Raw genomic sequence first — 56,948 nt, forward strand, 5'->3', positions numbered from 1 at the left:
CTCCCTCGGTTTTATCGCCCTCTTTGTTCCGTCTTTGGTTTGCCTGCCCCCCCCCCCCCCCCCCCCCCCCCCCCCCCCCGAGCCGGGCCCTGAGGGACACGGCGTGGTTGGTGTACGGGCCACGGACCGCCGTACGCTCGACGGCATGACTCTGCGCCTGAGCACTGTGATCCTGCCGGTACGCCCGTGGCACGAGGGAGGCCGCGACCAGTGGGAGCGGGCCGAGCGCCTCGGGTTCCACACCGCCTACACCTACGACCACCTGAGCTGGCGGAGTTTCCGCGACCAGACCTGGTACGGCGCGGTGCCCACCCTGACCGCCGCGGCCGCCGTCACCGAGCGGATCCGCCTGGGCACCCTGGTCACCTCGCCGAACTTCCGGCACCCGGTGACCCTGGCCAAGGAGCTGATGTCGCTGGACGACATCTCGGGCGGCCGCATCACCCTCGGCATCGGCGCGGGCGGCAACGGCTTCGACGCGACCGCGCTGGGGCAGGAGGAGTGGAGCCCGCGCGAGCGGGCGGACCGCTTCGCGGAGTTCGTGCCGCTGCTCGACCGGCTGCTCACCGAGCCGGCGGTCACCCACCACGGCACGTTCTACTCCGCCGAGGAGGCGCGCAACATCCCCGGGTGCGTCCAGCGCCCCCGTCTGCCGTTCGCCGTCGCGGCGACCGGCCCGCGCGGTGTGAAGCTCGCGGCGAGCCACGGCCAGGCCTGGGTGACCGCGGGAGACCCGAAGCACGCCGAGGGCACGCCCGAGGAATCGCTGGCGGCCCTGCGCGTCCAGCACGGGCGTCTGGAGAAGGCCCTGGCGGAGATCGGCCGGGACTCCGGCTCCATCGAGAAGGTGCTGCTGACCGGCTTCACCCCGGAGCGCGGCGCCATCCTGGAGTCCGTGGACGCGTTCGTGGACTTCGCCGGCCGCCACCAAGAGCTGGGCTTCACCGAGCTGGTCATCCACGCGCCGATCCCGGACTCCGACTTCGCCGCCGACGAGGCGGTCTTCGAGCGGATCGCCACCGAGGCGCTCGCCCAGCTGGAGGGCTGAACCTCCCCGGTGGCCCCGGCCGGCCCGTCGCACGACGGGCCGGCCGGATCGGACGGCCGCTCAGGCCGTCAGGTTCGCGATGATCCGCCGCGCCTGGGGGACCACCCACGCCGGAGCCATGCCCTCGGGCAGTGTCTCGACCTCCTCCAGCAGCGCCGACATCCTGGCGGCGCCCGCCTCCGGCCGGCCCAGCTCGTGCTCCGTCCACGCGATGTTGTTCAGGCACTGGAAGCGGTCCTGGAGGTTCTCCAGCCCGAGCCGCGCGTACAGCTCGGCCGCCCGCTCCCACAACTCGATCTCCTCCAGCCGCAGCGCCTCGACGGCGGCCGGGCTCAGGGAGTCCCCGGCCGGGGACTCCCCTTCCCCGTCCCGGTCGGGGCCGAGGGTGCTCACCAGCCGGTCCAGCACCTGAGCCAGCTGGTGCCAGGTCTGCGCCAGTTCGGAGAGCAGGTCCGTGTCCTCGGAGTCGTCGGCCGCCAGGGCCGACTCCAGGACTCCGGCGGCCTCGTCCATCAGGACCCGGGCCGCTGCCACGGTCTCCTCGGTGACCTCCTCGCGCATTCCCAGCCAGGCCAGCGAACGCAGGATCCTGACCTCGGAGACCACGGCATCCCCGGTCAGCCGGCGCAGCTCCAGAGCGCGCCGGTACGCGGCGACGGCCTCATCGGCGAGGCCGGCGTCGGAGAGGCTGTCGGCGGCCGCCTGGGCGAAGCCCGCCTGCGGCCGGGGGTCCTCCCAGTCCTTGACCAGGTCGGCGGCGAGCAGGAACTGCTCCGCGGCGGCCCGGGACTCGCGCAGGTCCCGCAACAGGTTCCCCAGGAAGTCCCGGGCAGACACGGCCTGTTCCTCGCCGTGCTCCAGCAGGTCCGGCAGCGCCGACTGCAGCACCTCCGCCGCGTCGGCGGTCCGGCCGTCCCGGGCGTAGGCCCGGGCCAGCATCAGCCGGGCCTGGGCCCCGCCGTCGGCGGCCAGCCCCGCCTGGTCGAACCAGTGCGCCGCCGCGAGGGCGTGCTCGGCGGCCTCCGCGACCGCGCTCCGCCCGCGCAGCAGGACGTCCGCGAGGGTGAGGCGTACGAGACCCTGCTCCTCGGGGTCGGTCACCTCGGCGGAGTGCTCCAGGCCGGACCGCGCGGCCGCCTCGGCCTCCTCGGGCCGGCCCAGCGAGAGCAGCACCCCGGCCCGCAGTACGAGGGGGTCCGCCGCCTGCCACGGCCGGCCCGCTTCGACCGCCCGGTCCGCGGCGGAGGCCAGCAGCTCCAGGGCCCGTTCGGTGTCGCCCTGTGAGAGGGCCAGCCGGCCGAGCAGCTCCTCGGCCTCGGAAGCAAGGTCCGGGAGGGCCTGCCCGTAGGAGGAGACGAAGGAGGAGAGCTCGGCCACGAGCAGCCCGTGGTCGTGCTCGTGCTCGTGGCCGTGGCCGTGCGCGTGGCCGTTGTCGTGGCCGTGCTCGTTCTCGTGTCCGTGTTCCCGTGCGGCCTCCGCCGAGCGCAGGTACGGCTCCAGCCGCAGCGCGGACAGCTCCGCGACGGCGATCCGCCTGGCCCGCATCGGCTCCGCCGCGTCCAGCGCCTCGGCAGCGCGCAGGCCCGCCGCCAGCAGTGAGCGGACCTCCTCCGGCGCGGCCCCGGCCTGCGCGGCCGCGCTCGCCAGCCGCAGTTCGGCCAGGGCGGCGCGCTCGGCCTGTCCCAGCGCCCGGTAGCCGTCGCGGACGGCGGCCAGCAGCTCCGCCGCGTCCGGTGCCCCGGCCCGCGCGGCCGTCAGGGCCCGGTGGTCGGCGACCTCGGCGAGCAGCAACGGGTGCACGTCCGGCTCCGGCAGCGCGGAGACCCGTACGGCGACCTCCGCCCAGAGCCGGTCCGCCCCCGGGTGGCCCGTGTCGCGGGCGTCGCGGGCCCGCTCCACGAGCACGCTGAACTCGGCGGCGCTGACGGGCACGGGCGCGGGCGCGGGCGCGGGAGCCGCCGCCGGGGCCGTCCCGGCCGGCTGCGGAAGCGCGGCACTGCGCACGCCGAGGGGCAGCGTGTCGGCCAGCGGGGCCCGGGAGAGCCGCTCCGTGAGCCGCTCGGAGACCCGGGTGGTGCCGTTGCGCACGTCGAACCGCCGGGCGATGTCCAGGGCTTCGGCGCGCAGGATGCCGTGGAGCTCCTCGACGGTGTGCGCGGAGCCCTCGTACGCCACCGTCGGATCGCCGCCGTGGCCGAGCTCGATCAGGCGCCGGAGCAGGACCAGGACCCCGGCGTAGAAGTCCAGCTGGGTCTTGACGTCCACGAGCGGCCGCAGGTGCGTCCCGTGCTCGGCGAGGATCTCCACACCGCGCGCCTCGTTGCCCGTGAGCGCGCAGAACTCGATGTGCTGGCCGATCGCCCGCAGCAGGCTCTCCTTGCCCCGGGCCATCCGGTAGCCGCGCAGGTGGTGCGAGCGGGCCTCGTCGGTGCGGCCGAGGCGCAGCAGGGGGAGCAGCGACCGGGCGAGCACCCGGTGCGGTTCCTCCATGCAGGTCTGCTCACCGTTCAGCACGGGCTCCCAGACCTCGATGGCCTTGGCGTGCTCGCCCTTGGTCGCCCAGAAGACGCCCTGGGAGTTGGTCTCGCAGGCGTGGCAGTCGCTCATCTGGTCGCGGTCGGCCGCGCGCCACTGCGCCATGGCCCGCTCGGCGCGCTCGTCGTCGCCGGTGGCGTCGGCCAGGAAGTACTCGGACTGGCGTACCGCCCGCTCGCTGTAGCCGGCGATCCGGTAGCGCTTCTCCATGTCGTCGAGGTAGCCGGTGACGGAGGAGATCGGCACGTCGGGGGAGCTGATGATCTGGCCCGAGACCCACTTGAAGCGCCAGAAGAGGGAGTGGGCGTCGCCCGGTCCGAACGCCGACGGGTCGCGGTCGTACTCCTGGAGCAGGCGGGCGAAGGGGACCACCATGCGGCTCCGCTCGGCGCTGTACTCGTAGGAGTCGATCTGGTTGATCAGCGCCGCCCGGTACACCCCGGCGTCACCGCAGACCTCGGCGGCCGCGGTCAGCGCCTCGGCCTGGGCGTTGCGCGCGGCGCCGTGGGGCAGGTTCCGGTTCTCGTGCAGGGCGCGCCGGATCTCGTCGGCCGTCAGGGTGCTCACTTCTCGTCCTCCTCGGAGGCTGCGGTCGGGGTGGCCGGGGCGTCGACGGGGTGGGTCGCCCATTCCAGGAGGCCGAGGAAGGCCCGGTTGAGCAGGGCCGAATCGGCAGGGCGCAGCGGACGCTGGGACATCAGCAGCGCCTGGCCGTACAGCGATTCGACGGCGGTGCCGGCGAGCGTCGGGTCGGGGAGGCCCGCGATCCGCCGGATCAGCGGGTTGTTGTGGTTGAGGACGAGGCGGGCGCGCGGGCCGGAGCCGCGCAGGGAGCCGAGGATGCCGCTCCACAGGGAGTCGGCGGACTCGAGTGCGGCGGTCCGGTCGCGCTCCTGGCGGGCCTGGCGGTCGTCGAGGTACAGCGCGGGGACGGCCACGGGCTGGAAGGCCCGCAGCACCACGTCGCAGCTCTGGGGCTCCAGCCGGGTGCGGGCGGTGGAGAGGAACGCGGCGAGGGAGAGTTCGACGGTGGTGGGGACCGGGTCGAGGCGGTCGGTGACCGCTCCCGCGTCCAGCTCGGTGACCTTCAGGTCGGGGCGTACGGAGGGCAGCAGGGCCAGCAGGTCGGCGTCGTAGGTGTAGCCGGCGTTGACGACGCCCAGGCCGTGGGCCGCGGCGATCGGGGCGATCTGCCGGAACTCCTCGACGGTGCGCGTGAAGTGGATCTCGGAGTGGGCCGCCGTGAACTCCTCCAGGTTCATCGAGCCGTCGCTGGTCTCGAACGGCAGCCACGGCAGCATGAGGCCGAGCAGTTCGGCGTCGTGCCGGGCGAGGGACTTCACGCCGAGGTGGTGGACGCTCAGGAAGGCGGCCAGACGGTCCGGTTCGCTCGCGGCGAGCTCCGCCAGCCAGGACCGGATGCGGGCGCCGAGGGCTTCGCGTACGGCGGCGAGCGTCTCGTCGTCGTAGAGGTTCTCGCGGGAGGCGGTGGGCCGCAGGGTGTCGGTGTCGAGCACGGCGCGGACGAAGAAGGCCCAGTCCGGCAGCAGGTTGTCGGCCTGGTCGGTGAGCAGCATGCCCTTGAGGTGGACGCGGTGGCCGGCCCGGTGGGCGGGGCTGGTCGGTTCCGGAAGCACGTACGCGACTCCGCGCACCCCGGCCACCGGCAGGTCGAGGTCGATGCTGTCGAGCGGGGTGAAGCCGAAGAGCTGCGCGCAGTGCCCGGCGAGCGCGACGCGGCGGGCGGCCGGGGTGGGGTGGGCCCGGTCCCAGACGGCGGGCCGGTCGGTGATGGGCCGGGGAGCGCCGCCGAGGCCGTCGTCGAAGGTGATCGGGTAGGGGAGCAGGGAGCCGTAGTCGCGGGCGAGGCGCTCGACGCGGGCGGGCTCGGTCCACTCCTCGGCGCCCGGGCGGGCTTCCAGGTGGACGGTGGTGCCGGGCTCGGGACGGGCGTCGTGGGGCAGTTCGCGCACGGTGTACGAGCCGTCGTCCGTGGCCAGCCACTCGACGGGCGCGGCCTGGGGGTCGCGGGCGGACCGGGTGACGACCCGGATCTGCCGGGCGACGACGAAGCAGGCGAGCAGGCCGATGCCGAACTGGCCCAGGAACTGCCGGCGGGTGTTCTCCAGGCCCTGGAGTTCGGCGGCGGATGCGCCTTCACCGCGGCGCTTGGAGCTGCGGCCGATGGTGGCGAGGAGGGAGTGGGCCTCGGCGGCGGTCAGGCCGATGCCGGAGTCCTCGATGGTGATGCGGCCGGCGGCCGCGGACAGGCGGATGCGCACCTCCGCGCCGGGCTCGTGCGCGTGACGGGCGGTCACGGCGTCCACGGCGTTCTGGAGGAGTTCGCGCACGTAGACGCGGGGGCTGGAATAGAGGTGGTGGGAGAGCAGGTCGACCAGGCCGCGCAGGTCGACCTGGAAGTTGTTGACCGCGGCCTCGGACGGGGATTCGACGGGGAATTCGGACGGGGACGGGGACACGGATGTCATCAGGCATCAGCTCGCTTGCTCGCGTGGTCGGTCGGCGATCGCGAGGTACCCCCCTCACTGATCCCGGAACGAGGAACAGCGTAGGTGGACGATCCGACAATCACTCCGTGAATTCCGTCCCGGTCGGCGTCCTCGTTGGCGTTCCCGTCGGCGTCCCCGGCCGGGCCTTCGAGCGGGGCCGTCGGCCGGTCACTGGAAGCGGAGGAATTCCGGCGGTACGGCGTCCGCCAGCCACACCCCGTTGGCGCTGACCCGGAACACGTGCCCGGCCGCGCGCATCGCCGCGGCGTCCACGGCGAGGACCACCGGCCGGCCCCGGCGGGCGCCGACCCGGGTCGCCGTCTCACGGTCGGGCGACAGGTGCACGTGGTGGCGGGCCATGGGGCGCAGGCCCTCGGCGCGGATCGCGTCCAGGGCCGCGGCCACGGTGCCGTGGTAGAGGTACGCGGGCGGTTCGGCCTCCGGCAGGCCCAGGTCCACGGTGACGGTATGCCCCTGGCTGGCCCGGATGCGGCTGCCGTCGACGGCGAACCGCTGCTTGTCGTTGGCGGCGACCACGTGGTCGAGTTCGGCCCTGCTGAACGGGAATCCGTGGTCAGCGGCGGCCCGCAGGAGATCGTCGATCTCCACCCAGCCCTGGGGGTCGAGCACCAGTCCGATCCGTTCCGGCTGGTGTCGCAGGTGTTTCGAGACGTATTTGGACACCTTCACGGTGCGTCGGTCATCCATGTGCCCAGCTTGGCGGCTCGCAGGGCGCCGCGGCAGCGATTTTCCGCCCCTCGGGCGGGCACATCACCCCTCTATCGCTTTTCCAAGATACGGAATACATTTTCCGCATCACGACTTATCCAGAGGGAGAAACTATGACAAATAAGGCTTCACTGCTTCGGCGTGTGGCTGCCGAGCTCATCGGCACCGCAGGCCTGCTCGTGGTGGTGATCGGCTCGGGCATCCAGGCCGCGAACCTCAGCCGCGACACCGGTGTCGCCCTCGTCGCCAACTCGCTCGCCTCCGCGATCGGCCTCGGCCTGATCATCACCCTGTTCGGCCCCCTCTCCGGAGCCCACCTCAACCCGGTCGTCACCCTCACCGCCTGGTGGGCCCGGCGCACCGGCGGTGAGGGACTCGACGCGCGTGAGGCCTTCGCGTACGCCGCCGCCCAGACCACCGGCGCCATCGGCGGCGCCGTACTGGCGGAGACGATGTTCGGCCGCACCCCGGGAACCTTCTCCACCCAGGTCCGCGACGGGGGCCACCTGCTGATCGGCGAGATCATCGCCACCGCCGGACTGGTCCTGGTCATCCAGGGCCTCGGCCGCATAGGCCGGCCCAGGCTGATCCCGGCCGCGGTCGCCGCGTACATCGCCGCCGCGATCTGGTTCACCTCGTCGGGGTCCTTCGCCAACCCCGCCGGCACCATAGGGCGGGCCTTCAGCGACTCCTTCACCGGCATCGCACCGCAGTCGCTGCCCGGGTTCGTCGCGGCGCAGCTGCTCGGCGGCGTCCTCGGACTCGTCCTGGCCGTGCTCCTCTACGGCCGCGAGCACCGCGACGGCGACACCGGGGCACCCCGGCCCGGACAGCCGGAGATGGAGCCCGCCGTGGCCGATATCCCCCGCCCGGACTCCACCTTCGAGGCCATCGTCTAGGCGTTCCACCCGTGTTGCCCACAGGCGGACGGGAGTTGTCCACAGCCGTTTCGGCGGGTTTCGGCGACATCTGAGCGATTCGCCCCGGGGACCCCCTGTGGACTACCGATCGAGCATTACCGGCCGCGCCGGCTGGCCAGATCGTTCATCGTCCGGGCCTGGAGCTCCCGCTCCGTCGCGGCCCGGACGAACTCCGCCACGTGCTCCGGCCCCACCAGCTCCTGCACCGCCCGTACCGTCCCGGCGGGCAGGGCCACCGGGGCGGGGCCCGTCGGCTGCGCCGCACCGGGCGCGCCCAGATGGCGCTGGAGGTGCCGGGTCGCGAACAGCCGCATCGCCCGGGCCAGCTCGGCGTCCACCGTCTGCTGGGCCAGCGGCCGCAGCCTGCGCACCATCGTCGCCGCCTCGGCCGCGTCCGCGTCGGTCGGCGGCACCTGCCCGAGGTAGCGGGCGAAGACGTGCTCGGTGGTGAACTCCAGGAAGCGCGAGGCGATGTGCTCCACCTGCCCCCGCAGCTCGCGCAGGTGCCCCGTGATCGCCCCCAGGGGCACCCCCGCCGCGTACAGCTCGGCCGCGACGGCCAGCTCCTGCGGCGAGGGCACGAGGAACTCGTCCGGGCGGCCGGGGATCCGCTCCAGCACCCCCAGCTCACAGGCCTCGTCCACCGCGTCGTCGTCGGGCAGGCCGCCGAACCGCGCGTTGAGGTCCTCCCGGCTGATCCGGTCGGCCTCCTCGTCGGTCCAGGGCCCGTGCACCTCGGCGACCAGACCGAGTACGCCGCCCAGCCCGCGCCCCGCGTCCCAGGCCTCCAGCAGCTCCTTGATGGAGGCCAGGGTGTAGCCGCGGTCCAGCAGGTCCGCGATCTGGCGCAGGCGTGCCAGGTGCGTCTCCCGGTAGACGTTGGACCGGCCCCGCCGCTCCGGCTTCGGCAGCAGGCCGCGGTCCTGGTACGCCCGGATCGTGCGCACCGTCGCCCCGCTGTGATGGGCCAGATCCTCGATCCGGTACTCGGCTACCGCCTGATCGGACAATCCCGGCTCCCTACGACATGGCGGCTCGGCCGACCGCGCCCGCCGCGGTCCGGGCGGCAGGAGACGCCGCCAGGTACTCGACCGCCTCGAGCAGCGAGCCCTCCTGCGAGGGATGGTACGACCGCGGGCAGGAGCCGGGTATGGCCGTGCCGCGCATGCCGTCGCACGGCATCACAGCCGGGGTTCCAGCCGCGCGATCCGGCGCAGGGCGTTCGGCGCGAAGCGGGACATCCACAGGGCGGCCTTGGACTCGGGCGTCACCGGGACCACCGCCCGGTTCTTCACCACGGCCAGCAGGATCGCGTCCGCCACCTTCTCCGGGGGGAAGTTGCGCAGCCCGTACAGCCGCGAGGAGCGCTCCTGGCGGCGCTTCTCCTCGGCCGCGTCCACCCCGGCGAACCGGGAGGTGGCCGTGATGTTGGTGTTGACGATGCCCGGGCAGATCGCCGAGACCCCGATCGACTTGGACGCCAGCTCCGCGCGCAGGCACTCGCTCAGCATCAGCACCGCGGCTTTCGAGGTGCTGTACGCGGGCAGCGTCCGGGAAGGCAGGTAGGCGGCGGCGGAGGCGGTGTTGACGATGTGGCCGCCCTGCCCGCGCTCGGCCATCTGCTTCCCGAAGATCCGGCAGCCGTGGACGACCCCCCACAGGTTGACGTCCAGGACCTTCTTCCAGTCCTCGGAGCCGGTCTCCAGGAAGGACCCCGAGAGGCCGATCCCGGCGTTGTTGACCAGTACGTCGACGATCCCGTACTCGGCGGCGACCTTCGCAGCGAGCTTCTCCATCGCCTGCTCGTCACTGACGTCGACGCACTCGCCCCAGGCCTCCGGGGCGCCGACGAGCCGTGCCATCTCGGCCGTACGGGCCGCGCCCTCGGCGTCCCGGTCCACCGCGACGACCCGGGCCCCGGCCTCGGCGAACGCGAACGCGGTGGCCCGCCCGATCCCGCTGGCGGCGCCGGTGACCAGCACCAGCTGTCCCCCGAACCGGTCCGCGTACTTGCCCGGAGCGCGCTGCTCCGGCGCCCGCGCGGCAGGCTCCTCGCGGGCCGTGACGAAGTCGGCGATCCACGCCGCCACCTGGTCCGGCCGGGTCCTGGGGATCCAGTGCTTCGCGGGCAGGGTCCGCCGCACCAGTCCCGGCGCCCAGCGCTCCACGTCGTCGTAGAGCCGCTCGGACAGGAAGACGTCCCCGGTCGGGACGATCAGCTGCACCGGTACGTGCGCGTACGCGTCGGGACGCGGCCGGCTCATCCTGGCCCGCACGTTGTCCCGGTAGAGCCAGGCGCCGTGCGCCGCGTCGGAGGACAGCGAGGCCGTCGGGTACCCGCCGACCGGGATCCCCTCGCTGCGCTCCATGAGCTTGGGCCAGCGCTTGCCGAGCGGGCCGCGCCAGGCGAGCTCAGGCAGCACCGGAGTGTGCAGCATCCCCACGTACCAGGACCGGACGCCCTGGCCCAGCAGCTGGGCGGTCCGGCGCGGGGAGGGCCGCCTCACCCGCTGCTTGATCCAGTGCCCGAAGTGGTCGAGGGAAGGCCCCGACATGGAGGTGAAGGAGGCGATCCGCCCCTCGGTCCGGGCCACCGTCGCGAACTCCCAGCCCTGCACGGAGCCCCAGTCGTGACCGACCAGGTGCACCGGGCGGTCCGGACTGACCGCGTCCGCCACGGCCAGGAAGTCGTCGGTCAGCTTCTCCAGGGTGAAGCCCCCGCGCAGCGGCACCGGAGCCGAGGAGCGCCCGTGGCCGCGTACGTCGTAGAGCACCACGTGGAACCGGTCCGCGAGCCGCTCGGCGACCTCCGACCAGACCTCCTTGCTGTCCGGGTACCCGTGCACCAGCAGTACGGTCGGCCGGCCCGTCTCACCGAGCTCGACGACGCACAGCTCGATCCCGCCGGTGCTCACCCGGCGCTCGCGCGCGCCCTGCAGACCCGCCCCGCTCATCCCGCTCATGCCGCCTTCTCCTCAGCCCAGCGCCGCACGTGCGGCAGGTCGTCGTCCAGCCAGAACGCGCTCTCCTCGGGGTCCCGGGAGTCGGTGACGACCAGGATCTCCTCGAACTTCGCGCCGGTGCCCCGGAAGCCCAGGTGCGGCTCCACCGCCCACAGACCGGGCTGCGGCGGATGGTCGGAGAAGTGGTACGGACTCCACAGCGGCGACCAGCCCTCCCGGTGCCCGTGCAGGGCGTCGGAGGCCAGCCCCTTGAGGGACTGGGTGCCGAAGCCGAACGCGGTCGGGGACCAGCGGCGCTCCTTGACCCGGTCTATCTTGTGCGCGATGACGCCGAAGGGGTAGGCACGGTGCCGGTTGGCGTACCCCTGGCGGGTCATCAGCCGCTCGACGTTCTCGTAGATCTCCCGCAGCGGCCGGCGCTCGCGCACCTGCTCCAGGATCAGCTCCCGGTGCGGCCGGAGGTCCGACATCAGCCGGTCCTGCACCGGGTTGAGCCCGAGGCTGCCGGAGTAGCCGATGTCGGCCGCGTAGCCCCGGTACACCGGCGCCATGTCGAGGATGAACGGCATCCCCGGCTCCAGCCGCCGCGAGGTCGGGAAGAACTGGAGGGGGATCTTGAAGTTCGCGAAGGCGGTACGGTCCCCGAACCAGGCGAAGGGCAGGTGGAACCAGTCCCGCACCCCGCGCTCGCGCAGCCAGTCGCGCTGCATCCGCGCCGCCTCGCGCTCGGTCACTCCCGGGCGCAGCTGCGCCGCCACGGTCTCCGCGCACTCGTACGCGAGCCGCTGGACCTCCCTGAAGCCGCGCAGCCCGGCGGAAAGCTGCCCGGAGTCGTGCGCGGTGCGCTGCTTGGTGTCCCCAGTCATGCCGGCCGTCCGTCCCTGTCGCCCAACGCTCCCGAAACCTGCCACTGATGAATGTGACAATGGGCGGAGATCACGTCAAGGCCCCTGCACGGACCTGTGGACAAACTTCGGCGGCATCAGCCTTCCGTCAGGGTCCGTAGTCCTCAAGGCGGATACACGGTCCCGCTCCAGGTCTGACGATCCGCGGCCCCCTCGGCACTAACGTCGAAGCCGTGACTGTCATCGCGACCGAAAGCCTGAGCAAGCGGTACCCCCGAGTGACCGCCCTCGACCGGCTCTCCCTGGACATCGGGCCCGGCGTGACCGGCCTCGTTGGCGCCAACGGAGCCGGCAAGTCCACGCTGATCAAGATCCTGCTCGGACTGTCCCCCGCCACCGAGGGCCGCGCCGCCGTGCTCGGACTGGACGTCGCCACGCATGGCAGCGCCATCCGCGAACGGGTCGGCTACATGCCCGAACACGACGCCCTGCCGCCCGACGTCTCGGCCACCGAGTTCGTCGTCCACATGGCGCGCATGTCCGGCCTCCCGCCGACCGCCGCCCGCGAGCGCACCGCCGACACCCTGCGCCACGTCGGCCTGTACGAGGAGCGCTACCGCCCCATCGGCGGCTACTCCACCGGCATGAAGCAGCGGGTCAAGCTCGCCCAGGCGCTGGTCCACGACCCGCAGCTGGTCCTCCTCGACGAGCCCACCAACGGCCTCGACCCGGTCGGCCGCGACGAGATGCTCGGCCTGATCCGCCGCGTCTACACCGACTTCGGCATCTCGGTCCTGGTCACCTCCCACCTCCTCGGAGAGCTGGAGCGGACCTGCGACCACGTGGTCGTCGTCGACGGCGGCAAGCTGCTGCGCTCCAGCTCCACCAGCGACTTCACCCAGACCACGACCACCCTCGCGGTAGAGGTCACCGACTCCGACGCGCACCCGGACGGCACCGCCGCCCTGCGCAAGGCGCTCACCGCGGCGGGCATCACCCTGCACGAGGGTGAGGAGCAGGGCCTGCCCGGCGCCGGCCACATCCTCCTCGTCGAGGCCATCGGCGAGGAGACGTACGACACCGTCCGCGACACCGTCGCCGACCTCGGCCTCGGCCTGGTCCGCATGGAGCAGCGCCGCCACCACATCGCCGAGGTCTTCCGCGACAGCGACCGGTCCTCGTCGCCCGCCCACCCGAAGGGAGCCGGCCCCGATGGCGCCTGAGACCTCGACCCAGATCCACAACATCGGCTACCGGTCCTACGACGGCCCCCGGCTCGGCCGCGGCTACGCCCGCGCCTCGCTGTTCTCGCAGTCCCTGCGGGGCGCGTACGGGCTCGGCCGCTCCGCCAAGTCCAAGGTGCTGCCGATGATCCTCTTCGCGGTGATGTGCATCCCCGCGCTGATCATCGTCGCGGTGGCCATCGCCGTCCCCGGCTCCAGCGACCTGCCGATCAAGTACACGACGTACGCCCTGACCACACAGGTGGTCATCGGCCTCTACCTCGCTTCGCAGGCGCCCCAGTCGGTCTCGCGAGACCTGCGGTTCAAGACGGTGCCGCTCTACTTCTCGCGGCCCATCGAGCGGGTCGACTACGTGCTGGCCAAGTACGCCGCCATGGCCTCGGCCCTCTTCATCCTCACCGCCACCCCGCTGCTGATCATGTGGATCGGCTCGCTGCTGGCGAAGTTCGACTTCGGTCACCAGACCAAGGGATTCGGGCAGGGGCTCGTGTCGGTACTGCTGCTGTCGCTCCTCTTCGCCGGCCTCGGCCTCGTCATGGCCGCACTCACCCCGCGCCGCGGCTTCGGCGTGGCCGCCGTCATCGCACTGCTGCTCATCCCCTACGGAGCCGTCTCCACCATCCAGGCCGTCGCCTACTCCACCGGGAACACCGGGGCCATCGAGTGGATGGGCCTCTTCTCCCCGATCTCGCTGATCGACGGGGTGCAGACCGCCTTCCTCGGCGCCACCTCCGCCTTCCCGGGCGGCGAGGGCCCCTCCGCCGCCACCGGAGTGGTGTACCTGCTCGTCGTACTCGGCCTCATCGCCGGCTCCTACGCCGCCCTGATGGCCCGCTACCGGAAGGCCGGGCTGTGACCATCATCGACATCGACCACACCTCCCGCTGGTTCGGGAACGTCGTCGCCGTCAACGACGTGACCATGCGCATCGGTCCCGGCGTCACCGGACTCCTCGGCCCCAACGGCGCCGGCAAGTCCACCCTCATCAACATGATGGGCGGCTTCCTCGCCCCTTCCACGGGCACCGTCACCCTCGACGGCGCGCCGATCTGGCGGAACGAGCAGGTCTACAAGCAGATCGGCGTCGTGCCCGAGCGCGAGGCCATGTACGACTTCCTCACCGGCCGGGAGTTCGTCGTCGCCAACGCCGAGCTCCACGGGCTCGACGACGCGGCGGCCCAGCGGGCCCTCGCCACGGTCGAGATGGAGTACGCCCAGGACCGCAAGATCGCCACGTACTCCAAGGGCATGCGCCAGCGCGTGAAGATGGCCTCCGCCCTGGTCCACGAGCCGTCCGTGCTCCTCCTCGACGAGCCGTTCAACGGCATGGACCCGCGCCAGCGCATGCAGCTCATGGACCTGCTGCGGCGTATGGGCGACGAGGGCCGCACCGTTCTGTTCTCCTCCCACATCCTGGAGGAGGTCGAACAGCTCGCCTCCCACATCGAGGTGGTCGTCGCCGGCCGGCACGCCGCATCCGGCGACTTCCGCAAGATCCGCCGCCTGATGACGGACCGCCCGCACCGCTACCTGGTCCGCTCCTCCGACGACCGGGCCCTCGCCGCGGCCCTGATCGCCGACCCTTCCACGGCAGGCATCGAGGTCGACCTCCAGGAAGGCGCGCTGCGCATCCAGGCCGTCGACTTCGGACGCTTCACCGAGCTGCTGCCGCGCGTCGCCCGCGACCACGGCATCCGGCTGCTGACGGTCTCCCCCTCCGACGAGTCCCTCGAGTCGGTCTTCTCCTACCTCGTCGCGGCCTGAAGGAGCTGGCACCCATGTACAACCCCACCGTCGCCCGGCTCACCTACCGGGCCCTGCTCGGCAGGCGCCGCGCGCTGATCCTCTTCGCGCTCCCCGCGCTGCTGATCGTCATCGCCCTCGCCGTCCGCTTCTTCACCGGCGTGGACGACAAGGTGGCGGCCGACCTCCTCGGCGGCTTCGCCCTCGCGACGATGGTCCCGCTGATCGGCGTCATCGCCGGCACCGGAGCCATCGGCCCCGAGATCGACGACGGCTCGATCGTCTACCTGCTCTCCAAGCCGGTGAAGCGGCCGACGATCATCATGACCAAGCTGATCGTCGCGATCGCGGTCACGATGGCCTTCTCCGCGATTCCCACCCTGATCGCGGGCTTCATCCTCAACGGCAACGGCCAGCAGATCGCCATCGCCTACACCGTGGCCGCCCTCGTCGCCTCGATCGCCTACAGCGCCCTGTTCCTGCTGCTGGGCACCGTCAGCCGGCACGCGGTCGTCTTCGGCCTGGTCTACGCCCTCATCTGGGAGTCCCTCTTCGGCAGCCTGGTCTCCGGAGCCAAGACGCTCAGCGTCCAGCAGTGGGCCCTGGCCCTGGCCGAGAAGGTCGCCGGACAGGGGTACGTCGACGCCAGTGTCGGCCTGCCCACCGCGGTGGTCCTGCTCCTCGCGGTCACCGTCGGAGCCACCGTGTACGCGGGCCAGAAGCTCCGCCGCCTCACCCTCGCCGGCGAGGAGTAGGACTCCGGCGGCAGCGTCCACGACCGTGCCCCGCCCGGCCCACCGGCCAGGCGGGGCACAGCTTTGCGGGGCATCATCGGTGCATGATCCAGCATCCCGAGCCTGAGCCGTCCAGGCCCTTGCGGTCCTGGATACGCTCCTCGCCCGGCACTCACATATGGCTGCTGATCGTCGCCGTCACCAGCCTCGTCGTCGCGATCGCCCCGGACCGGCTCGACCACGTGCTGCTCCACCGCAACAGCAGCAACATCCACCAGCTGGTCAAATACCCCGTCCGGGCACTGCTCAGCAGCGCCTTCTGGATCGAGAACCCTGCCTCGCTCGCCCTGTACGCCGTGCTCTTCGAGTTCTTCCACGCCCCCGTGGAGCGCTGGCTCGGTACCCTGCGCTGGCTCCTGATCGTCACGACCGCGCATGTCGTCGCCACCCTCCTGAGCCAGAAGGTGCTCCTGATGGCCATCCAGGACCACCGTGCGCCGCACAGCATGACCCACGTCGTCGACATCGGCGTCAGCTACGGGCTGGCGGCCTCCATCGGAGTGCTGGCCTATCGGCTCCCACACCCCTGGAGATGGTTCTACCTCCTCGGCGTGGTCGCCTTCTTCGGACTGCCGCTGCTCACCGGGGGCACCTTCACCGACCTCGGCCACGCCACCTCGCTCGCCGTGGGCCTCCTCGCCTGGCCGCTCACCGTGCACCGCGATCCGCACGGGCACGGGCCGGCGGCTGATGTTTCACGTGAAACACGCGTCTGACCCCGTGTTTCACGTGAAACACGAACCAGGCCCCGGCCGGTCTACTCGGGGCCGACCACTCCGTGCTCCCAGGCCCACGCGGCGATTCCCACCCGGTTCCGGGCCCCCAGCTTGGCCTGCACGTTCGCGATGTGCGTCTTCGCGGTACCGGCGCTGATGAACAGCTCCGCCCCGATCTCGGCGTTCGTACGCCCCCGCGCCACCAGCCGTACGATCTCCAGCTCGCGCCCCGTCAGCACCTGCCCGGGCTGCACGGGCGCCGCCGCGGTACCGGGCTCCGACAGCCGGCTCAGCAGCCGTACGGTGATCTGAGGGCTGATCAGGGTGTCCCCGGCCATTGCCGCCCGCACCCCTTCGATCAGCAGTGTCGGGCCCGACCGCTTCAGCAGGAACCCGCAGGCCCCGTTGCGCAGCGCGGTGTGGACGTAGTCGTCCTGGTCGAACGTGGTCACCACCACGACCCGGGTCTGCGGGGACAGCAGCCGGGTCACCTCCAGGCCGTCCAGGCGTGGCATGCGGATGTCGGCGAGCACCACGTCGGGGCGCAGCCGCCGGGCCAGCTCCACGGCGCTCTCCCCGTCGGCGGCCTCCCCCACCACGGTCATGTCCGGCTGGGAGTCGAGGATCAGCCGGAACCCGCTGCGGATGTCCTCTTGGTCGTCGGCTATCAGGATGCTGGTGGTCACGCTGCCATGATCACCCCACAGGGGGGCCTGCCGGAGGGAAGACCGCCGAAACCCGCCATCCCCCGGCCTCGTCGGGCCCCGCCGCGAAGGTGCCGTCCGCTGCCTCCACCCGCTCCCGCAGGCCCGCGAGCCCCGTCCCGCCGCCGCGCCGACGGCCGAGGAGACCCCGGGGTCCGCGCGGCGGCGCGGCGTTCGCCACGCTCAGCTCGATCCCCGCCGGGGCCCGGCGGACGCTCACCCGTACCGAGCTCGCTCCGGGCGCGTGGCGCCGTACGTTCGTCAGCGCCTCCACCGCGACGCGGTACGCCGTCGTGTCCGCCTCGCGGGACAGGGCGGCCAGGGCCTGCTCCTCGTCCTCCAGTACCCCGCCCTCGAAACGGGCCACCAGCCCCGGCAGTTCGGCGAGCCCCGGGGCCGGCGCGGCGGGGCCGCCGCCCGCCGCGCGCAGTGCGTGGACCGTCCGGTCCATCGAGGCCAGCGCGCTCAGGCCGGCCGCCTCGATGCGCTCCAGGGCGAGGACCGCCTGGCGGGGGTCGCTCCCGGCGACGAACCGGGCCGCCTGGGCCTGCACCACGATGGCGCTCACGTCATGCGCGACGAAGTCGTGCAGATCGCGGGCCAGTTCGAGCTGCTGGCCGCGCCGTGCATCCCGTACCGCCCGCCGAGTCCTGCCCTCCTGCCGGCGCAGATGGCCGCCGAGGGCCAGTGCGGCGAGAGCCGGCGCCGACCAGAACGCCGCCGCCCCGCTGCACTCCAGCCACGACGCCCCGTCCGTCCACAGCAGCGGTACCGGCCAGAGCGAGACCGCCGCGGCGCCCAGTGCGCCGGCCACCGCCCCGGGCCGCACCGGTGACCACCGGGCCACGAGCGCCAGCAGGGGCAGCAGCAGTGCCACCCCTACCAGGGTCCACGCCCCGGGCACCCGGGCGAGGCTCCCGCCCAGGGACAGCACGGAGGCACAGGCCAGGGCCGGGGCGTAGAGGGCACGCGGATTCCAGGTCATGCCGCCGACCCTACGAGCGGGGGCGGCCCCGTTCCATCTGCCGTTCGGCAGAGGCGGATCAGGCTCCCGGCCGCCCCGAACCTGCTGATCGGCCGATGGCCGCGCGGAGTGGTCCGGACGAGGCTTGGAGCACCACCAGCCGCCTCCTGAAACGGACTTGAGCCATGGCCCTCACCGCCCCCGCCCCCGCCCCGGTGGCCGCCTCCGCCGTCGTCCCCGGTGTCTCCCGCCCGGTCCGCTGGGCCGCGAAGGCCGCGGCCCTGACCCTGCTCCCGAGCGGGCTGTGGCGCGTACTGATCGCGGTCGGGATCCCCGTCGGCTGGAAGGCGGGCGACGCGCTGCACGCCGACAACTTCCCGGGCGTCGGATCGCTCTACCTCATCGCGCTCAGCACCCTCGCCGAATGCCTGGGCCTGCTCACGCTGGGCCTCGTGCAGCGGTGGGGCGAGGAGGTGCCGCGCTGGATCCCCCGGCTGGGCGGCCGCCGCATTCCGCCGCTCGTCGCGGTGGTTCCAGCGGCCCTCGGCGCCTGTGCCGTCACCGCGATCACGGTGCTCTCCGCCTTCGGGTGGAACGCCAACTTCACCGCGAGCCCCACCGCGCCCAGCGGGGCCGCGTACTGGTTCATGACCTTCTGCTACGCCCCCCTGCTGCTGTGGGGGCCGCTCCTGGCCTTCGTGACGGCGGCCTACTGGCGGCGCCGCGGGTTCCGTGGCTGACCGGCGGAAATTCGCTGGTACCGCCCGTGTGGCCGGGGCACAGTGAGTGGTGCGGGGAGCAACAAAAGGTCCGGGACGGCCACTTCGAGCGCGCCTCACGGCGCGGGCCGTCCCGGACCTCTCGTACGTCCGGTCCCGGGTACGCTGCTGCGTCCCGATGCGCTACATGGCGCCGAGCAGGCGCTCCAGGACCACCGCGATGCCGTCCTCCTGGTTGGAGGTCGTCACCTCGTCGGCCACCGCCTTCAGCTCCGCGTGAGCGTTGGCCATGGCGACGCCGTGCGCGGCCCAGCCGAACATGGGGATGTCGTTGGGCATGTCGCCGAAGGCGATCGTCTCCGCGGCCTTGACCTTCAGCCGGCGCGCGGCGAGTGACAGACCGGTGGCCTTGCTCAGGCCCAGCGGGAGGATCTCCACTATGCCCGGGCCCGCCATGACGATGTCGACCAGATTGCCGACGAGCGCCCGGGCGACCTTGACGAGCTCGTCCTCGCCCATCCCCGGGTGCTGGATGTAGAGCTTGTTCAGCGGGGCGGTCCAGACCTGGGCGGTGTCCTCCAGGTAGAGCGCCGGCAGGCCCTCCTGCACCTGGTAGCCGGGGCCGAAGAGGACCTCGCCGTCCACCCCGTCACGGCTGGCGGCGAGCGCCAGCGGACCCACCTCGGCCTCGATCTTCGACAGGGCCAGGCCGGCGAGCTGCCGGTCCAGCGTCACCGAGGTCAGCAGCCGGTGCGCTCCCGCGTCGTAGACCTGGGCGCCCTGCCCGCACACCGCGATCCCCCGGTAGCCGAGGTCGTCCAGCACGTGCCGGGTCCAGGGCACGGCACGGCCGGTGACGACGATGTGCGCCGCGCCCGCCGCGGTGGCCGCGGCGAGCGCTTCACGGGTGCGCTCCGAGACGGTGTCGTCGTCACGCAGCAGCGTGCCGTCGAGGTCCGTCGCGACGAGCTTGTACGGGAACGGAGCGGGGCTCACTTGGCGATCGGCTCCAGGACCTCGCGGCCGCCCAGGTAGGGGCGGAGCACCGGGGGGACCCGCACGGAGCCGTCGGCCTGCTGGTGGTTCTCCAGGATCGCGACGATGGTGCGCGGGACGGCGCACAGGGTGCCGTTCAGCGTCGAGAGCGGAGCGGTCTTCTTGCCGTCGCGGTAGCGGATCGCCAGGCGGCGGGCCTGGAAGCCGTCACAGTTCGAGGCGGAGGTCAGCTCGCGGTACTTGCCCTGGGTCGGGATCCAGGCCTCGCAGTCGAACTTGCGGGAGGCGGAGGCGCCCAGGTCGCCGGTCGCGACGTCGATGACCTGGAACGGCAGCTCCAGGCTGGTCAGCCACTGCTTCTCCCACTCCAGGAGCCGCTTGTGCTCGGCCTCGGCGTCCTCCGGAGCGACGTACGAGAACATCTCGACCTTGTCGAACTGGTGGACGCGGAAGATGCCGCGGGTGTCCTTGCCGTACGTACCGGCCTCGCGACGGAAGCAAGGGGAGAAGCCGGCGTACCGCAGGGGCAGCTTCTCGGCGTCGATGATCTCGTCCATGTGGTACGCGGCGAGCGGGACCTCGGAGGTGCCGACCAGGTAGTAGTCGTCCTTCTCCAGGTGGTAGACGTTCTCCGCGGCCTGGCCGAGGAAGCCGGTGCCCTCCATGGCGCGCGGACGGACCAGCGCGGGGGTCAGCATCGGGATGAAGCCGGCCTCGGTGGCCTGCGCGATCGCCGCGTTCACCAGGGCGAGCTCCAGCAGGGCGCCGACACCGGTGAGGTAGTAGAACCGCGAGCCGGACACCTTCGCGCCGCGCTCCACGTCGATGGCGCCCAGCGACTCGCCGAGCTCCAGGTGGTCCTTGGGCGCGAAGCCCTCGGCACCGAAGTCGCGGATCGTGCCGTGCGTCTCCAGGACGGTGAAGTCCTCCTCGCCGCCGACGGGCACGTCCTCGTGGACGATGTTGCCGAGCTTGAGCAGGAGCTGCTTGGCAGCCTCGTCCGCCTCGTTCTGCTCGGCCTCGGCGGCCTTGACGTCCTGCTTGAGCTGCTCGGCCTTGGTCAGCAGCTCGGCCCGCTCCTCCGGGGAGGCCTTGGGGATGAGCTTGCCGAGCGACTTCTGCTCGTTGCGCAGTTCGTCGAAGCGCATGCCGGAAGACCTGCGGCGCTCGTCGGCGGAGAGCAGCGCGTCGACGAGCTCGACGTCCTCTCCACGGGCGCGCTGCGAGGCGCGGACACGGTCGGGGTCTTCACGGAGCAGCCGGAGGTCAATCACCCCTCCAGGCTACCGGGCTGGGCTTCCCGGGCTCACACCGATATCACGCTGCGTGTCGCTATGTCCCAATTCGGGCGAATGGAATTGGCTGGGTCCGGGCTTGTCCCGCGGCCGCCGGACAGCTGGATCCAGCCACTGGGGACCAGGTCGATAAAATCGCCCCCTTTCTCCGAAAAGGGGCACAACGGCGACCGGTGCGCGGGGTCTGAGCAGGCCCGGAGGGCGGGAGGGGGGCGGCCCTTGTCCACAGGAATTCCCCCCTGGCCACTCTTATCCACAGGCTGTGCGCCGGATCTGTGGACATCGAATTAGATCAATAGGCGTCCGCGACCGGTCCGGGCCGATCAGGGTTCAAACCGCCCCCACACACTCATTCGGGTGGGAATGGCTCGCTCCAAAGAGTTGATCGGCGATACGGGGGTGACGCCGTTCACCTACCGCTCCCCAGCGCGAAACCTGGGCCACCCGACCGATATGTCGACGCTGCCGTGCCGCTCTGTCGACTTGTCCCCAGGTCGCCATCCCAGCCTGTGGATAACTCTGTGGACAGTGGACGGAGGACTACGCCCGGCCGTCGAGGCAGCGCGCCAGCCAGTCGGAGGCCTCGGTGAAGTCGCCGTCGGAGGTTCCCGGCCGCGCGGCCCGCACCTCACTCAGCGCGACACCGGCACGCGGATAGGAGCCGAGGAAGCGCACCTGGGGACAGGTCCGCTTCAGACCCATCAGCGCCTCGCTGACCCGGCGGTCGGAGATGTGCCCCTCCGCGTCGACGGCGAAGCAGTAGTTGCCGATGCCCTCGCCGGTCGGACGGGACTGGATCAGCATCAGGTTCACCCCGCGGACGGCGAACTCCTGCAGCAGTTCCAGCAGCGCACCGGGGTGGTCGTCGCCGAGCCACAGCACGACGGAGGTCTTGTCGGCGCCGGTGGGCGCGGCCGGCCGGGCGGGCCGTCCGACGAGCACGAAACGGGTCTCTGCGTTCTGGGCGTCGTGGATCTCGGTGACCAGCGCCTCCAGCCCGTACGTGGCGGCGGCGAACTCGCCCGCGAAGGCCGCGTCGAAGCGGCCCTCCTGCACCAGCCGGGCACCGTCGGCGTTGGAGGCCGCCGACTCCCACACCGCGTCGGGCAGGTGCGTCCGCAGCCAGTTGCGCACCTGCGGCTGGGCGACGGGATGACCGGTGACCGTCTTGATGTCCGACAGCTTGGTACCGGGCCGCACCAGCAGCGCGAACGCGATGGGCAGCAGCACCTCGCGGTAGATCATCAGCGGCTCGCCGGAGGCCAGCTCGTCGAGCGTGGCGGTGACCCCGCCCTCCACCGAGTTCTCGATCGGCACCAGCGCCGCCGCGGCCTCGCCGTTGCGCACGGCGTCCAGGGCGGCCGGGACCGACACCATCGGGACGAGCTCCCTGGTGGCTGCTTCCGGCAGAGTGCGCAGGGCGGCTTCGGTGAAAGTGCCCTCGGGACCGAGATACGTGAAGCGGGTGGCCGACATGCGGTCAGCCTAATGCCGGGCCACCCGCCGGGGCGGTGCTGTTCACCCTTCGAGCAGGCGCTGCCCGACGTACTCCCCGTCGCCCGGACCGGGCGGGACGGCGTACAGCCCGCTGGACTCGTGGCGGATGAACTCCGACAGGGCGTCGCCGCGGTCGAGCTTGCGCTGGACCGGGACGAACCCGCGCAGCGGGTCTGCCTGCCAGCAGATGAACAGCAGACCGGCGTCGGGGGTGCCGTCGGGGCCGATGCCGTCGTGGTACGAGAAGGGCCGGCGGAGCATGGCGGCGCCGCCGTTCTGCGCCGGCGCGGAGATGCGCGCGTGGGCGTTGGACGGGATGACCGGCTTGCCGTCGGGGCCGAGCTTGTCCAGGGCCATCGCGGTCTTCTCGTCGCCACCGGTCAGCGGCGCGCCCGTGGCCTTGGTCCGGCCGATGACCTGCTCCTGCTGGGCGAGCGACTGCTTGTCCCAGTCGTCGAGCAGCATCCGGATCCGGCGGACGACGGCGTACGAGCCCCCGGCCATCCAGGAGTGCTCGGCGGGCCCGGGGCCGGTGCCCGGCACGAAGATCCGCTTGTCGAAGTCGGGGTCCTTGGGCCGGGGGTTCGCGGTGCCGTCCACCTGGCCCATCAGGTTCCGGGCCGTCATGGGCGAGGCCGTCGCCCCGGGGGAGCGGTTGAAGCCGTTCATCTGCCAGCGCACCCGGGCGGCCTCTCCGGCGTCCTTCTGCACGGCGCGCAGTGCGTGGAAGGCGACGAGCGCGTCGTCGGCACCGATCTGGACCCACAGGTCGCCGTTGCTGCGCTGGGGGTCGAGCCGGTCCGAGGAGAAGTCGGGCAGCGGGTCGAGGGCCACCGGGCGCCGGGCAGTGAGGCCGGTGCGGTCGAAGAAGGAGTGGCCGAAGCCGAAGGTGAGGGTGAGGGAGGAGGGGCCCGCGTCCAGGGCGATCCCGCTGTCCGCGGTCGGCGCGGTCTCGCCCGCCATGAGCCGCCTGGCGGTGTCGGACCAGCGGCGCAGCAGCGCGGCGGCCTCCTTGCGCCCCGCGCCCGGCGCCAGGTCGAAGGCGAGGACGTGCCCCTTGGCCTGGAGCGGGTCGGTGATCCCGGCCTGGTGCTCGCCCTGGAAGGCGACCCGGGTGGCGCCGAGGGAGGCGAGGGACCCGGCGGCTCCGGGGGAGCCGGCCGGGGAGTCCGAGAGCGCTGACTGCACGAGCGCGCCGCCCGTGGCGCCGAGCGCGAGCCCCGTGGCGCCCGCGGCGCCGACGGTGCCCAGCAGTCGGCGCCGGGAGATCTCGATGTCGGGGGTGCTACCGGTGCTGTCGGTCACGCTGTTCAGCCGATCTTCACGTTCTTCTGGACGGTCGTCTGGTCGATGTCGGAGGTGCGTACGGTCACGTCGATGCGCCATTCGCCCGCGAGCGGCAGCTGGACCCCGGACGCGGTCCAGTGTCCGGCCGAGGCCCGGTCGGGGGCGAGCGGCAGCGGGCCGATCTCCTTGGCGGGCAGGGTGAAGGAGATCTTGACCTCGGGGAGGTCGAGGGGCTTGCCGTCGGGGCCGTCCGCCCACAGGTGGAGGGTGTTGGCGCCGACCCGGCCGGGGTCGAGCTCCAGCCGCACGTTGCCCTTGCCGTTCTGGCCGCCGGTGTCGAAGGGCAGGGTGATCTTGACCGGGCGGTTGGGCACGGCGGGGGCGGACGCGCCACCGCGGCCGGCCTCCTTCTCCACCGCGCGCCCGGGCTCGGTGCTGGTCAGGACGGTGGTGACGGCCAGGAGCACGACGGCAACGCCGGCCTCGGCGAGCACCGAGCGGCGCAGGCCCGCACGGCCCGGATCGGCATCGCGGACGCGGGTCTCGCGTGCCTTCTCACGGGCCGCGCGCTGCCGGGCGAGCTGGGCGGCCCGCTTCGGGTCGGCGCCGGCGGCCTCGGCCTCGGCCTCGGCTTCGGCCTCGGCTTCGGCCTTGGCCTCGGCTGCGGCTTCGGCGTCGGTGCCAGCGTCGGCTTCGGTGTTCGTATCGGCCCCGGCGGAACCACCCGAGGCGCTCCCGGCCGATGTTTCACGTGAAACATCGGCCCCCGCGAGCACCTTCTCCGGCTCTTCGGCCTGGACCTCCCCGAGCCGGGCAGTCCACTTGCGGGAGAGGTAGGCGATGCCGACGAGGACGGCGACGAGCGCGATCTTGATGAGCAGCAGCCGGCCGTAGCTGGTGCCGGTGAGGGCGGACCAGCTGCCGACCTGGCGCCAGGACTGGTAGACGCCGGTGACGGCGAGGACCAGGACGCTGATGAAGGCGACCCGGGAGAAGCGCCGGACGGCTTCCCGCTCGGTGTCCGGCACCTTGCGCAGGGCGACCAGCAGCGCGGTGAGCCCGCCGAGCCAGGCGGCCACGGCCAGCAGGTGCAGGATGTCGGCCGGCATCGCGATCGCGGGCTGGATACCGGTGGAGGCGTGCTCGGCAAGGGCCCAGGTGGCGGCGATGCCGCCGGCCACGACCGTGCCGCCGACACCGAGCCCGAAGGCGAGGTCGCTCGTCTCCTTCTTCTCCTCGGCGCGGTCCTCGCCGTCCTCGGCCCCCGTCGCGTCGGCGGCGGCGGCCTTCTGGCGGCGGGCGTAAGCACCGAAGAGCACGGCGATGAACAGCGCGGCCGCGCCGAGCAGCAGCAGCCTGGAGAGGAAGGCGGCACCGGTCTTGGTGTCCAGGACGGCCTTGAGGCCGTCGAGGTCGAAGGCGTCGGCGAACTTCCCCGAGCCGGTGTACGGGGTGCGCAGCACCAGCATCGCCAGGGTGGCGGCGGTGAGGGTGACCCAGCCGCGCACCACCAGCTTCTGCAGCGGGCGCTCAGCGGCGCCACGGCGCCAGCACAGCAGGATGAAGGCGGCACCGCCGACGAGGACGGTGAACCCGGCGTAGGCGGCGTAGCGGGCGATGCCGTACGCGATGCCGACGGGGCCGCCGCCCACCTTCTGGTCGGGCAGGGTGACGCTGGTCGCCGAGGGGGCGCCGACGGAGAAGGTGAAGGCGCCGGAGATCGGGTGGCTGTCGGCGGAGACCGCCTGCCAGGCGACGGTGTACGTGCCGTTGGGCAGGCCCGGGTGCAGGGCGGTGCCGTAGCGGATGGTCGATCCGCTGCACATGTCCCTGAGCTCGCCGGTGTCGACGCGCTTGCCCTGCGGGTCCATGACGCGGATGGAGTCGTCACCCATGGCGACCTGCTCCGAGAAGGAGAGGGTGACCTGGGCGGGCGCCGTGGCGACCACCGCCCCGTCCTGGGGGTCGCTCGCCGTGAGTGCCGCGTGTGCCGTGGCCGGGGCGGCCGCGGTGAACAGGGTGGCCAGCAGGGCTGCGATAACCAGCGCGAGGCGCGGCAGGAGTGCCGTGGCGCGGACGCGGGCCGAAGGAGGAGCGGGGGCGATGGCCGTCATGGCGTGTCAGTTCCTCGGTCCGTCAGTGGGCGGTGGAGTTCTGCGCGTTGTACGTCCGTTCCTTGACGTCCAGCTCGACCTTGACCGGGTCGGCCTTCTCGAAGCGCAGCTCGATGGTGATCTTGTCACCGACCTTGGGCGTGCTCTTGAGCCCCATGAACATGATGTGGTTGCCACCGCGCTCGAGCTTGAGCTCACCGTTGGCGGGCACGTCCATCGACTGGACCTGCTGCATCTTCTGGTCCTTGGTCTCGTGGATCTGCAGATCGTCCGAGAGCGGGCTGGTGGCGGAGAGCAGCTTGTCGGCGCTCTTCGAGTCGTTCTTGATGACCATGAAAGCGCCGGCCATCTTGTCGTTGACCGGCTGGGGCATGAAGGCCCCGCTGACCGTCATCTTCGGCTTGGCCGCTTCGTCGGAGGAGCAGCCGGATATGGCGAGCGCTGCCGTCAGGGAGAGGGCGGCGGCGATGGTGCGGGTGGTGCGGGCGTTCACGGGTTTTCTCCCTTGATGATCTTCGGCAGGTCCTTGGTGTAGTCGTCGACGGTCGTGCCCTCGCCGTAGAGGACGTAGCCCTCGTCGGTCTTGGGCGAGAACGCGATGACCTGGGCCCCGTGCATGGAGACGACGGTGCCGTCGGCCTCCTTCTTGGGGGCCTCGATACCGATGCCGAGAGATCGGGCTGCGGCCTGGATGGTGGCGAAGTCCCCGGTCAGTCCGGTGAAGGACGGGTCCTGGGCCCTGAGCCACGCGCCGAGGGAGTCGGGAGTGTCCCGCTCCGGGTCAGTGGTGACGAAGACGACCTGGAGCTTGTCCTGGTCGGCCTTGGGGAGTGCCTTCTTGGCGACGGCGATGTTGCTCATCGTCAGGGGGCACACGTCGGGGCAGTTGGTGTAGCCGAAGTAGATGAGCGTCGGCCGCCCCTTGGTCTGCTCGCGCAGGTTCCACGGCTTGCCGGTGGTGTCCGTGAGGACGAGCTCCGGCTTGTCGAAGGGGCGGTCGAGTACGGTCGCGGATCCGGCCTTCTTCTGACCGGTGATCTGCGTGACCGAACCGGTGTTCTTGGCCGTCTCACTGCCACAGGCAGTGAGGGCGAGCGCGGTCGCCACCGCGAGGGCGGCGACCGTCACACGTGTGGTGCGCATGAGGAAATGTCCCTGGGAATCGGGGATGGTGCGGATGTCGTGCGTACGACGGTGGAGCGGGGGGGCCGGGGGGCCCCCCCCCCCGCTGGGGGGGGTGAGGGGGGAGGGGGTGCCGAAAGGGAAACCGAGGAGACCAACAACAACGCCCCCGGCGCCAAGGGTGCGGGCGGTCGTGTCGGAGGCGCTCTTGGCGGCCGCCTCGTCGTGCCCGCCCTTCTCCTCGCCCTTGTCGTTCTTGTCGCCGTTCTTGGCCCCGTCGGCGGCCGGCTTGGCGGCGGCGCCGTGGTCGTCGGCGCCCTTGGCGGCGGCCAGCTTCAGCACGGGCGCCGGGGTCTGCGGCTCCGGGGCGCCTTCCTTGGGCTCCTCGATCCAGCGGACGACCTCGTTGTTGTCGTACGTCTGGATCGCCTTGAAGACCATCTTGTCGGCGTTCTCGGGGAGCTTGCCGACGGAGACCGGGAACTGCTGGAACTTGCCCGGCTCGATCTTGCCGCCGGTCCAGGTCACCTTGGTGACGACCTCGTTGATCTGCTTGCCGTGCACGGTCAGCGGCTTGTCGAGCTTGGTCTTCTCGACGGTGGACGTCCAGCCGGGGAGTTCCTGCGGCATGACGGACGTGAGCGGCTGGTCGGCCGGGAAGTTGACCTCGATCTGGGTGGTCGAGGCGTTGTCCCGCTCGTTGGGGACCTTGAAGTTGATCGTCGCGTAGCCGCCCTTGGCGGCCTCACCGGCCGGCTGCACGCTGACGTGCGCGAAGGCGGTACCGGACAGGGCGAGGACGGTGCCGGCGGCGAGGGCGGCGGCGAAGGAGACGCGAGAGGTCTTCACGGCAGGAACGCTCCATGGAAGCAGTGGTGACGTCGGCTCCGCACGCGGGCGCGCGCGGAGGTCGCGGCACCGGTGCTCCCGCCGGGTGTTCCGGGGAGTGGGGTGCCGCGTCAGGCTGCGAGGACGAGCGGTGCCGTCGGCGGCCCGCGCCGGACAACGGTGTGCTGCAGGGCGTCCCGGCCCGTCGAGACGGCGGGCGCGGCGGCGCTCCGGCGGGCCCGGGGGCCGCGCGCGGGGGCGCCGGGGAGCCCGGCCGCAAGGGCGCGTACGAAGGCCAGCGCGGCGCGCAGCGGACGTACGGGGTCGGCTTCGCCGGAGAGCCGGGACAGTTCGACGAGCCGGAACAGCGCGGCGTCGCCCCGGGCCAGCAGCCAGCCGGCCGCGAGCGCGGCCAGCAGGTGGCCGATCAGCATGGCCGGGCTGAACAGCCCGGTCGCAGGTGCCGCGGCGCCCCCCGCCAGGTGGGCGTGGGCCATGTGGCCCTGAGCGGCGGCCTGGGCGGCCACGGCGGCCGGGTCCAGTCCGGCGGCCTCCAGGATCTGCCGGGCGTCGGCCGCACTCAGCGGCACGGAGTTGCCCCCGCAGACCAGCTGGGCGGCGAGCGCCGCCAGCGAGGTGTCGGTGTCGCCGGCCGGTGCCTGGGCGGCCGCGGCGCCGTGCTGGCCGAGGCCGAACAGCGTGTGCAGCCCGAGCTGGCCGACGGCCAGTCCGGCGGCGATGCCCGGCAGCGGGCGCCGGCGTCCCGCCAGGGGTGCGGCGACCGCGAAGACGGCGATGAAGGCCAGGGCCAGGGCCCACCACGGCACGGTCGCGCAGGAGGCCACCGCGTGGCCGGCCGCGGACAGCACGACGCAGACCGCGGTGAACACCGCGGCCCGGGTCATCCGGAGGCCTGCTCCGGCGCGTGTCGTGTGGGATCCAGTCATGGCCGGGCAATCATCGCACTGGGCCCGGGCCCTGCCTACGGCAGGTGCTGGAGGGACCCTTGGGTTCCGGTCGCCGGTCGGCGTCCCGTCCGTACCGGGTCAGCCCGCCGTCAGCTCCGCACCCGGTGCCGACAGCCCCCTGACGGCGGCCCGACGGGGCCGTGCGCGGGCCCCGGTCAGGGGTGCAGCGCCGGGTGCGTCCCGGGTGCGGCCGCGGTCCCGTCCCCCCGCATACACCGCAGCCCGGGAAATGCACATCGGCCGAATGAGGGCTGTGCCGGCCGCCGGGGGCTTACGGCCCGGTGCGGGCGGCAATAGGTACCCGTATGAGCATCTGGTGGTCTCTCCACTTGAGGCGCGAAGCCGCGAGCGTGCCGCTCGCCCGGCGGCTGCTGCTGGGGACGATGGAGACCGCGGGGGTGGACCCGGAGATCTGCCACGACCTGTCGGTCGCGCTGAGCGAGGCCTGCGCGAACGCGGTCGAGCACGGCGGCCGCGTCGGCCGTCCCGGCGAAGGCCCCGGCGAAGGTCCCGGCGAAGGTCCCGGCGGGAGCCCCGCCGGCGGCGCCGCGGACGGGACCGAGGCGTACCGCGTCACGGCCTATCTGGACGGGGACCGCTGCCGCATCGAGGTGGCCGACTCGGGTCCGGGATTCCCGCCCTCGACGGTTGCCCGGCCCAGACCCGCCGGCTCCTGCCTCGCCGAGAACGGCCGGGGGCTGCACCTGATCGAGCAGCTCTCCGACCACGTCCGCTTCCGCAACCGGCCGGGCCGCGGCGCCGTGGTGAGCTTCGACAAGATGCTGAAGTGGCGCGACGGCGCGCTGCTGAAGGCCTCGTAGTACGGCGGTGGGCGGGAACCGCATCCGGTTCCCGCCCACCCGTACGTCCGTGCGCCGGCGTCAGCCCTTCAGCTGCGCCATCCACGCCTCGACCTCGACCGAGGTGCGGGGCAGCCCGGTCGACAGGTTTCGGTTGCCGTCCTCGGTGACGAGGATGTCGTCCTCGATCCGGACGCCGATGCCGCGGTACTCCTCCGGCACGGTCAGGTCGTCGGCCTGGAAGTACAGACCGGGCTCGACGGTCAGGCACATGCCCGGCTCCAGCGTGCCGTCGACGTACGCCTCCGTGCGGGCGGCGGCGCAGTCGTGGACGTCCATGCCGAGCATGTGGCCGGTGCCGTGCAGGGTCCAGCGGCGCTGCAGCCCGAGCTCCAGGACGCGCTCGACCGGGCCCTCCAGCAGGCCCCACTCGACGAGCTTCTCCGCCAGGACGTGCTGGGCGGCGTCGTGGAAGTCGCGGAACTTGGCGCCCGGCTTGACGGCGTCGATGCCGGCTTCCTGGGCCTCGTACACGGCGTCGTAGACCTTGCGCTGGACGTCGGTGTACGTGCCGTTGATCGGCAGCGTGCGCGTGACGTCCGCGGTGTAGAGGGAGTGGGTCTCCACGCCGGCGTCGAGCAGCAGCAGGTCGCCGGAGCGGACCGCACCGTCGTTGCGGACCCAGTGCAGGGTGCAGGCGTGGGCACCGGCGGCGGCGATGGTGCCGTAGCCGACGTCGTTGCCCTCGACGCGGGCGCGCAGGAAGAAGGTGCCCTCGATGTAGCGCTCGGAGGTGGCCTCGGCCTTGTCGAGGACCTTCACGACGTCCTCGAAGCCGCGGACGGTGGAGTCGACGGCCTTCTGCAGCTCGCCGATCTCGAAGGCGTCCTTCACGGCGCGGGCCTCGGAGAGGTAGACCCGCAGCTCCTCGTCGCGCTCCTTGGTCACCTTGTCGGTGAGGGCGGACTCGATGACGGAGTCGTGGGCGCGGACGACGCGCACCGGGCCGGTGGCCTCGGCGAGGGCCTCGGGGAGCTCGCGCACGTCCTTGGCCGGGATGCCCAGGAGCTGCTCGGCCTCGGAGAGGGAGTGCCGGCGGCCGACCCAGAGCTCGCCCTGGCCGGACAGCCAGAACTCGCCGTTCTCGCGGTCGGAACGGGGCAGCAGGTAGACGGTGGCCTGGTGGCCGGCCTCGCCGGTGGGCTCCAGGACCAGGACGCCGTTCTCGGTCTGGTCGCCGGTGAGGTACGCGTACTCGGTGGAGGCGCGGAACGGGTACTCGGTGTCGTTCGAGCGGGTCTTCAGCCGGCCCGCCGGGACGACCAGGCGCTCGCCGGGGAAGCGCGCGGACAGCGCGGCGCGGCGGTCGGCGGTGTGGCCGGCCTGGGCGATGGGCTCCAGGCCGTGCAGCTCGGTGTCGGCCCAGCCGCTGCGCATGTTCTCCGCGAGTTCGTCGCTGACGCCCGGGTACAGCCCGTTCTTGCGCTGCTTGTGCTTCTTCTTGGGCTGCTCTTCTTCCGGGGTCTCCGGGGTGAGCTCGTCAGCCACGTCTTCTCCTCAGCTGCTACGACATGCAAGGACCGGGTGCGGACCCCGTCCATCGTATGTGCGAGGGGAAGGCCCCCGGCTCGACTTGTGACATATCAGTCAAACCGGGCGCGCATCTCGGGCGGCGGACCCGTGCCTCAGTCGAACCGGGCCGCGAGCAGTACGACGTCCTCGGGCTCCTCGGCCACGCCGGGCCCCTCCTCCGGGAGCACCGTCTTCAGGATGTGCTCGCAGATGGCCGCCGGGTCCTCCCGCGCGCTCCGCGGAACCCCCGCGGCGGCCGCGTGCAGCCGCGCGTAGGCCCGGTCCATGGCGTCGCCGGTACGGCGCAGCAGCCCGTCGGTGTAGAGAAGCACCGTTTCTCCGCGCGCGGGCTCGATCTCCACGCTCGGAGCCTCCCAGCACGCCAGCATCCCGAGCGGAGCGGAGAGGGAGGTCTCCACGTACTCGGTCCGGCGCTCACCGATGAGCAGCGGCGGGGTGTGCCCCGCACCGGCCAGGATGATCTTGCGGGCGGCGGGCTCGCAGTACGCGAACAGCGCGGTCGCCGAGCGCGCGGGCTCGGTCAGGCGCAGCAGCAGCTCCAGGTCGGACAGGACCGCGACGGGGTCCTCCCCCTCCATCACGGCGTACGCGCGCAGCGAGGCCCGCAGCCGCCCCATCGCGGCGACGGCGCTCGGGCCGGAGCCGGTGACCGACCCGACGGCCAGTCCCAGGGCGCCCTCGGGCAGCGGCAGCGCGTCGTACCAGTCGCCGCCGCCGCGCGGCCCCGTGCGGTGCCGGGCGGCGAGCTGGACCCCGGAGATCCGGGGCAGCCGGCTGGGCAGCAGCTCCTCGGAGATGGTGGCCAGCCGGTCGCGCGAGCGCGTGACCTCCACCATCCGGGCCAGGTGCTCGGCGGCGTGCCGGACGTACAGCCCGACCAGGTCGCGCTGGCGGTCGCTCGGCTCGGCCTGCTCGTCGTACAGCCACACCGCGGCGCCGAGTCGGCCCGTGGCATCGGCGGCCACCGGGAGCGCGTAGCTCGCGGCGTAACCGAGCCGGGCCGCGACCTCGCGGTGCCGGGGGTCCACGGGGGGCTCGTGGCCGCCCGCTGCGGCCTGGCCCGGCTCGGGCAGCACCTCGGAGCCGCCGTGGGCGTCCGGGAGTCCGTCGAGGATGCGGCCGTACGAGGTGGCGCTGCGCGGCACCGTCTCGATGTGCCCGAGGTCGGCGCGGCCGAGGCCCAGGCCGATGGTGGTGGCGGGGCCGAGGCCGTCGGAGGGCTCCAGGACCACCAGTCCGCGGCGGGCGCCGACGAGGGCGGCTCCGGCGCGCAGGAACTCCCGCAGGGAGGAGTCGAGGTCAGCGGCCCGCGCGAGGCGCTCGGTGAGTTCGTGGAGGGTGGTGAGGTCGGAGACCATGCCCGCGAGCCGGTCCTGGATGACGCTGCTCGCCGCGGGCGGGGCGCCCTGGGCGGGGGCGGTCCGGGCGGAGCCGGCGGAGGATCCCGGCGCGGTCGTGGACGTGGACGCCGTGGAGGTGGAGCCGGGCGTGGGCCCCGCAGTGTGCGCTGACGCTGTAACCGCTGGATCGATTCCAGCCACTTTCGGCAGATGCGGGGCGCTCATGGCGTCCGCCTTTCCACCTGGTGCGATTCGCCATATAGCATCGCAAACCCCCAGATCGTGCTGCGCCGCCATCAATGGATCCACATCTACACGCACACGAGGATCGATGTCCAGCATTGCCCAGGCGGGAATACTGGTGTCCGTGAGACGGCAACTCACTGTCCAGCCGGGGCTAAAACTTGGCCGGAAAAAGCGCCATGCAGACGGTTTTTGCGATCGACTGGACGAGCGCTCCAGGGGCTCCGGGTACGTACTCGATGGTGCCCGGGGTCAGTTGACGCCCTCCCGCGCACCGCCGGGGAACCACCCGGCGCGGGGAGCCGTCCTTAGCGGCGGCAGCCGGTTTCGAGACCGGCGCGGGTCGCCCGGACCGCTCGCTCCGGGTCCCCGCCGGACGTTTGACGGACCCGTAAGAAAACTGCACGAACCGTGTGAACCTGCTTCTGGCGGACAGTGACGCGAAACGTGTACGTGTGGTGAAACACCGGTTACATGGTGTGATGTGGCCCTTCGGCGTTCAACGGAAAGGAACGAGCGCTCATGCGCGAGATCCTCGGAAGGCGTCTCCAGCGGCTCCGCGATCGCTTGAAATTCCCGCGGGCCGCCTCCCGCCCGGCCCCGGCAGGTGTGGACGGCGCGGCGGCCTCCCTCCTCGACGGGGCGCTGACCTGCGTCGGCGTCTGGAACTGGCCCGTACTCCCGGGTGTCGGCCGGGCCGGCACCGACAGCGCGCGGTGCGCCTGCCCCGACCCCGACTGCGTGGTGCCCGGCGCGCATCCCTTCGACCCCGGGCTGCTCGCCGCCACGACCGACGCCCGGATGGTGGCCTGGTGGTGGACCCGGCGGCCCGCCGCCCCGGTGCTGCTGGCCACCGGCGGGAAGGCGCCGTGCGCGGTGAGCCTGCCGGCCGGTGCCGCCGCGCGGGCCGTCGGGCGCCTGGAGGCGCAGGGCATGCGGCTCGGCCCGGTCGTCGCCACCCCCACCCGCTGGTCCCTGCTGGTGGCTCCGTACTCGCTGGAGCGGCTCGGCGAACTCCTCTACGCGAAGGACCACGTGCCCTCCTCGCTGCGCTTCCACGGCGAGGGCGGCTACCTGCTGCTGCCGCCGTCCACGGCCAGCGGCGGCGGGCAGGTCCGCTGGGAGCGGGAGCCCGCCGCGGTACCCGGCCCCGACGGGCTGTGGCTGCCCGAGGTCGAGACGGTGGTGGACGCGCTCGTCGAGGCGAGCAGTGACGCCCCGGGCGGCGGCAGCCGGCTCGCGTACTGAACGTCGGGCGCCGCCGTCGGGCCACCGCATCACTCGTACGGGTGCCAGCGCGACGGGTTTCCAAGGGAATTGGGCGCGGGGATCTCCGCGCCCCTTTCCCGCGTCGCTATCTTCGGCGAATGAATCTCCGCCTGATCGGTATCGGCGCCGGTGTGCTGATCATCTTGTCGCTTCCCCTGGCCGGAGCGATCGCCGGGCCGGATTTCGCCGGTCAGGGTGACGGAAAAGGCGGGGGGTTGCTCTCCTCGCTGGGCCTTTCCCACGCTTCCGGCGCGCCCGAGGGGGCGCGGCCCGCCGCGCAGCCGGCGCGGCCGGGACCTGCCGAACAGCCGCGCACCGACTCGCGGTGCGGACCTGAACTCTCCGCTCCGCAGGGGCTGGAGGCGCAGACCTGCGTCCTGGAGAGCGCGGGGCAGACCTGGGGCCGCAGCTACTACCGCAACACCAGCGGGCGCGCGCTGGACGCCGTACTGACCGTGATGGGTCCGGCCGGACGGACCGTGCAGATCCGCTGCGCGGTGGGCGCGGGGGACGAGCCGGGGCTCTGCGAGACCCCGCGGGGCGACTCGTCGGGGGCGCCGGGGGACTACTCGGCCGTAGCGGAGTTTGCAGTTCCGGATGAGGAAGGGCGACTGCTGCTGCGGTCCGGGAGCAACTCACCGGGCCCGGGCGAAGGTTGAGCGCCACCGGAAAGACAAGGGCCCGGTCGCTGGCGACGGGGGATGCACCAGCGACCGGGCTACAAGAACGGTAACAAGAGATCGCCTGTTCGCAAATTCGATCTCTGATATTCAGACATCGATTTGCAGGCGATTAGCGGGAGTTGTGACCCCAGTCACCGGACCCGTGCGTGTCCGTCCGTCAGCTGAGCGTGATCTGGCGGTTGGTGAGCCCGCCGCGCGCCCGGCGCTCCTCGGCGGTCAGCGGGGCGTCGGCGGACAGGGCCGCGGCCAGCCGCTCCGCGAACTCGGCGGCGGGCTTCTCCACGTCCTCCGCGGACACTCCGGTCGGCAGGTCCCAGACCGGGACCACGAGGCCGTGGGCGCGGAAGGAGCCGACGAGCTTGGTGCCTTCGCCGAGGGAGGAGGTGCCCGCCGCGTGCAGCCGCGCCAGGGCGTCGAGCAGCTTCTCCTCGGGGTGCGGCATGACCCAGCGCAGGTGGTTCTTGTCCGGGGTCTCGCACCAGTAGGCCGCGTCCACGCCCGTCAGCTTGACGGTCGGGATGGCGGCGGCATTGGCGCGTTCCAGCGAGGCGGCGATCTCCGGGGAGGCGTTCTGGGCGTTCTCCGCCTCCGGAATCCAGAATTCGAAGCCCGTGTGGACAACCGGCTCGAAAACGCCGTCCAGGTCGAGGAGATCCTGAAGTCGGGGACCCTCGGCAGGCACCCGGCGGGCCGGGACCGGGGTGCCGGGCTCGGCGACGAGCGCGCGCTCCAGGGTGTCGGCCATGTCGCGGGCCAGGTCGCCGGTGGTCGAGTCGTTCTGGAGGCCGAGCAGGACCGAGCCGTCCTCGCGCCGCAGGGCCGGCCAGGCCATGGGCAGTACGGTCACCAGCGTGACGGACGGGACGCCCTCGGGCAGGCCGCCCTTGAGCGTGAGCGGGATGGTGGCCGCGGGGACGAGCTCGCGCAGCGCCACCCAGTCGCACTCACCCGGCAGTCCCTCGAACGGACGCTGCACGTGCTCGGTCGCGGCCTGCGAGGCGGCCGCGCCGTGGCAGGCCTTGTACCGGCGCCCGGAACCGCAGGGACAGGGCTCGCGCGCGCCGACGACCGGGATCTCCCCGTTCTCGAGCTGGGGCTTCGCGGTCTTCGCGGCGGGGCGCTTCTTGGCCATCGTGGGTGTCTCCCGGTTGCGGCGGTACGGCGGTGTCTCTGGGCGCGAGCCTAGCCGTTCGTACCGCCGGAACCGGTGGGGTGCGGCCGGGAGCACGGTCGGCGTGCGCTCCCGGACGGCCGCCTGTGCGGATGGCCGGTGCTACTGGTCGTGCGGGCGGGCCCGCTTCAGCAATCCAGGTCGTCGAAGGCCGATGCGAAGTCCATCGCCGGGGCGGTGACGCGCGTAGCGAAATCCTCGTGCCGGGGCCCCCGGGCGACGATCACCCAGACGGTGACCTCACCCGCCGCTCCGTCCCGGACACCCCAGTCCTGGGCCAGGGCGCTGATGATGTTCAGCCCCCGGCCGCCGTGCGCGGTGACCGAAGGCGTGGCCGGGATCGGGCGGGTGGGGCCGCCGCCGTCCGTGACCTCGACCGTCAGCCGCCCCGCGGCGTCGACGCGCCACGCGGCGCGTATCTCCCCGTCTCCGATCTCGTGCCGGCCCAGCGGCCGGCCGTGCCGGCAGGCGTTGCTGAGCAGTTCGGAAAGGATCAGTACGGCGTCGTCCACGACCGATTCGGACAGGCCGCTCATGCGCAGCTGCTCGCGCATCCGGCGCCTTGCCTCGCCCACGCCCGCAGGACCATGGCGTATGTCCATGCACGACGACGTGGGCACTTCCTGTGCCATCACCAACGCCACCCCCGGAACCTCCTTAGCCCCACGCCATGGTCTGGATGCCCCACTGGCCTGGACCGGAAACCGCCCTGACGAGGCCCTCTGGCACTGTTCTGACGCATTCATGACCGTCGGATGCGGAGCGGATGCGCCGGTGCACTCCCTGTCACGCACGGGACGGGCGTTACGGGTGGGCAAATGGGGACGTCAGCGTCCGAGTTGTGACAGAACCTGGCGTGGCCTGTTCGTGATGATCGCTTCTACACCCAGATCAGCGCATAGCTGAACATCTTCGGGAGCGTTCACCGTCCACACGTGCACGGAGTGGCCGGCGGCCTGGAGCTTGCGGATGAAGCCGGGGTGGTTGCGCACGATCCGCATCGCCGGGCCGGCGATGCGGACCCCCGCGGGCAGCCGCCCGTCGCGCATCCGGGGAGAGATGAACTGCATCAGGTACACGGTCGGGACCGTCGGCGCGGCCGCCCGGACCCGGTGCAGGGAGCGGGCGGAGAAGCTCATGACCCGGACCGGGTGCGGCCCCCCGGCGGGCGGGGCGTCCAGCCCGAAGCGCTTGAGGAGGAAGAGGAGGCGCTCCTCCACCTGTCCGGCCCAGCGGGTGGGGTGCTTCGTCTCGATCGCCAGCTGGACGGGCCGGCCGGCGTCGGACACCAGCTCCAGCAGCCGTTCCAGGGTGAGGACGGAGGTGCGCTCGGGGTCCGCGTCCCAGTCGGGGGACTCCTCGCGGTCCTTCCAGGAGCCGAAGTCGAGGGCGGCGAGGTCGGCGAGCTCCAGGGCGGAGACCGCGCCGCGGCCGTTCGAGGTGCGGTTCACGCGGCGGTCGTGGACCAGGACCAGGTGTCCGTCGGCGGTCAGCCGGATGTCGCATTCGAGGGCGTCGGCGCCGTCCTCGATGGCCTTCCGGTACGCGGCCAGGGTGTGCTCGGGGGCGTCCTCCGAGGCGCCGCGGTGGGCGACGACCTGGATGGGGCTCGGCGATGCGTGGGTCACCCGGTCATGGTGCCATCGAGGAGGCCTCGCGCGTCGGGGTGAGTCCTGTGGATGCGTCTGATATGTCGGACATAAAGGATGGGGGGAGATGCACAGGTCCGGCTTACAGTGCCCTGACGGGCCATGGGAAAGGCTTCGTCCTGGAACTTGTACGGCACCTCGAACGTTCAGTCGGACCGATGCCAGGTGGGTGTCGGGCCGGTTTCGCCTGATATGCCCAGTGGCTGAGACGCCCAGAGCCTGCGCAGCCGTGTAAGCCTGTAAGCCGTGTGTGACGAGGAGAGAGCGCTGTGAGCACCGAGAACGAGGGCACCGCGGCCCCGACGCCCCCCGCGGCCCCGTCCGTACCCCCCGCGCCGGCCGCCTCCACCCCCGACCTGACGAAGGCCCCGGCCGAGCCCGCCGCGGCGCCGGCGGAGCAGGCGTACGCGACCGGCGGGCACGAGACCCCGGCCGCGCCGGCCCAGGCCCCCGCGCAGGGTGCCGAGCAGACCCAGCAGCTGCCCCCCGCCCCGGCGGCGCCGCCTGCCGCGCCCCCGGCCTACGGCTACGACCAGACGCAGGCCCACGCCCAGCACCCGGGCCAGAACCCGGCCCAGCCCCCGGCCCCCGCCGCGCACACGGCGTACGGCGCCGAGGCATGGCCCCCGCCGCCGCCCGCGGTCCCCGCGTACGGCGGCCAGGGCGGCCACGGCGGCGGCGCCTGGGGTGCCCCCCTCACCACCGACGGCACCCCGCAGCCCAAGCCGAAGGGCAAGGGCGGCATGATCGCGGCCGTCCTGGTGGCGGCCCTGCTCGCGGGCGGCGTCGGCGGCGGCGTCGGCTACTGGGCGGCCGAGCGCAACAACGGCGGCGGCTTCGGCTCCACCACCATCACCGCGGGCAACACCCCCAAGGACCTCAAGCGCGACGCCGGCTCCGTCGCGGGCCTCGCCGCGACCGCCCTGCCCAGCGTCGTCACGATCGAGGCCTCGGCCGGTGACGGCGAGGGCGGCACCGGCACCGGCTTCGTCTACGACCAAGAGGGCCACATCCTCACCAACAACCACGTGGTGGCCTCCGCCGCGAACGGCGGAAAGCTCTCCGCGACCTTCTCCAACGGCAAGAAGTACGAGGCCGAGGTGATGGGCCGGGCCCAGGGCTACGACGTCGCGGTGATCAAGCTGAAGAACCCGCCCGCGGGCCTCAAGCCGCTGCCGCTGGGCGACTCCGACAAGGTCGCGGTCGGCGACCCGACCATCGCGATCGGCGCCCCCTTCGGCCTGTCCAACACGGTCACCACCGGCATCGTCAGCGCCAAGAACCGTCCGGTGGCCTCCGGCGACGGCTCCGGCGGCAAGAACTCGTACATGAGCGCCCTGCAGACGGACGCCTCCATCAACCCCGGCAACTCCGGCGGTCCGCTGATCGACGGCCGCGGCGCGGTCATCGGCATCAACTCCGCCATCCAGTCCGCGGGCGGGGGAGGCGGCTTCGGCGGCGGCGGCCAGGCCGGCTCCATCGGCCTCGGCTTCGCCATCCCGATCAACCAGGCCAAGAACGTCGCGGAGTCCCTGATCAAGACGGGCAAGCCGGTCTACCCGGTGATCTCGGTCTCCGTGGACCTCCAGGCCAAGGCGGACGGCGCCAAGATCTCCGAGCAGGGAGCCCCGGCCAACGAGCTGGTCGACCCCAACGGCCCGGCCGGCAAGGCGGGCCTCAAGCCCGGGGACATCATCACCGAGTTCGGCGGCAGGCAGGTCGACAGCGGCCCGACCCTGATCAGCCTGATCTGGACGTACAGGCCGGGCGACACGGTGAAGCTGACCTACCTGCGCGGGGGCAAGCCGACCACCGTCGACATCACGCTCGGCTCGCGCGTCGGCGACAAGTAGCCGCGGGCGGGACACGGGCGGGCTGCGGGCGCCGGGGCGAACGGGCGCTCGACAGTGGCTTGATGGGAGGGGCCGGGGGCGGGATTCCGCCTACGGCCCCTCCCAATATCTGCTTATGCTTCGCTCGTGTTCGATTCACGGCACATACGGACATTCCATGAAGTGGTCGCGGCGGGCTCGTACTCGGCGGCCGCCCGCGTCCTGGGCTACACCCAGCCGGCGATCACCCAGCAGATGAAGGCGCTCGAACGCGCAGTCGGCACACCGCTGTTCACCCGGGTCGGCCGCCGCATGAAGCTCACCGAGGCCGGTGAGTCCCTGGCCCGGCACGCCGAGTCCATCCTCGGGAGCCTCTCCGCGGCCGAGGCCCAGCTGAAGGCGTACACGCGGCTGCGCACCGGGCGCGTACGGGTCTGCGGATTCCCCAGCGCCAATGTCACGCTCGTCCCGGAAGCCCTCAGCGGCCTGGCCAAGGAGCATCCCGGAGTCCAGGTCGAGCTGCTGGAGGGCGAGCCGCCGGAGTCCCTGCGCAGGCTCCAGCGCGGCGAGTGCGACATCACCCTCGCCTTCACCTACCCGGGGCTGCACGAGGAGGTCCCGGAGGAGGTCGCCGAGGTCAGGCTGCTGGAGGACCAGCTCACGGTGCTGCTGCCGACGGGCCACCCGCTGGCCCGGCGCCGGGCCGTGCACCTCGCCGACCTCGCCGAGGAGCGGTGGATCGCGGGCTGTCCGCGCTGCCGGGCGAACCTGCTGCACGAGTGCGCCGAACTGGGCTTCGTGCCCGACATCCGCTTCGCGACCGACGACAACCTGGTGGTGCAGAGCCTGGTCGCGCAGGGTCTGGGCGTGGCGATGATGCCCGCTCTGGTGCTGCCCTCGCTCTCGCTCAGCCGGGTCTGCGGGCGGGTGCTGGAGCCCGCCGCCCGCCGCCACATCGCCGCGTACGTCTACCGGGACCACCTGCGGGTCCCGGCGACCGCGGTGGTGCTCGACGAGCTGAAGCGGGCCGCGTCGAACCGCGTCGGCTGCTGAGCGGACAACTCCAGCACTCCTCAATCCATAAGCGCAGCTTGGGATTTCAGGTCATAACTGTCGTTGGACGTGATGGATGCGCCCACCGACGCTGCTTGTATGACCACCACCACGCCGGCCCGTACGACCACGAGGATGGCCGCCCTCGTCACCGAGATCCGCAGCGTCGTGGACCGGGGTCTCGCCCCCGACCTGACCTCCTACCTGGTCGGCGAACGGCTCGCCCCGCACCTGGGCGCGGCCGACCTGCTGACCGCGGAGCAGCAGGAGGGCGACCCGGAGCACTACCGGCAGCACATCCTGCACGCGGAGCCCGACGGCAGCTTCTCGGTCGTGGCCCTGGTCTGGTTGCCCGGCCAGGAGACCTGCATCCACGACCACGTCTCGTGGTGCGTGGCGGGAGTCCACCAGGGCGAGGAGAGCGAGCGCCGCTACCGGCTCGCCCCGGGCCCTGACGCCGCCCGCCTGGTGGCCACCGAGGACGTGGTCAACGCCCAGGGCGAGGTCTGCGGCTTCGCGCCCCCCGGGGACATCCACAAGGTGCGCAACTCCTGTACCGGCACCGCGATATCGATCCACGTCTACGGGGCCGACGTCTCCCGTCTGGGCACCAGCATCCGCCGCGTCTACACGCTCCCCGTCGACTGATGGCCCTCCTCCACCGCCCCCAGAGCGAGGCGGTCCGCCATGTTTCACGTGAAACACCCTCTCCCTGGCCCGGGTTGGGGATGGCCGCCGCCGGCGCGCTGGTGGCATGGGGCGTGCACCGGCTGGTGCCGGGCGTGCCGATGCTGACCGCATCGGTGGTGCTCGGGATCGCCGTGGCCCACCTTCCCGGCGTACGGACCGTCGTACGCGGACCGGCCCGCCCGGGTCTGTCGCTGGCCGGGCGGCGGCTGATGCGCATCGGCATCGTGCTGCTGGGTCTCGGCCTCGGGCTGGACCAGGTGCTCCGCCTCGGCTGGGCGACGGTGGCGATGGTGTGCGCCGTGGTCGCCGCCACCTTCTTCGGTACGGTCTGGCTGGGCCGCCGCCTCGGCCTGCCGGGGGACCAGCCTCTGCTGATCGCGACCGGCTACTCGATCTGCGGCGCCTCGGCCATCGGTGCGGTGAGCGAGGTCTCCGGGAGCGACGAGGAGGACGTGGCCGCCTCGGTGGCCCTGGTCACCCTGTGCGGGACGCTGGCCATCGCGGTACTCCCGCTCCTCCAGGACCCGTTGGGGCTCTCGGACCCGGCCTTCGGGCGGTGGGTGGGGGCGAGCGTCCACGACGTGGGTCAGGTGGTGGCGACGGCCCAGACCGCGGGTCCCGGGGCGCTCGGCGAGGCGGTGCTGGTCAAGCTGATGCGGGTGGCCCTGCTGGCCCCCCTGGTGGCGGCGGTGGCCTTCTCGATGCGGGCCCGGCGGCGCGGCGTACGCACCGCCTCGGGGCGGCGTCCGGCTCCGGTGCCGCTGTTCGTCGCCGGGTTCCTGGCGGCGGCCGCGCTGCGCGCCACCGGGCTGCTGCCCGGGGTGGCGCTGGACTGGGCGCACACGGCGCAGGAGGCCCTGCTGGCGGCGGCCTTGTTCGGGCTGGGCAGCGCGGTCCACCTGCCGACCCTGGCCCGCACCGGAGGGCGTGCGGCACTGCTCGGGCTCGGAGCCTGGGTGGTGGTGGCGGGGGTCTCGTACGCGGGCGTCCTCGTGACCACGTGACGGTTGGACCAAGCGAGGGTTGGACCACACGGCGGTTGGACCACACGACGGTGGGACCACACGACGGTTGGACCACATGACGGTTAGACACAAGGCGAGTTGGCCATTTCCTGGCCGGAACCGACCGAACGTCCGGACTGCCCCCTGACATCTCCGGGCCCCCGTGCGACTCTGCCCCCGCAAGCCGAACAGCCGATCCGCACCGACAGCTCTTCACCCCCACCCTGCCCGGGTCACTCCGGCACGGGCACGGCAGAAGGAGTCCTGCGTGAATCGTCATCGCACGGCGGCATCCGTCCTCCTGGCGGCGGGCGCCCTGCTCGCGGGGGCCCTGACGGCGGCCTCCCCTTCGGCGGCTGCCGAGCCGCCCTCCTCGTTCCGGCCGGGGCAGACCCCCGGCTTCTGGACCGCCGAGCGGATGCGCCAGGCCACCCCGCTCGACCTGGAGGCGGCCCCCGGCGGCGCACGTACGGCGCCCGCCGAGGCGGCCCTCCCCACCCGGGTGCCCCCGACCTCCCCCACGTCCGTCATGGCGTTCCCGCAGGCGGGCGGTGCCTGGACGGGCGGCGGGGCGGTGGTGAAGACCTCGGGCCGGGTGTTCTTCACCTTCCAGGGCCGTACCGCCTCCTGCTCGGGCGACTCGGTCACCAGCCAGAACGGCAGCACCGTCATCACGGCCGGCCACTGCGTGAAGTACCAGGGCGCCTGGCACACCAACTGGATCTTCGTGCCGGCGTACGACAACGGCAACGCCCCGTACGGCCAGTGGTCGGCGGTCAAGACCTTCGCCACCGACCAGTGGGCGGCGAGCGAGGACATGAACACGGACGTGGGGCTTGCCGTCGTCGCCCCGCTGAACGGCCAGAAGCTCAGCCAGGTCGTCGGCGCGCAGGGGATCCTGTTCAACGGCGGCTACAACAAGCGGATGTACTCCTTCGGTTTCCCCGCGGCGGCCCCGTACGACGGCACCAAGCTCGTCTACTGCAGCGCCAACACGGGCAAGGACTTCCTGCTGACCAAGGACCACAGCATGGCCTGCAACATGACGGGCGGCTCCAGCGGCGGCCCCTGGTTCCAGGACTTCAACGAGTCCACGGGCCTCGGCACCCAGGTCTCGGTGAACAGCTTCGGCTACAACTTCCTGCCCAACACGATGTTCGGCCCGTACTTCGGCAACGAGGCCAAGGCGGCCTACGACAAGGCCCAGACCTCCTGACCCGGCCGACAGCAACTCCCACCCCACCCACCCCGACATCCCGGTACTCTGTACCGGCCAGGTGGGTTGCCCGAGCGGCCTAAGGGAACGGTCTTGAAAACCGTCGTGGCGCGAGTCACCGTGGGTTCAAATCCCACACCCACCGCCACACCTCAGCGCACGCGCTGACCGGAAGGGGCGCCCCGATCGCGGGGCCCCCCTTCGCCGTGTGTACGGGGTGCCGGTCCGGTGTCCGCGGGGCCGGCGGCAGGGGGTCTGGGCCTTCCGGGTGGTGTTTGTCAGAAGATCGGCGCGCGTGGCGGGGGCCGTGCGGTTGCGGCCACATCATGACGAATGTATGCAGATCCGCCCGTCGGAACATCGCGAAATGAGGGGCTCGTCATGACCCACCGCAGCACCGTCTCGATCTGGACCGCCGTCCTCGCCGCGCTCGTGGCGCTCCTGGCCGCCCTCGGCCTCGGCGGGAAGGCGGCCCCGGCGGCCGCGGGTGAGGCGGTGGCCGCTCCGGTGGCGCCGGCGGTACGCCGTCGGCCGGCCGTGGTGGCGCGGCGGACCTGGCGGGCGGTGATGCGGGGCGGTTCGCTCCCGCCGACGATCAAGCAGCGGATCCGGGCCGAGTCCCACGGCAAGGCCCCGTCCGTCCGGCGCTCGACCACCGCCGCGGCCCTCGCCCCCGATGCGCTCCTCGCCCCCGCCGCGGCTCTCGGGACCGACACCGCCCTCGCCTCCGGTGCGGATCGGGACCGGCTCGACCTCGCCGCATAGCGGGAGCGCGGCCGGCAGCAGGAACGGCAGGATGCGGCGCAGGCGCGCCGCGCAGTGTCCCCGGGGATGGGGCACAGGGGGTCGCACCGGCGTTCGTCCGGGGCGTGCGGGGGGCGTGAAGCTTGGTACGGCAGGGCCGCAGGGCCGGGAGACGGTGGGGTTCCCGGACGGTGCGGCCCTTTTCGGCATGCCCGGGGCGAGCCGGTTTGGCGAAACGGTTCGCCTCTTGCGTGCGTAAGGTTCCGCGCGATGCGGGTGCGCCGCGTGGGGCAGCAGGGGCGCGAACGGGGTTTATCCGTAGTTGGTCATGCTTGCGGGGGAATAGCAGGCTGCGGGGTGGTTCGCCGGGGATTCGGTGGGCAACTCTGGTCTCGCGACGTCGTCAGCAGCACGAACGACCGAGGCGGTCGGCCAACTGCCTTGGAGTACACCCGACTTCGGTTTCCTGGAGGAAAATCAGACATGGCAAGCATCCGTACCGCCCGCGTCATCGCCGCCGTCGCCTCGCTCCCCCTCGCCGTCGCCGTCTTCGGAGGGGTGGCCGCGGCCGACAACGGCTCCTTCGCGAACGACGGATCGAATGCGAGCGTCGCGAGCATCGTCGGCAGCGGTGTGGGCGGCAGCAACAGCGGCAACTCCTCCACCTCGCAGCAGGTGGCCACCGGCTCCGGAGCGTCGAACCAGAACAACACCGCGCAGGTCAACGGCTCCGCGTACACGGCGATCCACCAGGCCAACTCCAATGTCGCGGTGAACTTCTTCCCCTGGTGGTAGGCGGCTCCCCTGGAGCCGCTTGACCACTGAGGGCGCCCGTGCGACCGGACCGGCTGGGGTCCGGTAGCGCGGGCGCCCTGCCGCGTGTCCGGCCTTCCTCCCTCCCGACCTTGACATCCGCAGCGAATCTGACGGACAGTCAGTTTCACTCGTCCGATGCGATGCCGGGAGGCCAGCGCCGTGCACCTCGCCCCGTCCGAAGGCCAGGCGCGACTGCGCGCCGAACTGCGCGCGTACTTCAGCGACCTGCTCCCCGACGGGGTCCCCGAGGACCCGGACGCCCAGCGCGCACTGCTGCGCCGGATCGGCGCCGACGGCCTGCTCGGCCTCGGCTGGCCCACCGAGTACGGCGGCCAGGGCCGCGGCCCCGACGAACAGTTCGTCTTCTTCGACGAGGCCTACCGGGCCGGCGCCCCCGTCTCCATGGTCACCCTCAACACGGTCGGCCCCACCCTCATGAAGTACGGCACCCAACGCCAGAAGGACTGGTTCCTCCCCCGGATCCTGCGCGGCGAGATCGTCTTCGCCATCGGCTACTCGGAGCCCGAAGCCGGAACCGACCTGGCCTCGCTGCGCACCAAGGCCGTCCGCGACGGCGGGGACTGGGTGATCGACGGACAGAAGATCTTCACCTCGAACGCCCAGAACGCCGACTGGATCTGGCTGGCCTGCCGCACCGACCCGGGGGCACCCAAACACAAGGGCATCTCGATCATCCTGGTGCCCACCGACAGCCCCGGCTTCGCCTGGACCCCGATCGAGACCGTCGGCGGCCTCACCACCACCGCGACGTACTACGACGCCATCAGGGTCCCCGAGGGCAACCTCGTCGGCCCCGAACACGGCGGCTGGGGCCTGATCACCAACCAGCTCAACCACGAACGCGTCGCCCTCGCCGCCATCGGCATGCAGGCCGAGGACTTCTACGAGCGCGCCCTGCGCCACGCCCGCACCCCCGACCCCGCCACCGGCGAGCGCCCCGCCGACCGCCCCTGGGTGCGCTCCCGGCTCGCCGAGGCCCACGCCCGCCTGGCCGCCGTACGCCTCCTCAACTGGCGCCTCGTCCAGGACGTCGGAGCGGGCACCCTGGCCCCCGGCGACGCCAGCGGAGTGAAGTTCCTCGGCACCGAGTCCACCGTCGAGGTCTACCGGATCTGCCAGGAGGCGGTGGGAGAAGAGGCCCTCGTACGCGGTCCCGACGCATTCGCCGGCGGCGAGCTGGAACGGATGAACCGGGCCGCCCAGATCAACACCTTCGGCGGCGGGGTCAGCGAGGTCCAACGGGAGATCGTCGCCATGATGCGGCTCGGAATGAAGGGGAGGAAGCGATGACCGCCGGGGAGAGCGACCCGTTCCACGAGAGGCTCAAGGCCTTCGAGGGGCGGCCCGCCGCCACCGCGGGCCGGGCCAAGGACGCGGTCAACGAGCCGATGATCCGCCACTGGTGCGAGGCGATGGGCGACACCAACCCCGCCTACACCGGACCCGACGCCATCGCCCCGCCCACCATGCTCCAGGCCTGGACGATGGGCGGCCTCTCCGGCCACACCGACCGCTCCTCCGCCTACGACGAGCTGCTTGAGCTCCTCGACGGCGCCGGCTGCACCTCCGTGGTCGCCACCGACTGCGAACAGGAGTACCTGCGCCCGCTGCGCCCGGGCGACCGGGTGAGCTTCGACGCCGTGATCGAGTCGGTCTCGCCGCGCAAGACGACCAAGCTGGGCACCGGCCACTTCGTCACCACCCGCACGGACGTCCGGGCGAACGGCGAACTCGCCGGAACCCACCGCTTCCGCATCCTGAAGTACGCCCCCGCCGCCCGGCCCGAGAGCCGCCCGGCGGCGCCGCCCCGGCCGCGCCCGGTGATCAACCGCGACAACCAGGGCTTCTGGGACGGGGTCCGCGAGCACAGGCTGCTGATCCAGCGCTGCACCGCCTGCGCGACCCTGCGCTTCCCCTGGCTGCCCGGATGCAACGCCTGTTCCTCCCCCGACTGGGACACCGTCGAGGCGAGCGGCGCCGGCACGGTCTTCTCGTACGTCGTCATGCACCACCCGCAGTTCCCCGCCTTCACCGCGCACGAACACCCCGCTGCCGCCGGGGGGCCGTACGCGGTGGCCCTGGTCGAGCTGGCCGAGGGCGTCCGGATCATCAGCAACATCACCGGGGTCCCCTACGACAAGGTCCGCATCGGCATGCCCGTCCAACTGGAGTTCCTGCGCGTCGACGACACCCTCGAACTCCCCGTCTTCCGAGGGGAGGCGGGCTGACGTGGACTTCCACCCCACCGAGGAACAGGCCGCCGCGGCCGGCCTCGCCGCACGGATCTTCCGCGACCTCGCCACCCACGAACGGCTCGCCGCCGCCGGCACCGGAAGCGACGCCGAACTCTGGAAGGCCCTGACCTCCGCCGGACTGACCTCCGCCGTCGAGGACGTCGGCCTGCTCGGCCTGGTCCTGCTGCTGGAGGAGCAGGGCCGCACCACCGCGCAGGTCCCGTACGCCGCCACCTGCGCGTACGGCGTCCTGCCGGTGGCCGCGCACGGCAGCCCCGAGCAGCGGGCCCGACTGCTGCCCGCCCTGGGCTCCGGCGAGGCCGTTGCCACCGGCGCCTTTCCCGAGCGCGGCCGGTTCACCGCCACCCCCGACGGCCTCCTCACCGGCACCGCCCCCGCCGTGCCCTGGCTGCGCGACGCCACGCACGTCCTGGTCCCCGACACGGGCCGGACCCTGTGGCTCGTACGGACCGACGCGCCCGGAGCCGCCGTCCGGCCGGTGGAGACCACGGCACCCTGGGCGTCGGGGAGCCTCACCCTGGACGGGGCGCGGGCGGAGCGGCTGGGCGGCCCGGGCGCCTACGACCAGGTGCTCGGCGCCGCCCGCACCGCCTTCGCCGGACTCCAGGCGGGGGTCTGCGCGGGATCGCTGGCCCGGGCCGTGGAGTACACCTCCACCCGCGAGCAGTTCGGCCGGCCGCTGTCCACGAACCAGGCCGTCATGCTCCGCGCGGCCGACGCGTACATGGACACGGAGGCGATCCGGGTCACCGCGTACGAGGCGGCCTGGCGCGTCGACGAAGGGCTCCCGGCCCGCGACCACGCGCTCACGGCGGCCTGGTGGGCCTCCGAGGCGGGCAAGCGGGTCGTCCACGCGGGCCAGCACCTGCACGGCGGGATGGGCGCCGACCTGGACCACCCCGTCCACCGGCACTTCCTGTGGGGCCGCCAGCTGGACGCCTACCTGGGCTGCGGCAGCGAGCTGCTGGCCGAACTGGGCGCCCTCATATCCGAGGGGGAACACGCATGAACGTCGGCGACATGCTGCCGCTGCTGGAGATCCCGGTCACCCGCACCCTGATCGTGGCAGGGGCGATCGCCTCCCGCGACTACCAGGACGTGCACCACGACGCGGAACTGGCCCGCGCGAAGGGCTCCCCGGACGTCTTCATGAACATCCTGACCACCAACGGCCTGGTCGGCCGCTACATCACCGACCACCTTGGCCCGCGCGCGGTCCTGCGCAAGGTCGCCATCCGCCTCGGCGCCCCGAACTACCCGGGCGACACGATGACCCTCACGGGCACGGTCACCGCCGTCGACGGGGACACCGCCGAGATCAGGGTCGTCGGAGCCAACCGCATCGGCCACCACGTCACGGGCACCGTGACCGTCACCCTGGGGGCCGCCGCATGAGCGTCCGCACCCGCGACGCCCTCGGCGGCCGGGCCGCCATCGCCGGCATCGGCGCGACCGAGTTCTCCAAGGACTCCGGCCGCAGCGAGCTGAAGCTCGCCGTCGAGGCCGTGCACGCAGCCATCGACGACGCCGGACTCACCCCCGCCGACGTCGACGGCATGGTCACCTTCACCATGGACACCAGCCCCGAGATCACCGTGGCCCAGGCGGCCGGCATCGGGGAGCTGTCCTTCTTCTCCCGCATCCACTACGGCGGCGGCGCGGCCTGCGCCACCGTCCAGCAGGCAGCTCTCGCCGTCGCCACCGGGGTGGCCGAGGTCGTGGTCTGCTACCGCGCCTTCAACGAACGCTCCGGCCGCCGTTTCGGCTCCGGCGTCCAGCAGCGCGAACCCTCCGCGGAGGGCGCCGCCCTGGGCTGGTCCCTGCCCTGGGGCCTGCTCACCCCCGCGTCCTGGGTGGCCATGGCCGCCCAGCGCTACCTGCACACCTACAACCTGACCCCCGAGGCCTTCGGCCACGTCGCCGTCACCGGCCGCAGGTACGCCGCGAACAACCCCGCCGCGTACTTCCACGGCAAGCCGATCACCCTCGCCGACCACGCCGCCTCGCGCTGGATCGTCGAGCCGCTGCGCCTGCTGGACTGCTGCCAGGAGACCGACGGCGGCCAGGCCCTCGTCGTCACCACGGCCGAACGGGCCCGGGACCTGCGGCAGAAGCCCGCCGTGATCACCGCTGCCGCGCAGGGCGCCGGCCGCCGCCAGGAGGGGATGACCTCCTTCTACCGGGACGGCCTCACCGGCCTCCCGGAGATGGACGTGGTCGCCCGCCAGCTGTGGCGCACCAGCGGACTGCGGCCCGCGGACATCGACGTGGGCATCCTCTACGACCACTTCACCCCGTTCGTCCTCATGCAGCTGGAGGCGTTCGGCTTCTGCGGCCCGGGGGAGGCGGCGGACTTCACGGCGGCCGGGGCGCTCCCCCTCAACACCCACGGGGGCCAGCTCGGGGAGGCGTACCTGCACGGCATGAACGGCATCGCCGAAGCCGTCCGCCAGGTGCGCGGCACCTCCGTCAACCAGCTCCCGGGGGCAGAAAACGTCCTGGTCACGGCCGGTACGGGGGTGCCGACCTCCGGCCTGATCCTGGGGGCCGGGCCCTGACTCCGGTCCCAGCGGCCGGCCGCGTCCTCCACCTTCAGGAGGTGGGGCGCGGTCCGGCCGTACAACCTGAGAGGGACCCGGCTCCGGCACCTGGGGCCGATCCCAGGAAGGCGTCCCGCTTCTAGCGTGGAGCCATGACCACGCCTGTGTGCACGCTCGCCGCGAACCCGACGCAGTACCCGTCGTTCTCGGCGTACGTCCGGACCCGTGGCACCGTCCTCCTGCGTACCGCGCGCTCCCTGACCGCCAACCCCTGTGACGCCGAGGACCTGCTCCAGACGGCCCTGGCGAAGACCTACGTCGCCTGGGACCGGATCGAGGACCACCGGGCCCTCGACGGCTACGTCCGGCGGGCCCTGGTCAACACCCGTACCTCCCAGTGGCGCAAGCGGAAGGTCGACGAGTTCGTCTGCGACGAGATCCCGGAGAGCGAGAGCCCGGCGGGAACGGACCCCGCGGAGGCGCAGGCGCTGCGCGACGCGATGTGGCGTGCGGTCACCCGGCTGCCCGCCCGGCAGCGGGCCATGGTCGTCCTGCGCTACTACGAGGACATGAGCGAGGCGCAGACCGCCGAGCTGCTCGGAGTCTCGATCGGCACGGTCAAGAGCGCCGTCTCCCGGGCGCTGGTCAAGCTGCGCGAGGACCCCGAACTCAACCCGGTGCGCTGAGCCGCGACGGGTGCCGCACCGGCCCCGGCCCACGTGTTTCACGTGAAACATCGGCCACGGAACGGCTCCGGACAGTGATTGGCCAGCCTGTTTGTACTCCCGGGTAGTGACATGCCGACCGGTACGTGCGCAGAATCGGCAGCATCCGACAGACGCCGCAGCGCCGCAGCGCTCACCGGGAGGACGCTTTGCTGAGCACCATGCAGGATGTACCGCTGCTGATCTCGCGGATCCTGGCCCACGGGTCGACGATCCACGGGAAGTCCCAGGTCACGACCTGGACCGGCGAGGCCGAGCCGCATCGGCGCAGTTTCGCCGAGATCGGCGTCCGCAGCGCACAGCTCGCGCACGCGCTGCGCGACGAGCTCGGAGTCCAGCAGGACGAACGTGTCGCGACCCTCATGTGGAACAACTCCGAGCACGTCGAGGCGTACTTCGCGATCCCGTCCATGGGCGCGGTCCTGCACACGCTCAACCTGCGGCTGCCCCCCGAGCAGCTGGTCTTCATCGTCAACCACGCCGCGGACCGGGTCGTGCTGGTGAACGGCACCCTGCTGCCGCTGCTGGCGCCGCTGCTGCCGCACCTGCCGACGGTCGAGCACGTCGTGGTCGTGGGCATCGGCGACCGCTCCGCCCTCGACGGCCTGGCCGTCCGGGTCCACGAGTACGAGGAGCTCCTCGCGGGCCGCCCGGAGCGCTACGACTGGCCCGAGCTGGACGAGCGCCAGGCCGCGGCCATGTGCTACACCTCCGGCACGACCGGGGAACCCAAGGGCGTCGTCTACTCCCACCGCTCGGTCTACCTGCACTCCATGCAGGTCAACATGACCGAGTCGATGGGCCTCACCGACCACGACACCAGCCTGATCGTGGTGCCCCAGTTCCACGTGAACGCCTGGGGCCTGCCGCACGCCACCTTCATGACCGGCATCAACATGCTGATGCCGGACCGGTTCCTCCAGCCGGCCCCGCTCGCCGAGATGATCGAGCAGGAGAAGCCCACGCACGCCGCGGCCGTCCCCACCATCTGGCAGGGGCTGCTCGCCGAGGTCACCGCGAAGCCGCGCGACCTCACCTCGATGAAGCAGGTCACCATCGGCGGCGCCGCCTGTCCGCCCTCCCTGATGGAGGCCTACGACAAGCTCGGCGTCCGCCTCTGCCACGCCTGGGGCATGACCGAGACCTCCCCGCTGGGCACCATGGCCCACCCGCCGGCCGGGCTGACCGCCCAGGAGGAATGGCCGTACCGGGTCACCCAGGGCCGCTTCCCCGCAGGCGTCGAGGCCCGCCTCATCGGCCCCGCCGGCGACGTCCTGCCGTGGGACGGGGAGTCGGCGGGCGAGCTGGAGGTCCGCGGCAACTGGATCGCCGCCTCCTACTACAACGGCGCGTCCGGCGAACCCCTGCGTCCCGAGGACAAGTTCAGCGCGGACGGCTGGCTCAAGACCGGGGACGTCGGCGTGATCAGCGCGGACGGCTTCCTCACCCTCACCGACCGGGCCAAGGACGTCATCAAGTCCGGCGGCGAGTGGATCTCCAGCGTCGAGCTGGAGAACGCCCTGATGGCCCACCCCGAAGTGGCCGAAGCGGCGGTCGTCGCCGTCCCCGACGAGAAGTGGGGCGAACGCCCCCTGGCCACCGTCGTCCTCACGGAGGGCGCCACGGTGGACTACGACGGCCTGCGCACCTTCCTCGGCCGGTCCATCGCCAAGTGGCAGCTTCCCGAGCGCTGGACGGTCGTCGAGGCCGTGCCGAAGACCAGCGTCGGCAAGTTCGACAAGAAGGTGATCCGCAAGCAGTACGCGGACGGCGACCTCGACGTCACCACCCTCGCGTAGGCCCCGCGGACGTCAGCCGCGCGTGAGCCATGGCCGCAGCAGCCTGCTGACGGCGGGCATGGCCACGTAGGTCATCAGGGTGCTGAAGACGACCGCGAATGCGGCCGTCCGCACCACGAAGTGCAGGTCCACCAGGTACGGCCCGAGCAGCGCGTTGCCCGCGAGCGAGATCGGGAAGATGGCCAGCCCCGAGCTGATCGCCATCTTCCAGCGCGGCGGCGCGGGCCGGGTCGTACCCGGCTTGGCGAACCAGGTCTCCATCCCGTGCAGTTCACGCCGGGCTATCTCGGTGTGGTGGTGGCCCAGGCAGTTCGAGAACCACTGGGCCCGCTCGGGGGAGTCCTGCCAGCGCTGGAAGGCCGCCTGGTCGCGGAAGCGGTGCACCAGGAACCACGGGCCGCCCTCGGTGGCGGGCCGGAACAGCCCGTACCCGAGGTGCCCGGGGAAGGCGGCGGCCGTCTCCAGGATCCCGTGGGCCCAGGCCTCGAAGGTCTCCTCGTGGCCGGGCTCCACCTGCCGGGCGATGAGGAGGTTGACCTCCCCGTTGTCGGCGGGAACGGTGTGCTCGGACGTGTCGGTGATGGCCATGGGCCCCAGGATCGCTAGTTGGTCCCGATCTTGGCCAGCAAGTCCACGATGCGGCCCTGCACATCGGCCGTGGTGGCCCGCTCGGCGAGGAACAGCACGCTCTCGCCCGAGGCCAGCCGCGGCAGGTCGGCGGGAGCGATCCCGGCGGTCGTGTAGACGACCAGCGGAGTGCGGTTCAGCAGCCCGTTGGCACGCAGCCAGTCCACGATCCCGGCCCGCCGGCGGCGGACCTGCATCAGGTCCATGACCACCAGGTTGGGCCGCATCCGGCTCGCCAGCTCCACGGCGTCGGTGTCCGCGCCCGCCCGGCCGACCTGGAGGCCGCGCCGTTCCAGCGCGGCGGTCAGCGCGGTGGCGATCTCGTCGTGCTCCTCGATCAGCAGGACCCGGGACGGGTGCTGCTCGCTGTCGCGCGCGGCGAGCGCCTTGAGCAGGACGGCCGGATCGGCGCCGTACGCAGCCTCGCGCGTGGCCTGTCCCAGCCCGGCCGTCACCAGTACGGGCACCTCGGCGGCCACCGCGGCCTGGCGCAGGGACTGCAGGGCGGTCCGGGTGATCGGCCCGGTCAGCGGGTCGACGAACAGCGCGGCGGGGAACGCGGCGATCTGCGCGTCCACCTCCTCGCGCGAGTGCACGACCACCGGGCGGTAGCCGCGGTCGCTCAGCGCCTGCTGCGTCTGCGCGTCGGGCGCCGGCCACACCAGGAGTCGGCGCGGGTTGTCCAGCGGCTCCGGCGGCAGCTCGTCGTCCACGGGCTGCGGTACGGGCCGGTTGACCACCTCGACCGCTCCCCCGGGGCCGTCCAGCGGTTCCGGGCCCTCGGCGGCACCCGCTTCGGGGGCCCCTATGGCGAAGGCCCTCCCCTGGGGCGCGGGTTCGGCGAGCCGGCGGCGCCGGCCGGAACCGGAACCCTCCGCGCCCGCGGCGCCCGGGTCCACGGCGATGCCCTGGCCCAGGGTGCCCAGAGCACGCACGCTGATCGGCTGCCCCGCACCCACGGCGGCCTCACCGGGCCGGCGGGCACCGGGGACGGAGGGCTGCCCGGGGGTCTCGCCGTCCTCGGGGGCGGTGCGCGCGGCGGGCACCGGCCACGCGGGGGTCGCGGGCAGCGCACGCCGCCGCCCGGTCGGGAGCGCGGGCTCGGGACCGTCCGCCGGCTGCTGCGGCTCGGGCTCCGCGGGAGCGCCGAGCACCCGCCGGCCACGGCGTCCGCCCGGGCCGTCGGCGTCGGACTCGGCGGAACCGGAACCCGCGGCGGGCCCGGCCGGCAGGGCGAAGCCGCCCTCGGGGGCGACGGGCCGCGGCGCGGCGGGCGCCGGGAGCCCGGCCGCCGGCACCGGGCCGGCGGGCTGCGCGGCCGCCCCGGCCGGCCCCAGCGCCCTGCGGCGGCCCGCCGGGTGCTCGGTCACCGGAACCGGGGGCACCGACGGCACGGGCGGCAGCGCGGGCATGGCGGTGCCCTGAGGCGGCACGGGCCGGTCGTGCGGGGCGTCGTCACCGTCGCGGCCCCGTCGGCGCCCGGTTCCGAGCCCCGCCGGGTTCACCGGGGACTGCGCCAGCTCCGCCGGACCGGCCACGACACCCTGCGCGGGGGCTTCGCCCTCCGCCCGGCGCCGCCCGGACGGCAGCGCCAGCGCGCCCCCGCCCTCGCGTGCCTCGGGGCCCCTGGGCCCGGCGGTCTCGTCCTCCAGGAAGGCGTCCACCCCGCGCCGGCCCCGTCGGCCGCCGGAGACCGTCGCGGGGGCGGCCTCGGGCTCCGGCGCGGGCTGCTCCTCGGGCTCCGGCAGGGTCACCGTCCCGGCGCCCGAACCCAGCGGCAGCTCCAGCACGTACGCCCCGCCGGGCGCACCGGGTACCTCCACCGTCTGCAGGACCCCGCCGTGGGCGGTGACGATGCCCCGCACGATCGGCTCGTGCACCGGGTCGCCGCCCTCGTAGGGGCCGCGCACCTCGATCCGTACGACATCGCCCCGCTGGGCCGCGGCCACCACGATGGTGGAGTCGCCGTAACCGCTGCCCTGGGCGGTCTTGCCGGTGGCGTCCACTCCGGCGACGTCCGCGATCAGGTGCGCGAGGGCGGCCGCGATCCGCCCCTCGTCCACCTCGGCCTCGATCGTCGGGGCGTGGACGGCGAACTGCACCCGGCCGGGACCGATCAGATCGACCGCGCCGTCGACACCCGCCGCGACGACGGTGTTGATCAGGGCGTTCTTCTTCTTGAGCTTGTCGCTGCCCGCGTCCAGGCGCTGGTACTCCAGCACGTTGTCCACGAGGGTGGTCATCCGCGAGTAGCCGGCGGCGAGATGGTGGAGCAGCTGGTTGGCCTCGGGCCACAGCTGGCCCCCGTCGTCGGCGGCCAGCGTGGCCAGCTCCCCGCGCAGTTCCTCCAGCGGGCCGCGCAGGGAGTCCCCGAGGACGGCCAGCAGCTGGGCGTGGCGCGCGGCGAGGGCGTCGTACTGGCGCCGGTCGGTGAAGGTCATCACCGCGCCGACGAGCAGTTCCCCGTCCCGTACGGGGGAGGTGGTCAGGTCGACGGCGACGGCCTGCCCGGCCTTGTTCCACAGCACCTGGCCGCGGACCCGGTGCTTGCGCCCGCTGCGGAGGGTGTCGGCGAGCGGGGACTCGTCGAAGGGGAAGGGCGAGCCGTCGGCGCGCGAGTGCTGGATCAGGCCGTGCAGCTCGCGGTTGCCGAGGTCGGTGGCGCGGTATCCGAGGATCTGCGCGGCGGCCGGGTTGACGAGGACGACGCGGCCTTCGGTGTCGGTGCCGACGACGCCCTCGGCGGCGGCGCGCAGGATCATCTCGGTCTGCCGCTGGGAGCGGGCCAGCTCGGCCTCGGTGTCCACGGTCTCGGAGAGGTCCCGCACGACGAGCATCAGCAGTTCGTCGCCGGTGTACGGCTGGGGCTCGCGGTAGGCGTCGCGGCCGTCGAGGTGGGCGCTGGTGACCTCGACGGGGAACTCGCTGCCGTCGGTGCGGCGCGCGGTCATCCGCTTCGGCTTGGAGCGGCCCTCCTCGCGGTCGCCGGGACGGCGCATGGAGCCGGGGATCTGCTTGGAGTCGAACTCCGGCAGGAGGTCGAGCACCCCGCGGCCGACGAGCCCGGTACCGGGGCTCTCCATGACTTCGAGGGCGATCGAATTGGCGTTGACGACCGTGCCGTTGGCGTTGACGAGCAACAGCGCGTCCGGGAGCGCGTCGAGTATTGCTGCGAGGCGAGCAGCGCCTCGGGATGGCCTGCTGCTCACGACGAGCTTCCTCCCTGACCACGACTACCGGCATGTCACGGGAGGAGTCTAAGGGCACCGTCCTGCCGTGAGGTGGCGGATGCACGGGGGAAAACGTGCATCCGCCGCATCGTCCCAGGTCAGGAATGCTCCCCCGGAAGCACAGGTTCCAGGTTCTTCCACCGGGCGATGTCGCAGCCGTTCCTGCGCTGGAACGTGGTGTCCACCTTCTGGCCGCGCCACGTTCCCGTCACGCGGGCGACGGCCGACCCGCCGTACTGGAACGAGCAGTTCTTGGAGTCCGGCTCGGCGAAGGGGTCCTTGCCCTGTCTGGCCAGCGTGTCGAGGCGGGCGCAGGCCTCCTCGGCGAGGGGGTGGTCTCCGCCGGCGGGGTGGCACTCCAGCCGGTGCGTGCCGTCGACGAGGCGGTTGCCGCTCTTGGAGATCTCGATGGTGAGCCGGTCGGGTGAGGACAGCAGGCGCCCGAGGGGCAGGGGAGGCAGGGGGCCGGCGGCCGCGGCGGCGAGGGCGGAGGTGACGGCGAAGGCGGCGAGACGCAGCATGGGGCACTCCAGGTCGTCCGTACGTCGTACGCCTCACCAACGACCTTCCCGCCCGGACGTTGCGTGCTTAAGCCTTTGCCCTGCGGCCCCGGCTCCTTGTACCGTTGGGAGCGGATTGGTGACCGGCCCCGAGGCTGTGTCATCATCTGCACGCACCTTCGTACGCGGGGGTGTGCTGGAGGCGTCGCCTAGTCCGGTCTATGGCGCCGCACTGCTAATGCGGTTTGGGGCTTACACCCCATCGAGGGTTCAAATCCCTCCGCCTCCGCACCTCACCGAAGCCCCGGTCCTGATGGACCGGGGCTTCGGTGCGTTCTGGCGCTGGACGCGTTCGGGCACAGAGTGGGTTCTGGCGCTGGATGCGTTCAGGCTCGCCGGGCGGGTGCGTGGACCGGGTGGAGGCGTGGGCCGGCGCGTTCAGGGCTTGGAGGGGTTTCGGATGGGCCCCTGTGGGTAGCCCGCCGGGCCCGGCGCTCGGGCGCGGACCCGACCGGACGATCTTCTTCCAGGGCGTTTCCGCAGGTCAGAGGCCTTGGGGCTAATGGATTTCGCGTCCCGGCGAGGTCCATGTATTGTTGTTCTCGCA

49 protein-coding genes, 2 tRNA genes and 1 pseudogene are annotated in these 56,948 nt (G+C 72.6%); 27 read left to right on the top strand and 25 right to left on the bottom strand.

All coding sequences use genetic code 11. The features are described 5' to 3' along the window. Positions 1-145: 145 nt before the first annotated feature. A complete protein-coding gene (locus tag AC07A6_RS06550; protein WP_362456591.1) occupies positions 146-1,048 on the top strand; it encodes an LLM class flavin-dependent oxidoreductase in 903 nt (300 codons plus the stop codon). A 60-nt stretch (positions 1,049-1,108) separates the two neighbouring features. Here AC07A6_RS06550 and AC07A6_RS06555 read toward each other — a convergent pair whose 3' ends face one another. From AC07A6_RS06555 to AC07A6_RS06565, 3 genes are all read right to left on the bottom strand, one after another. Beyond that, positions 1,109-4,150 carry a tetratricopeptide repeat protein gene (locus tag AC07A6_RS06555; RefSeq protein WP_478776310.1) on the bottom strand — a complete coding sequence of 1,014 codons (3,042 nt, stop codon included), beginning with the start codon at positions 4,148-4,150 and terminating at the stop codon, positions 1,109-1,111. Further along, on the bottom strand, positions 4,147-6,072 hold the full coding sequence (locus AC07A6_RS06560) for an HSP90 family protein (protein WP_478776311.1): 1,926 nt from the start codon (positions 6,070-6,072) through the stop codon (positions 4,147-4,149). The genes AC07A6_RS06555 and AC07A6_RS06560 overlap by 4 nt, the downstream gene beginning before the upstream one ends. Positions 6,073-6,261: 189 nt before the next feature. After that, positions 6,262-6,801: an RNA 2'-phosphotransferase gene (locus AC07A6_RS06565; protein ID WP_362456582.1), complete on the bottom strand. Its 540-nt coding sequence runs from the start codon at positions 6,799-6,801 to the stop codon at positions 6,262-6,264. A 134-nt stretch (positions 6,802-6,935) separates the two neighbouring features. Here AC07A6_RS06565 and AC07A6_RS06570 point away from each other — a divergent pair, with 134 nt between their 5' ends. Further along, a complete protein-coding gene (locus AC07A6_RS06570; protein ID WP_478776312.1) occupies positions 6,936-7,721 on the top strand; it encodes an aquaporin in 786 nt (261 codons plus the stop codon). 116 nt (positions 7,722-7,837) lie between these two features. On the opposite strand, the gene AC07A6_RS06575 is transcribed toward AC07A6_RS06570, so the two are convergent. From AC07A6_RS06575 to AC07A6_RS06585, 3 genes are all read right to left on the bottom strand, one after another. After that, positions 7,838-8,752, bottom strand: coding sequence for a MerR family transcriptional regulator (locus tag AC07A6_RS06575; protein ID WP_125813411.1), 915 nt, complete (start codon positions 8,750-8,752; stop codon positions 7,838-7,840). Between the two features lie 171 nt (positions 8,753-8,923). Continuing rightward, entirely contained in the window at positions 8,924-10,696 is a 1,773-nt protein-coding gene (locus AC07A6_RS06580; protein WP_478776386.1) for an SDR family oxidoreductase, read from the bottom strand. Positions 10,697-10,701: 5 nt separating this feature from the next. After that, the gene (locus AC07A6_RS06585) at positions 10,702-11,571 is read right to left on the bottom strand and encodes a M24 family metallopeptidase (RefSeq protein WP_125821761.1); all 870 of its coding nucleotides are present in this window, start codon (positions 11,569-11,571) and stop codon (positions 10,702-10,704) included. A 212-nt stretch (positions 11,572-11,783) separates the two neighbouring features. Here AC07A6_RS06585 and AC07A6_RS06590 point away from each other — a divergent pair, with 212 nt between their 5' ends. The 5 genes from AC07A6_RS06590 (at position 11,784) to AC07A6_RS06610 (ending at position 16,047) form a co-directional block, all read left to right on the top strand. Beyond that, positions 11,784-12,773: an ABC transporter ATP-binding protein gene (locus AC07A6_RS06590; protein WP_478776313.1), complete on the top strand. Its 990-nt coding sequence runs from the start codon at positions 11,784-11,786 to the stop codon at positions 12,771-12,773. Further along, entirely contained in the window at positions 12,763-13,650 is an 888-nt protein-coding gene (locus AC07A6_RS06595; protein WP_478776314.1) for an ABC transporter permease subunit, read from the top strand. Before AC07A6_RS06590 ends, AC07A6_RS06595 begins: the two co-directional genes overlap by 11 nt. Beyond that, the gene (locus AC07A6_RS06600) at positions 13,647-14,558 is read left to right on the top strand and encodes an ABC transporter ATP-binding protein (protein ID WP_386271475.1); all 912 of its coding nucleotides are present in this window, start codon (positions 13,647-13,649) and stop codon (positions 14,556-14,558) included. Before AC07A6_RS06595 ends, AC07A6_RS06600 begins: the two co-directional genes overlap by 4 nt. A gap of 14 nt (positions 14,559-14,572) precedes the next feature. Then, on the top strand, positions 14,573-15,292 hold the full coding sequence (locus tag AC07A6_RS06605) for an ABC transporter permease (protein ID WP_362456567.1): 720 nt from the start codon (positions 14,573-14,575) through the stop codon (positions 15,290-15,292). Positions 15,293-15,375: 83 nt separating this feature from the next. After that, positions 15,376-16,047 (top strand): rhomboid-like protein, encoded by a 672-nt coding sequence (locus AC07A6_RS06610; RefSeq protein WP_478776315.1) that lies wholly within the window; start codon positions 15,376-15,378, stop codon positions 16,045-16,047. Positions 16,048-16,088: 41 nt separating this feature from the next. On the opposite strand, the gene AC07A6_RS06615 is transcribed toward AC07A6_RS06610, so the two are convergent. Together AC07A6_RS06615 and AC07A6_RS06620 are read right to left on the bottom strand one after the other, a co-directional pair. Beyond that, entirely contained in the window at positions 16,089-16,733 is a 645-nt protein-coding gene (locus AC07A6_RS06615) for a response regulator transcription factor (protein ID WP_362456561.1), read from the bottom strand. A 10-nt stretch (positions 16,734-16,743) separates the two neighbouring features. Then, positions 16,744-17,736, bottom strand: coding sequence for a sensor histidine kinase (locus AC07A6_RS06620; protein ID WP_478776316.1), 993 nt, complete (start codon positions 17,734-17,736; stop codon positions 16,744-16,746). A gap of 164 nt (positions 17,737-17,900) precedes the next feature. On the opposite strand from AC07A6_RS06620, the gene AC07A6_RS06625 reads away from it, so the two are divergent. After that, a complete protein-coding gene (locus AC07A6_RS06625) occupies positions 17,901-18,455 on the top strand; it encodes a hypothetical protein (RefSeq protein WP_478776317.1) in 555 nt (184 codons plus the stop codon). 162 nt (positions 18,456-18,617) lie between these two features. On the opposite strand, the gene AC07A6_RS06630 is transcribed toward AC07A6_RS06625, so the two are convergent. The 9 genes and pseudogenes from AC07A6_RS06630 to AC07A6_RS06670 form a co-directional block, all read right to left on the bottom strand. Further along, the gene (locus AC07A6_RS06630) at positions 18,618-19,430 is read right to left on the bottom strand and encodes an HAD family hydrolase (protein ID WP_362456551.1); all 813 of its coding nucleotides are present in this window, start codon (positions 19,428-19,430) and stop codon (positions 18,618-18,620) included. Further along, positions 19,427-20,704: a serine--tRNA ligase gene (gene serS, locus AC07A6_RS06635; protein ID WP_125821763.1), complete on the bottom strand. Its 1,278-nt coding sequence runs from the start codon at positions 20,702-20,704 to the stop codon at positions 19,427-19,429. The genes AC07A6_RS06630 and serS overlap by 4 nt, the downstream gene beginning before the upstream one ends. 561 nt (positions 20,705-21,265) lie before the next feature. Continuing rightward, positions 21,266-22,201 (bottom strand): prephenate dehydratase, encoded by a 936-nt coding sequence (pheA, locus tag AC07A6_RS06640; protein ID WP_125594069.1) that lies wholly within the window; start codon positions 22,199-22,201, stop codon positions 21,266-21,268. Positions 22,202-22,243: 42 nt separating this feature from the next. Then, positions 22,244-23,527, bottom strand: a complete 1,284-nt coding sequence (gene efeB, locus AC07A6_RS06645) for an iron uptake transporter deferrochelatase/peroxidase subunit (protein WP_362456546.1) — start codon at positions 23,525-23,527, stop codon at positions 22,244-22,246. A 5-nt stretch (positions 23,528-23,532) separates the two neighbouring features. After that, entirely contained in the window at positions 23,533-25,623 is a 2,091-nt protein-coding gene (locus tag AC07A6_RS06650; RefSeq protein WP_478776318.1) for a copper resistance CopC/CopD family protein, read from the bottom strand. 22 nt (positions 25,624-25,645) lie between these two features. Beyond that, entirely contained in the window at positions 25,646-26,116 is a 471-nt protein-coding gene (locus AC07A6_RS06655; protein ID WP_362456541.1) for a copper chaperone PCu(A)C, read from the bottom strand. Continuing rightward, on the bottom strand, positions 26,113-26,766 hold the full coding sequence (locus AC07A6_RS06660; RefSeq protein ID WP_007265305.1) for an SCO family protein: 654 nt from the start codon (positions 26,764-26,766) through the stop codon (positions 26,113-26,115). The genes AC07A6_RS06655 and AC07A6_RS06660 overlap by 4 nt, the downstream gene beginning before the upstream one ends. Before the next feature lie 111 nt (positions 26,767-26,877). Beyond that, positions 26,878-27,594, bottom strand: a pseudogene (locus AC07A6_RS06665) (YcnI family copper-binding membrane protein); the annotation flags it as partial. Positions 27,595-27,704: 110 nt separating this feature from the next. After that, positions 27,705-28,520, bottom strand: a complete 816-nt coding sequence (locus tag AC07A6_RS06670; RefSeq protein ID WP_478776319.1) for a hypothetical protein — start codon at positions 28,518-28,520, stop codon at positions 27,705-27,707. A gap of 326 nt (positions 28,521-28,846) precedes the next feature. Here AC07A6_RS06670 and AC07A6_RS06675 point away from each other — a divergent pair, with 326 nt between their 5' ends. After that, complete coding sequence (locus AC07A6_RS06675; RefSeq protein ID WP_478776320.1) at positions 28,847-29,362, top strand: ATP-binding protein; 516 nt, start codon at positions 28,847-28,849, stop codon at positions 29,360-29,362. 60 nt (positions 29,363-29,422) lie between these two features. Here AC07A6_RS06675 and AC07A6_RS06680 read toward each other — a convergent pair whose 3' ends face one another. Together AC07A6_RS06680 and AC07A6_RS06685 are read right to left on the bottom strand one after the other, a co-directional pair. Further along, a complete protein-coding gene (locus AC07A6_RS06680; RefSeq protein ID WP_478776321.1) occupies positions 29,423-30,889 on the bottom strand; it encodes an aminopeptidase P family protein in 1,467 nt (488 codons plus the stop codon). Positions 30,890-31,026: 137 nt separating this feature from the next. Next, the gene (locus AC07A6_RS06685; protein ID WP_478776322.1) at positions 31,027-32,616 is read right to left on the bottom strand and encodes a PP2C family protein-serine/threonine phosphatase; all 1,590 of its coding nucleotides are present in this window, start codon (positions 32,614-32,616) and stop codon (positions 31,027-31,029) included. A gap of 423 nt (positions 32,617-33,039) precedes the next feature. Between AC07A6_RS06685 and AC07A6_RS06690 the strand changes: the two genes are divergently transcribed. Both AC07A6_RS06690 and AC07A6_RS06695 read left to right on the top strand, forming a co-directional pair. After that, positions 33,040-33,765, top strand: a complete 726-nt coding sequence (locus AC07A6_RS06690) for a bifunctional DNA primase/polymerase (protein ID WP_478776323.1) — start codon at positions 33,040-33,042, stop codon at positions 33,763-33,765. A gap of 119 nt (positions 33,766-33,884) precedes the next feature. Beyond that, on the top strand, positions 33,885-34,445 hold the full coding sequence (locus AC07A6_RS06695; protein WP_362456523.1) for a hypothetical protein: 561 nt from the start codon (positions 33,885-33,887) through the stop codon (positions 34,443-34,445). A 181-nt stretch (positions 34,446-34,626) separates the two neighbouring features. Here AC07A6_RS06695 and AC07A6_RS06700 read toward each other — a convergent pair whose 3' ends face one another. The 3 genes from AC07A6_RS06700 to AC07A6_RS06710 all read right to left on the bottom strand — a co-directional run bounded on the left by AC07A6_RS06700 (position 34,627) and on the right by AC07A6_RS06710 (position 37,268). Continuing rightward, complete coding sequence (locus tag AC07A6_RS06700) at positions 34,627-35,601, bottom strand: DUF5926 family protein (protein ID WP_362456520.1); 975 nt, start codon at positions 35,599-35,601, stop codon at positions 34,627-34,629. Between the two features lie 167 nt (positions 35,602-35,768). After that, positions 35,769-36,386, bottom strand: coding sequence for an ATP-binding protein (locus AC07A6_RS06705; protein WP_362456864.1), 618 nt, complete (start codon positions 36,384-36,386; stop codon positions 35,769-35,771). A gap of 81 nt (positions 36,387-36,467) precedes the next feature. Next, on the bottom strand, positions 36,468-37,268 hold the full coding sequence (locus tag AC07A6_RS06710; protein ID WP_007265315.1) for a glycerophosphodiester phosphodiesterase: 801 nt from the start codon (positions 37,266-37,268) through the stop codon (positions 36,468-36,470). A 290-nt stretch (positions 37,269-37,558) separates the two neighbouring features. On the opposite strand from AC07A6_RS06710, the gene AC07A6_RS06715 reads away from it, so the two are divergent. From AC07A6_RS06715 to AC07A6_RS06785, 15 genes are all read left to right on the top strand, one after another. Further along, on the top strand, positions 37,559-39,142 hold the full coding sequence (locus tag AC07A6_RS06715; RefSeq protein WP_478776324.1) for a S1C family serine protease: 1,584 nt from the start codon (positions 37,559-37,561) through the stop codon (positions 39,140-39,142). 126 nt (positions 39,143-39,268) lie between these two features. Continuing rightward, positions 39,269-40,174, top strand: coding sequence for a LysR family transcriptional regulator (locus AC07A6_RS06720; protein ID WP_362456513.1), 906 nt, complete (start codon positions 39,269-39,271; stop codon positions 40,172-40,174). Positions 40,175-40,273: 99 nt separating this feature from the next. Continuing rightward, the gene (locus AC07A6_RS06725) at positions 40,274-40,822 is read left to right on the top strand and encodes a cysteine dioxygenase family protein (protein ID WP_427707055.1); all 549 of its coding nucleotides are present in this window, start codon (positions 40,274-40,276) and stop codon (positions 40,820-40,822) included. Then, positions 40,822-41,868, top strand: coding sequence for a YeiH family protein (locus AC07A6_RS06730; protein ID WP_478776325.1), 1,047 nt, complete (start codon positions 40,822-40,824; stop codon positions 41,866-41,868). Before AC07A6_RS06725 ends, AC07A6_RS06730 begins: the two co-directional genes overlap by 1 nt. A 268-nt stretch (positions 41,869-42,136) precedes the next feature. Continuing rightward, a complete protein-coding gene (locus AC07A6_RS06735) occupies positions 42,137-43,084 on the top strand; it encodes a trypsin-like serine peptidase (protein WP_478776326.1) in 948 nt (315 codons plus the stop codon). A gap of 60 nt (positions 43,085-43,144) precedes the next feature. Next, positions 43,145-43,232, top strand: a tRNA-Ser gene (locus tag AC07A6_RS06740). Between the two features lie 233 nt (positions 43,233-43,465). Next, positions 43,466-43,849, top strand: a complete 384-nt coding sequence (locus AC07A6_RS06745) for a DUF6344 domain-containing protein (RefSeq protein ID WP_478776327.1) — start codon at positions 43,466-43,468, stop codon at positions 43,847-43,849. 462 nt (positions 43,850-44,311) lie between these two features. Further along, entirely contained in the window at positions 44,312-44,623 is a 312-nt protein-coding gene (locus AC07A6_RS06750; protein ID WP_362456499.1) for a hypothetical protein, read from the top strand. A gap of 180 nt (positions 44,624-44,803) precedes the next feature. Then, positions 44,804-45,955, top strand: a complete 1,152-nt coding sequence (locus tag AC07A6_RS06755; protein WP_478776387.1) for an acyl-CoA dehydrogenase family protein — start codon at positions 44,804-44,806, stop codon at positions 45,953-45,955. After that, a complete protein-coding gene (locus AC07A6_RS06760; RefSeq protein WP_478776328.1) occupies positions 45,952-46,893 on the top strand; it encodes a bifunctional MaoC family dehydratase N-terminal/OB-fold nucleic acid binding domain-containing protein in 942 nt (313 codons plus the stop codon). Before AC07A6_RS06755 ends, AC07A6_RS06760 begins: the two co-directional genes overlap by 4 nt. A gap of 1 nt (position 46,894) precedes the next feature. Beyond that, positions 46,895-47,929 (top strand): acyl-CoA dehydrogenase family protein, encoded by a 1,035-nt coding sequence (locus AC07A6_RS06765; protein ID WP_362456494.1) that lies wholly within the window; start codon positions 46,895-46,897, stop codon positions 47,927-47,929. Continuing rightward, on the top strand, positions 47,926-48,315 hold the full coding sequence (locus AC07A6_RS06770) for a MaoC family dehydratase (protein ID WP_478776329.1): 390 nt from the start codon (positions 47,926-47,928) through the stop codon (positions 48,313-48,315). The genes AC07A6_RS06765 and AC07A6_RS06770 overlap by 4 nt, the downstream gene beginning before the upstream one ends. Next, positions 48,312-49,478 (top strand): lipid-transfer protein, encoded by a 1,167-nt coding sequence (locus tag AC07A6_RS06775; RefSeq protein WP_478776330.1) that lies wholly within the window; start codon positions 48,312-48,314, stop codon positions 49,476-49,478. Before AC07A6_RS06770 ends, AC07A6_RS06775 begins: the two co-directional genes overlap by 4 nt. Positions 49,479-49,612: 134 nt before the next feature. Then, positions 49,613-50,146: a SigE family RNA polymerase sigma factor gene (locus AC07A6_RS06780; RefSeq protein ID WP_478776331.1), complete on the top strand. Its 534-nt coding sequence runs from the start codon at positions 49,613-49,615 to the stop codon at positions 50,144-50,146. 188 nt (positions 50,147-50,334) lie between these two features. Beyond that, on the top strand, positions 50,335-51,984 hold the full coding sequence (locus AC07A6_RS06785; RefSeq protein WP_478776332.1) for a long-chain fatty acid--CoA ligase: 1,650 nt from the start codon (positions 50,335-50,337) through the stop codon (positions 51,982-51,984). 12 nt (positions 51,985-51,996) lie between these two features. On the opposite strand, the gene AC07A6_RS06790 is transcribed toward AC07A6_RS06785, so the two are convergent. From AC07A6_RS06790 to AC07A6_RS06800, 3 genes are all read right to left on the bottom strand, one after another. Further along, positions 51,997-52,572, bottom strand: a complete 576-nt coding sequence (locus AC07A6_RS06790; protein ID WP_125813447.1) for an antibiotic biosynthesis monooxygenase — start codon at positions 52,570-52,572, stop codon at positions 51,997-51,999. Positions 52,573-52,586: 14 nt separating this feature from the next. Continuing rightward, on the bottom strand, positions 52,587-55,820 hold the full coding sequence (locus AC07A6_RS06795; RefSeq protein ID WP_362456479.1) for a PAS domain S-box protein: 3,234 nt from the start codon (positions 55,818-55,820) through the stop codon (positions 52,587-52,589). Positions 55,821-55,939: 119 nt separating this feature from the next. Then, positions 55,940-56,362: an SSI family serine proteinase inhibitor gene (locus AC07A6_RS06800; protein ID WP_362456476.1), complete on the bottom strand. Its 423-nt coding sequence runs from the start codon at positions 56,360-56,362 to the stop codon at positions 55,940-55,942. A 177-nt stretch (positions 56,363-56,539) separates the two neighbouring features. Here AC07A6_RS06800 and AC07A6_RS06805 point away from each other — a divergent pair. Next, positions 56,540-56,630: transfer RNA gene (locus AC07A6_RS06805), tRNA-Ser, on the top strand. The last annotated feature ends 318 nt before the right edge of the window (positions 56,631-56,948 follow it).

Source organism: Streptomyces sp. NPDC044002, assembly GCF_056434525.1.

Bases quoted from the DNA above. Each gene is read 5' to 3' on its own strand.
- AC07A6_RS06550 (WP_362456591.1), top strand. From the start codon at position 146: ATGACTCTGCGCCTGAGCACTGTGATCCTGCCGGTACGCCCGTGGCAC.
- AC07A6_RS06560 (WP_478776311.1), bottom strand. From the start codon at position 6,072: ATGACATCCGTGTCCCCGTCCCCGTCCGAATTCCCCGTCGAATCCCCG.
- AC07A6_RS06565 (WP_362456582.1), bottom strand. From the start codon at position 6,801: ATGGATGACCGACGCACCGTGAAGGTGTCCAAATACGTCTCGAAACAC.
- AC07A6_RS06570 (WP_478776312.1), top strand. From the start codon at position 6,936: ATGACAAATAAGGCTTCACTGCTTCGGCGTGTGGCTGCCGAGCTCATC.
- AC07A6_RS06580 (WP_478776386.1), bottom strand. From the start codon at position 10,696: ATGAGCGGGGCGGGTCTGCAGGGCGCGCGCGAGCGCCGGGTGAGCACC.
- AC07A6_RS06585 (WP_125821761.1), bottom strand. From the start codon at position 11,571: ATGACTGGGGACACCAAGCAGCGCACCGCGCACGACTCCGGGCAGCTT.
- AC07A6_RS06595 (WP_478776314.1), top strand. From the start codon at position 12,763: ATGGCGCCTGAGACCTCGACCCAGATCCACAACATCGGCTACCGGTCC.
- AC07A6_RS06605 (WP_362456567.1), top strand. From the start codon at position 14,573: ATGTACAACCCCACCGTCGCCCGGCTCACCTACCGGGCCCTGCTCGGC.
- AC07A6_RS06610 (WP_478776315.1), top strand. From the start codon at position 15,376: ATGATCCAGCATCCCGAGCCTGAGCCGTCCAGGCCCTTGCGGTCCTGG.
- AC07A6_RS06620 (WP_478776316.1), bottom strand. From the start codon at position 17,736: ATGACCTGGAATCCGCGTGCCCTCTACGCCCCGGCCCTGGCCTGTGCC.
- AC07A6_RS06625 (WP_478776317.1), top strand. From the start codon at position 17,901: ATGGCCCTCACCGCCCCCGCCCCCGCCCCGGTGGCCGCCTCCGCCGTC.
- pheA (WP_125594069.1), bottom strand. From the start codon at position 22,201: ATGTCGGCCACCCGCTTCACGTATCTCGGTCCCGAGGGCACTTTCACC.
- AC07A6_RS06650 (WP_478776318.1), bottom strand. From the start codon at position 25,623: ATGACGGCCATCGCCCCCGCTCCTCCTTCGGCCCGCGTCCGCGCCACG.
- AC07A6_RS06660 (WP_007265305.1), bottom strand. From the start codon at position 26,766: ATGCGCACCACACGTGTGACGGTCGCCGCCCTCGCGGTGGCGACCGCG.
- AC07A6_RS06670 (WP_478776319.1), bottom strand. From the start codon at position 28,520: ATGACTGGATCCCACACGACACGCGCCGGAGCAGGCCTCCGGATGACC.
- AC07A6_RS06675 (WP_478776320.1), top strand. From the start codon at position 28,847: ATGAGCATCTGGTGGTCTCTCCACTTGAGGCGCGAAGCCGCGAGCGTG.
- AC07A6_RS06685 (WP_478776322.1), bottom strand. From the start codon at position 32,616: ATGCTGGACATCGATCCTCGTGTGCGTGTAGATGTGGATCCATTGATG.
- AC07A6_RS06690 (WP_478776323.1), top strand. From the start codon at position 33,040: ATGCGCGAGATCCTCGGAAGGCGTCTCCAGCGGCTCCGCGATCGCTTG.
- AC07A6_RS06695 (WP_362456523.1), top strand. From the start codon at position 33,885: ATGAATCTCCGCCTGATCGGTATCGGCGCCGGTGTGCTGATCATCTTG.
- AC07A6_RS06700 (WP_362456520.1), bottom strand. From the start codon at position 35,601: ATGGCCAAGAAGCGCCCCGCCGCGAAGACCGCGAAGCCCCAGCTCGAG.
- AC07A6_RS06705 (WP_362456864.1), bottom strand. From the start codon at position 36,386: ATGAATGCGTCAGAACAGTGCCAGAGGGCCTCGTCAGGGCGGTTTCCG.
- AC07A6_RS06725 (WP_427707055.1), top strand. From the start codon at position 40,274: ATGACCACCACCACGCCGGCCCGTACGACCACGAGGATGGCCGCCCTC.
- AC07A6_RS06730 (WP_478776325.1), top strand. From the start codon at position 40,822: ATGGCCCTCCTCCACCGCCCCCAGAGCGAGGCGGTCCGCCATGTTTCA.
- AC07A6_RS06745 (WP_478776327.1), top strand. From the start codon at position 43,466: ATGACCCACCGCAGCACCGTCTCGATCTGGACCGCCGTCCTCGCCGCG.
- AC07A6_RS06750 (WP_362456499.1), top strand. From the start codon at position 44,312: ATGGCAAGCATCCGTACCGCCCGCGTCATCGCCGCCGTCGCCTCGCTC.
- AC07A6_RS06760 (WP_478776328.1), top strand. From the start codon at position 45,952: ATGACCGCCGGGGAGAGCGACCCGTTCCACGAGAGGCTCAAGGCCTTC.
- AC07A6_RS06770 (WP_478776329.1), top strand. From the start codon at position 47,926: ATGAACGTCGGCGACATGCTGCCGCTGCTGGAGATCCCGGTCACCCGC.
- AC07A6_RS06775 (WP_478776330.1), top strand. From the start codon at position 48,312: ATGAGCGTCCGCACCCGCGACGCCCTCGGCGGCCGGGCCGCCATCGCC.
- AC07A6_RS06780 (WP_478776331.1), top strand. From the start codon at position 49,613: ATGACCACGCCTGTGTGCACGCTCGCCGCGAACCCGACGCAGTACCCG.
- AC07A6_RS06790 (WP_125813447.1), bottom strand. From the start codon at position 52,572: ATGGCCATCACCGACACGTCCGAGCACACCGTTCCCGCCGACAACGGG.
- AC07A6_RS06800 (WP_362456476.1), bottom strand. From the start codon at position 56,362: ATGCTGCGTCTCGCCGCCTTCGCCGTCACCTCCGCCCTCGCCGCCGCG.